Genomic DNA, 56,951 nt, shown 5'->3' with positions numbered 1-56,951 from the left:
GTAGATGTAAGCGCAATGATTTTCACGAGTGTTGTTGCAAAGAGAAACCGAAGTGTGAGTGTAAAAAATGTCATTGTAAAACAAAAGCGAAATGCCATTGTAGGCATGAAGAGGAAGGGTATTAATAATAAAAAAGAGTACGATGCGTACTCTTTTTTTGGGTGATTATATTCCATCTTGAACAGATTTCTTTACAATTACCCATGTGTCTTTCTTTTTAACCGTTATAGCTACATTAGTTCCATTAGATTCCTTATAAAAGATATATCCATTGTTTGAGTTTACATATGTAACTGGTTCACCTATGCAATCTCGCGAGCAGGATTTGTTGACTAGTTCAATTAAGGATAGTTCACTTGGATCGGTTTTACTGGCTTCTATAACAGCATCAAGGCTTGTTTTTCGATAACCTTGCAAGTTTATATGAAAAAGCTGCTCTATTTCTCCTGTAATGCTAGTGTTCATTACTTCTACTGAATTCTTTTTTTCTTGAAGAAAGCCGTTTTCATAAAGTAATTTTGTATAGCCAATCCATGCTATTAACACTAGCATGAAAAACATACCCGTCATTTTAAGTATTCGAAGTCGTTTGCTTATAATTGTTTCTGAGTATTTCATTCACTCTAATCCTCCAATGTTTTTAATTTAAAATATGCTTGGATACATACTTTTAGAAGAGGATGAAAGTTAATGAGTTTTTAATAAAAAAGAAAACATCCAGGGTTAGATGCTTTCTTTTTTTGGTATTTTTGGCTATCTGTTAGTTACTTGTTTCATAAGTGGTCTTATTTCTTTAACTGGTGGTTTCTTATCATAGGCATCAACGTAAGAAAAGTAATAGTTTAAGTTTCTTAGAAGACCTTTTCCTATTTTTGCACTTAAGAAAGGAAAGACTTGTCCGGTATAATCATCGAGAGATTTACAGTAATATTTTTCATCTAAATATATACTGTATTTACATGTTAGTTCTACTAAAGGATTCCCTTCATCATCAAATACTTCTTTAGAATCAATAATATCTATTAGTGCAAATTTTTCATTTAAGTAAACTTTCTTTTTTTTCTCGTGTTTATTTGTAAGTATAAAAACGAGACCAATCGCGTTAATCAAACTATTTCCTCCTATAAAAAACGGATATTAATAAAATATATCGATATAAGCTAAATGTAAAGAGGAGAGGTGAAATATCATGGAGAAAAAACTAAATAAGCCGATTGGTGAGAGCTGATAATCAGTGGGGGATGAACAAACCCCTCACTGATTAAAGTTTCACTTTATTGAAATACTTGCGGGAATTGTTTTACGATTGCGTTTGTTATCATGTCAGCCATTTCTAATGCTTCTTTTTCAATTTTATCGTAAAGTTTTACTCCTGCTTCATAATCTTTATTTAGGAAGGCAAGTGCTTCTGCTTTCGTTAGTGCTAAATGTTCATAAAACATTTTTCTAAATTCTTCTTTATCTATATATGGGTTGATTCTGTTAAGGAATTCAATAATTGCGTCACCATTAGCGTACCATTTTTTCACTATAGCGGCCGCTGCATTTTGATTACCAGCTTTTGCGGCTTTAACAAGATCCGCTGCAATTACTAAGTGATCTTTAATTAATGCACTATATTTTTTCACTGCATCCTCACCGTAAAATGGTTCAAGTGATAGTCCCATATGTGTTGCGTTTTGTAGAAGTCGTCCAACAGTAACATTAACATCTGGTAAATTAAATACTATACTTATAATAGCCAATCTCGTCCAAGCGACGTGTTGTTCCCATAAAGAACGCATATACCCTTTTAAAAAATTCTCATTTTTACTAATTCGGTAGTTCCGTACGGATAAATCATAGTTTACATAAGGGTTATGGTAGGGGGAGTAATACGATTGCCAATAAGAATACATAAATAGTAACACTCCTTTGAACATGTATAACTCAAAGTATGATGAAGATTTATTTTTAGTTACGTGTCCTAGATTATTTTTAGGGAATTTGAAATGGAGAAATTCAATGAATGGTGTTGTGGTATATATGAATAAATTGAATATAAAGTAAAAGAGGGTCTGTAAGGGAAGTTGCAGACCCTCAAAAGGGTATTGCCGAGATGTCGGACTCGACTACGTAATGTTATCATAAAATTCTTTTGAAAAAACCTGGTAAATGTGTCCAAATGAAATTGGGACCTTCATACAGTCAAAGGGACCTGCTTCCCGCGGCAGGCCCCAATAACTAGATAATGTCGATGAGCAAAAAACTCATCTGGAGTACTTTTATAGTAACAAGTAAAATGTGTTTTGTGTATTGAGAAAGAAGAATTGCATAATTATATGTGAACAATTTAAATCCCAACAATTTATGATTATCATTAATTGTTGGGATCTAAATATGGTTATAAAATGGAGAAAAGACTTGGAAGTGAGATCGAGGTACACAGAAGTATGTAATCATGAAAAAGACCTGCTAATATAAGCAGGTCAACTTAAGGGGTTTATCCAACAGATTATTATATATGGTAACAACTGAATTGTAGTAAGTCTATACATTTAATATTGAGAAAAATTCTGTGAATGATATGTTTTTTGCACATATATTAACGTCTAAAAAGTTGAGAAAGAAAATTAAAAAGCTTTTTATAAGAGAATAATGGCTGGTACTTATAGTATGATTCATATTTCCACGCATCATTATTAGAGAATTGGAGTTTTTGTGTTTTCGTTTTTGCCTTGATGGAACTCATATTACGATGTTTCATATAGTAACCTCCTGAATTTATATGTATACGATTAGTAGTATTCAAGAAAGGGAAATAAAATGAACATTTAAATTGAAACTCTTTCTTCTTGTGTACTGGATTTACGTTATAAATGTTGTAAAACATATAAAACACGAATGCTAATTCATATTAAATATAGAATAATGAAAAAACAATAAGCGTTTATCCATCCCTTTCAAGTCGCATAAGTGATTGATATAATAGAAGTAGATGAAAGATAAAGAAAAGCGGGTGACTCTTTTTTGTTTACTAAAGCACAAGAACTTTTAGCGTCCTACTTTGGTTATTCTTCGTTTCGAAGAGGACAAGATGAAACAATTAAAAATGTACTAGATGGGAAAGATACGGTTTGTATTATGCCAACGGGTGGCGGTAAGTCGATTTGTTATCAAATTCCGGCATTAGTATTTGAAGGAACGACGTTGGTTATATCGCCTCTAATATCACTTATGAAGGATCAAGTAGATACATTGGTACAGAATGGCATTTCAGCTACATATATTAATAGTTCTATATCTATTGCAGAAGCAAATCAGCGAATTCAATTAGCGAAACAAGGACATTACAAGTTACTTTATGTGGCGCCTGAGCGTCTTGATTCGATGGAGTTTGTTGATCAACTTATTGATATGAAAATCCCTATGATTGCGATTGATGAAGCACACTGTATTTCACAGTGGGGACATGATTTCCGTCCAAGTTATTTACATATACATCGCATATTAGATTATCTTCCAGAAAAGCCGCTCGTATTAGCATTAACAGCAACAGCAACACCGCAAGTACGTGATGATATTTGTAACACACTTGAAATTAATCAAGAAAATACAATTATGACAACGTTTGAGCGTGAGAACTTATCGTTTTCTGTCATTAAAGGGCAAGATCGAAATGCATATTTGGCGGATTATATTCGTCAAAATCAAAAGGAATCCGGGATTATATATGCAGCTACTAGAAAAGTAGTCGATCAGTTATATGAAGATTTGATGAAGGCAGGTGTTTCTGTATCAAAATATCATGCTGGTATGAGTGATAGTGATCGAAATGAGCAACAAGAACTCTTTTTACGAGATGAAGTAAGTGTAATGGTAGCAACATCTGCATTCGGGATGGGTATTGATAAATCGAATATTCGTTACGTAATTCATTATCAGCTTCCAAAAAATATGGAAAGTTACTATCAAGAAGCAGGACGTGCTGGTCGTGACGGATTAGATAGTACATGTATATTGTTATATTCTTCTCAAGATGTACAAGTACAGCGTTTTTTAATTGATCAATCAACTGGAGAATCACGTTTTTCAAATGAACTTGAAAAATTGCAAAATATGACCGATTACTGTCATACAGAACAATGTTTACAATCATTTATTTTGCAATACTTTGGAGAAGAACCGAAAGAAGATTGTGGACGCTGTGGTAATTGTACAGACAATCGCGAGAGCATCGATGTGACAAGAGAATCACAAATGGTTTTATCATGCATGATTAGAACGAACCAACGCTTTGGAAAGCAAATGATAGCGCAAGTATTAACTGGGTCGAAGAATAAGAAAGTTATTGAATTTAATTTTCATACTTTACCAACGTATGGGCTTTTATCGAACCGTAGTGTAAAAGAGGTCAGTGAGTTTATTGAGTTTTTAATTTCAGATGAGTTAATTGCAGTTGAACATGGCACTTATCCGACGTTAAAAGTAACTGAAAAAGGGAAAGAAGTATTACTTGGTAAAGAGAATGTTTTACGAAAAGAACGAGTAGAGACAAGACAAATTGTTCAAGACCATCCTTTATTTGAAGTGCTTCGTGAAGTACGTAAAGAAATTGCACAAGGAGAAGGTGTACCTCCGTTCGTTATTTTCTCTGACCAAACATTAAAAGATATGTGTGTGAAAATGCCGCAAAATGATTCTGAATTGTTGACGGTAAAAGGTATCGGAGAACACAAACTTGTGAAATATGGCTCGCACTTCTTACAAGCAGTTCAGCATTTTATTGAGGAAAATCCAAATTATGCTGAAACGATTAAGACAGAAGTAGTTTCAGAGCGTAAAAAGTCAGGAAAAGCGTCCGCAAATTCTCATTTAGAAACATATGAAATGTATAAACAAGGTATTGATTTGAATGAGATTGCAAAAGAACGTAACTTATCAAGACAAACAATTGAAAACCATTTAATTCGCTGCTATGAGGATGGAATGGAAGTAGATTGGCAAAGCTTTGTTCCAGCAGAGTATGAATCTCTTATTGAAACTGCCGTTCAAAATGCAGAGGGTGGGCTGAAATCTATTAAAGAACAGCTTCCGAATGAAGTGAGTTATTTTATGATTCGTGCTTATTTACAAATAAGAAAGTAGAGACATATAAAGGGGATAAGAATTTATGTATCATGTGTTCGTTTATGGCACATTAAGAAGAGGACAAACGAATGCTCATTATATGCAAGGTGGAACATGCATCGCAGACAGAGCTTGGACATATGGAAAAGTATTTGATACGAATGAAGGATATCCGGCCATGACTTATTCGATTGAAGAACAGGTGTATGGAGAAGTTTATGTAGTAAATGATGAGATATTGTGTAAGTTAGATGAACTAGAAGAATATACAGGTAATGCGGAGACTGATTTATATGATCGAATCACGCAAACAGTATATGTTGCTGATAGGGAAATTGAGGCATATGTGTATATCGCTCAGAATAAAAAGATGTTAAAGAAAGTGATAGACTCTGGTGACTGGCTTATGTATCAAAAAATATAATAAGGTAGTTTTAAAAATTGGAAAGCAGATAATGACGAATTCATTATCTGCTTTTTATTGTGTGAATAATTGTCGTTCTCTTTTTATTCTTATAGTTCTTAGTACGATTCCAATTCCGAGAAATAAAACAGTAGCAGCGACCCCGCTAGTAGGATTTAACCAAAAATCACTACTGTTTGTAAGAGTAATAATCCCTGTTATTGTAACTAAAACAGTAGGAACAGCATCCTCGATTGCATGCATGATAACACATGGCCAGACTGATTTTGTAAGTCTATATATTTCAACATACATAATTGACCAACAAACCATAAGGATACAGCCAGATAGAAGCATATTTAATCTTGAGATAGATTCAAAATATTCATTTGAAGAGCCTCCTTTACTTTTATTTATCCTACTATTTGTGGGCAGTAAAACGCCCATTGATTAAAGCTTTTAATTTTTACAATATTTGTTAATAGATAAATTAAATAGGAGACAAATAGAAAGTAGTATCTTTTGTATGCATCACTATACTATATGTGTATTTGTGTGATTTTGATGTTGCATATTCTTTTTAAATTAGAAAGATGAAAAGTAAGTTTTTTCGGAAAATTTAAACGGAAACTATTGACTTTATGATTGGGTTTTTAATACAATGATACTTCGACTGAAAAATTAGAACGGACAGGAGGGAATCGTCGAAATGAGCAACATATTTGAAGATGAGTTACAAAAAATGAAGGATACTTTACATACGATGGATGAGCAATTGGATAAGCTTGAAAAAACCCCGGTTTATTATGGAGAAGATTTTAAAGAGCAAATTCTTGAAAGTATGAGGGAGTCTAATAGACAAAACTTACGTATTGGTGTGCAAGAGCCGTACTTTGGAAGGTTAGATTTTCAGGAAGATGGAAAAGAAGAAGTTATGCCGATTTATATCGGAAAAGTAGGGGTTTCGGATATGGACACGATGAAGCCAATCATTATTGATTGGCGGGCGCCTGTCGCAAGTATGTTTTATTCATTTACCGGTGGAGAAGAATTAGCATTTTATCAATCACCAGATGGGTTAGTAGAAGGTGATGTGTATTTAAAACGAAACATTTCCATTCGAAAAAGAGAACTTGAACGTGTTGTTGATACATATGTAAAAGGAAATGAAGATGTATCGCATGCCGATGATTTTCTTCTATATCGATTAGGTGAGAATAAAGATAATAAGCTAAAGGATATTGTTTCAACGATTCAATCGGAACAAAATGATATTATTCGAGCGGAAAGAAATTTACCATTACTTATTCAAGGGGTTGCAGGGAGCGGAAAGACAACAATTGCTTTACATCGCCTTGCTTTTTTAATTTATGAATATCGTGAACAACTAGAAGCAGAAAGAATGATCGTATTTGCGCCGAATAGTCTGTTTTTAGACTATATTTCGAGTGTACTTCCTGAATTAGGTGTAGGGAATATTAGTCAAACAACGTTTCCGGATTGGGCATTACGTACGTTAGATGATTCAGTGAAACTAAAGCAGACAGAAGAAAAATTGAAAGAAGCATTTTCAATTAATCGTGATGAAAAGAAGGTAATGCTAGGTAAATTAAAGGGTACGTTGGAATTTAAGACGTTTATTGAAGAGAGAATGATCCAATTTGAAAATGAGTTAGTTCCGACAAAAGATTTTGAGGCGTGGGATAGAGCGATTATTCCAGTAGAAGATATTAAAAAATGGATGCAAGTTGAATATAAACATTATCCTTTACAGAAAAGAAGAGAACGATTAGTAGGACGAATGAAGCGCTGGATTGAAATTGAACTTAAAAAATTCGGGGAAACAAACGAGAAAAAATTACTTAAAAAAGAAGCGACTAAGAGACTGAACGCATATATGAAGTTTTGGCCGAAAATGAGTGCTCTTTCACTGTATAGTTCAATAGTAAAAAGTAAAGAAATACTTGAGGTATTACCTGAAGAACTTGTTAAAGAAACAGAAAAGAGTTGTCGTAAAAAAGAAGTGTATGTAGAAGATTTACCAGCTTTAATATACATACATCATCGTATAACAGGGATTGAAATCGGGCAGAAGTTTCATCACGTTGTTATTGATGAAGCGCAAGATTTTTCGCCTTTCCAAGTTTATGTATTAAAAGAAATTACATTAGGTAATTCTTTCACTATATTAGGTGATTTATCGCAAGCGATTTATGATTACCAAGGAATTGAAGATTGGAATGCTTTTAAGGAAGTATTCCAAGAAACCGGTTATTATGAATTGACAAGAAGTTATCGTTCTACAAAAGAAATTATTGAATTTGCAAATGAAATAATTAAAAATGCAGAAATCCCAGTAGGACTCGCAACACCAGTCTTCCGCAGTGGAGAAGATGTGAAAGTAATTCATGCGGAAAATCAATTTACTGAAATTGTGAAGACGGTAAAACATTTGCAAAATGCAGATGTGAAAACAATTGCGGTAATCGGAAGAACAGAAGATGAATGCCGTGATATATATGTGGAATTAACAAATGCAGGATTAACGGTAAACGTAATTGAAGCAAACCAAAGTAAATATGAAGGTGGTATATCAGTAGTACCTGTCTATTTAGCGAAAGGTTTAGAATTTGATGCGGTGCTTTTAATTGATGTGGATGAAGAACATTACAAAGACACAAAACATGATGCAAAGTTACTATATGTTGGATGTACGAGATCACTTCATGACCTATGGATTTTCCATAGTGGGGAAGCGTCACCTTTAATTAAAGGATTAAAATAAAGTGAAACTATAATCAGTGGGGAGTTTTACTGCAAGCTAATGTGGGATAAATATAAAAAGAGGATTTTCTAGTACTGTATGAAAATCCTCTTTTTTATATTAAAATGGTAGACGTGTAAAATGACAATAAAGTTATTTAATTTTCGATATAAGATACTTCACTGTACTTAAAAATATAACAATAAAGTCGTTTCTGTAGTGCTTTAAGAAAAAAATGTACTTTTTAATAGACTACATGCTGCTAATTTAAGTCTTTAATTTATAGCTGTAGAAATAAATAATAATGAATAAAGATAATGATTAATATATAATTTAATGAGAACAAATGTACATTTATTTTTAAATGTGAGTTCTAAAAAATAAAAGCCTTTTCTCAATATCGAGAAAGTAGGTTCTTTAGCATACACTTTATTTTTCACATTCACAATCATCTAAATAATATACAATAAATATTTCCCGATCTTCGTCTATTTCTGATGCACATCTTTTTAATGGTCTCGCCTGTAGAGAAGGATTAAAAATTAAAAGATGAGGTAGTAAGTCAGAAGTACTTTCTTTCTCAAGAACATGAAGCACCTCTCTTTGCGATGGTTCATCTTCATATTTTCGGTATTCAACACATCTAAAGTTGTATTTCTTTGATTGAGTTAGGTAAGTTGTTTCTTCCTTCAACTTTTTAAGTTTAATTCTCACTACATCATCAACCCAAGAGCCTATATTCTCGTAAACTACACCATTACTTACAATGTAATCAGTTATTAATCTCGCAGATATCTCTTCATTTTTTAAGTTTTTACGTGAAAATAATACTTCTTTCGTTTCAGTAATATATTCGATGGTATTCATTTTTGCATTAGCCTCCTTCACTTAGTTTAAAATTAGCTTATACTATAAATAAGACAGATTTTGTCATATTTTATGAAAAAGGTGATTAAATGTCTAAAACTAAACGCATCATTAGAATCATGCTGGCATTAAACAATAATAATTCCATTACTGCAAAGGAACTTGCTAAATCCGAAGGAGTCTCAGAGAGAACAATCCTCCGAGATATACAGGAGCTAAGTGAAATTTACTTTCCAGTCTATTCAGAAAGAGGTAGAAATGGAGGGTTTAGTACACTAAAAAATAAAATGATCCCTCCTATTTGGTTTAGTGAGGATGAAATAATAGCTTTATTTTTTGCAATAGATGCCATGCAATATGTTGGCGCCACTCCTTTTTCTACTTCATATAAAGTAATTCTAAATAAACTGTTCAATATGATTCCTCAGGAAACTTCCGATACAATTGAGAATACTAGAGACAAAATCTTGATGTGGCAACCAAATATTAAAGTAGATAAAACAGTGCTAAGAAACCTTTATGATGCATCTGTAGAAGAGAAAACTGTTAATATCTTATATGAAACAACTGAAGATGAAATCTATAGAGAGATAGAACCTATGGGCTTATACGTATATAACGGGTATTGGTATTGTCCCGCTTACTGTAGAATGAGAAGAGGCATAAGGCTTTTCAGGGTAGATCGAATAAAAAAAACAATTATTAATTCTGCTTCTCATTCCACTAATGTCCATTTGAATGTTAAAGAATGGCTGTATTCTGAGTGTGAATCTAATCTCATAAAGCTCGAAGTGAGTTTAAGCAAAGAGGGAAAAAGAAAAGCTGAGAGCATATCATGGTTAAGAGATAATATGGAATACAATTCAGATGGAACCGCGAAAATAACAAAGAATATTAACCCTTCAGAAGAGTGGTTTTATGTTGAACTACTTTGGAATATTGGACAAGAAGCAGAAATAATAGAACCTGATTTCATAAAAAATAAGCTTATTGAAAGGGCTAAATCAGTGATAACGAAATATAATAACTTTTAGCTTAATTTGCATTTAATTTTATACTACTAGAAAGGATCACTTCATAGATAATTGTTCCTTTATTCAACTAAAGGGTGCGATTGTGGCATAAAATAGATAAAAAATGATCAAACTTTATTTCAAATCCACAACGGATGATGGTCCTTTTAGCAACGAATTGTATCTATCTTCCTAAGTCTATTAAAACGCCATAATCCTCTACTCGTGGTTTAGAAAGTAGGGGATATTTTTTGTAAAAGATTTATCCTTTTTTATCAAAGCACTACACTACATTTAAATAATGTTCAATTTTAAACGAATAAAGCCATTAATATTAAATTTTGATAGCTATCATCCAATTTTACACCCTTTGCTTTTCTACCCTCTTCAAAGAAGCCTAGATTCTTATATAACTGGATTGCACCTAGATTATCTTCCATTACCTCAAGACAAACTTTTTCAATCTTACTGTTATTTTTAGCCCAATTGATTAACGTTTCTAGAAGAGCTCTTCCAATACCATAATTTCGATATTCAGGTAGTATGGTCATCGCAAAAGCCCCTTGATGACTAATTTTTTCTTTGTTTCCGTTCTTAAAATCTATTGCACCGACTAACTTACCATCAACTTCAGCAATAAACTGTACATAATTTGGATTTTCATGATAAGCTTTTAACGTTTTTTGAATAGCATCGATACGTACCTTTTTTACATCCTCAACCGTACTTAGCATGTATGGAGCGTTTATTAAAGCTTTTGAAGCAGAATCTAGTATTCTTTCTGCATCCTGTTCTTTAGCTTCTCTAATTATTACTGTTTTTCCATCCTTAGATTTATAAGTAAAAACATTAGTTGATAAGATACTACACACACCCTTTCGGAATATAATTAATTAAAATTTTCAACTGTTTCGCGATTCTTAAGTAAGAAAAAGTCGTATCACCTTTTTCTGCAATCGTTCTGCTTCAACTTAATAATGATTATTTCAAATATTTCTAATTTTTACAAGGGTTCATTCCATTATATAGTCCGATTGTTGAATAACATGACTGGCGTTTTTCAAACAATTTTATTATGTTTTAAACAACTTTATTATCTCTGTACAAGATGAATTAACGACTTGAGCTGTTGTGTAAATAATATACAATGACCATTTCTAATTCCTTAGTTTGTTCTTTTTCCCATATACGAACAGCATCTACTGGAATTTGTGTATGTTTTAACCAATCTAGAATTAAGTGTAGTTGTTCTTGTATTTGACCAATGTTTTGCTCCTTTATGTTCTTATTCTGAATTCTATTAGTTAATTGAAGCATATAGGGAAGTTTTTCTATACATTCGCTTAAATCTCCGCAATAACCTGAAGGGAATTCATGTGTACCAAATTCTAAAGTATGGATGTAATTAGAAACTAGGTATATCATGGCTTCTTGTTCGGTATCACCACCTAATTCAATCGCTTTTCGAAGGGATTTTTCTAAATCGTCTTCTTTATTGCTAGAGTCCATATAAATTCCTATCCATCTAAAAGGCCTTGAATCAAATGGGGTGTTTTCTGTCCATCTATATAGAATGTCAATTAGAAAACTATTTAGTGAGAAAGTTAACACCTCATCTTTTTCGTTTGATGCATCTAAAATAGTAAACAGTGAAATGGCAAACTCCTCTTGATCTTTTGATTCCCATTTCTTTGCATTTGAAATAAATGTCTCTAAATGTTTATAAGCTAATTTTCGAAGTCCCGCTTCGCGATGCTGACAGTAACAAATAAAATCATGCCAATGCTCATTTGTATTCATATGTATAATAATAGTTTGTAATGTAGTGAGAGGTTTATCCATTATAAGTCCCCAATCTATTAAGAACGTGTTGAAAATTTAGTGTTATTATATCATTACATAAATTAAAAAGGGAGAGTTACTATGATTACAAAAGTAATTGGGAAATCGCAAAAATAATTGGAAAAATTAATGAAGATTCCCTTATAGAAGAGGGATTTATTCATTGTTCATTAGTAGATCAAGCTTTAAGAGTTGCAGAAAAATATTTCAAGCATGAAGAAGATGTTTTATTACTTACAATTGATCCAGCCCTATTAAAAGCAGAAGTAAAATATGAACTTGCTTCAAACGGTCAAGAATATCCGCATGTTTACGGAGTAATTAATGTTGAGGCGATTGTAGAGGTTGTTCCATTTTCTAAAGAAAACGGGGAATTTATATTACTTAAATCAGTTCGACTTTAGTAATAGGCGATGGAGTTCGCTATAATTGCTATATATAGCTAATGAATCCTATTGATAAACGAGATTTTTTGTTTATCAGTAGGATTTTTAATTTTATTCGAACAGACTTAAAAAGAGCACATTTGAATTGTGCTCTTTAAGAGAAAAGTGAATTAGGGTTTTTACTTCTAGATAATGTATGAGTGATTCATCATAATGTGACGATGAATCACAAAAGAGCAGTTAGAGTGGGAAGAATTTAAGATGGATTTTATTGGTCACGGGATCCAATCGATTGGTAATGAAGCAGTTCTAACAGGACTCATTATAGACTTTGAAGATGAAACGTAAAAAAAATTATTATGTTTATCTGAATGTTGAGGGAATACAAGAGTTTTATTTATCTAATTTTTAGAAAACATAGACTATAATATTGATAAATGGTATAATTTCCTTGTTATTGGAATTAAAATGAAAATATTAGAAGAAAAAGGATTGGGCTGGTTTTAATGGGGGATTCTGATCACAAAGAAACAAAGGCAATATTAAAGTTATGGTTTATTTATATACCACTTGCATTTGGAGAGTTTGTCTTTTCGAATATCATAGATTATTTAAAAAAATAAAGATTTTGCATTTGAAAAACAATTAACCTAATTTAATTGTTTTTTTATTTTTCTCTAATAAACCAAACAAAAATAAAGATTTTGAACAAGATGAAGTTTATGAAGGAAATAACGTTGATTAGGTGCTGAAAACGGGAATCATTCAAGCATGGTAATTCGCCATTTTTATAGCTTCCTATAGTGAAATGTTATGTTCACATCATATGTATACGATATTTGTAACTTAATATAGCATTACTGGAACTTCAAAATTAGTAGTTAAGGTTGCTACCTTTTAGAGTGCTATAGATATATAACTTAGCTAAAAAAGCAAAAATCATATAATTTGCGCTTTTTATTATCCGTTTTTTGGTAAATGATTATAGTTTTTGTCACATTAATACTGTACGATACATAGTATAAAACACATACTGTATGACATATAGTAATGGAAATGAGGTGAGTGAATGGATACTTTATTAAACTCGTTAATTACTGAGTTAAGAAGAGGGACATTAACGTTAGCTGTTTTAAGTCAATTAAGAACGCCGCAGTACGGATATTCACTTGTCCAGTTATTGGAGCAATCAGGGATTACAATTGATCAAAGTACTTTATATCCGCTACTTCGCCGATTAGAAAAGCAGGAGTTAGTGACGAGTAGTTGGGATAAAACAGAGAGTAGACCTCGTAAGTATTATGTTTTAAGTGAATATGGATTAGAGATATTTTTACAATTGAAAAAGCAGTGGGTAAAGGATTCGAAAGAACTTTATAACTTATTAAAGGAGGAGGACGAAAATGAGTTTGATTGATATGTATGTCCATGAAGTTGCGAAGAGATTGCCTGAACAAAATCGTGAAGATATTACACTTGAACTACGGTCAACAATAGAGGATATGTTACCAGACGATTATAATGAGGAAGATGTGAAGAGCGTACTCGAAAAATTGGGAAGTCCAGTTTCATTGGCTAATGGGTACTTGGATAGACCAATGCATTTAATTGGACCACGTTATTTTGATGTATATACGACGCTATTAAAAATGATTATACCAATTGCAGCTGTTATTGCGCTCATTTCAATGGTTGCAGAAAATTTTATAGGCTATAATGGTGATCAAGCGGTATTAAATGTTATTTTACAATTGATAGGTAAAGGTATAGGGGAAATTTTTGAAGTGGGTCTCCATGTATTTTTCTGGTTGACACTTGTGTTTGTTATTTTAGAAAGAACAGATAAAGACAAAGGTATCGAGCCGTTGACGACAAGTTTAAAAAAATGGACACCAGATGATTTGAAAAACATCTCGTATATCCCAAAGAAAAAAGCAATCTCGAAGTTTGAAGTTTTTGGAGGTTTAATGTGGACGGCAGTTTGGACTACACTTTACTTTTATGCGAATCATCTTGTAGGCGTATATCATGGTACAGAAAACGGATTGAAGTTTGTCGCACCAACGTTTAATCAAGATGTTTTGCTTCAATACTGGCCCCTAATTTTGGTTATGATCGTTTTCGAAGTAGCTATATCACTTTATAAGTTAGTACAGGGACAATGGACGAAAAGGTTGGCAATTGGAAATGCTATTCTTCAAGTAGTCGGAACAATCATATTCATTGTAATTGTAGTAAATCCACATTTATTAAACGAAGGATTCATTACGTATTTGGCAAATGCATTTACTACTTCCCCAGAGGAGTTTAAAACGTGGCTCATTGGGGGAGGAATTTTCTTCTACATGTTATCTGCTGCAATAAATATACTTGATGGTTTCCGAAAAGCTAGTATTCGTATGTAGATAAAAATCGGAAATTTCGATAAAATAAAACTATTGAAAAGATAGTGAAATAAGATGAACATGATGAAAGGAAGAAAACAATGATAAGGGAAGCAACGAAAAGAGATTTAGCATACATTTTAGATATTTATAACGATGCGATACTTTATACAACAGCTGTATATGCGTATAAACCTGTAACCCTTGAAAATAGAATAGATTGGTATGAACAAAAAAAGGCTGAAGGGTATCCAATTTTCGTATATGAATTAGATAATAAAGTAGTAGGATTTGCGACATTTGGACCATTTAGAGCTTGGCCTGCTTATAAATATTCAATTGAGCATTCGGTGTATGTTGATAAGGATTATAGAAAAAATGGGATTGGGACTTCTTTAATGAAAACATTAATCGAAATTGCAAAGGAAAGAGAGTATATGACCTTAATTGCTGGAATTGATGCAGAGAATGAGAAAAGTATTGCCTTGCATCAAAACTATGGATTTATTCATGCAGGAACAATAAAAAAAGCTGGTTATAAGTTTAATAAATGGCTAGATTTAGCTTTTTATCAGCTGGAACTTAACGGTCCTGAAAATCCTATAGAAGAATAAATATTTTTCGGTAGCAAGAAAAAATTCATGCTACCTTTTTCTTATTTTAATAGCTAATGAAAAGGTTTTTTACATTCAATGTTGAAATATTAGAAGTTAATATAACGATATAAAAAGAGGGATGGAAATGGAAACTGTTATAAATAAAATAAAAGAGGTACAATCTAATTATGTGGGAATGGCAATTTATTCTACAAAAGATAATCGGATAGTTGCTTCATATAATAATGAATTAAATATTCCGTTAGCATCAGCAGCAAAATTAGTCATTGGATTTGTAGTAACGCAAATGGTGAAGGAAAATAAACATAATTGGAATGATATACTTCATCACATTAAATTTAATCCGCATGAAGATAGTGGGCAGTTATATCCGCATTTACAAGGAAGAACTTCTTTAACACTTAGTCAAGCGGTAGAGGTAATGATTGCTTGTCATGATAGTTGCGTTGCACAGTCAGTTGTAATGCACTGTGGTGGATGGGATGCTGTGAAAATGTACGCACAAACGTACTTTTCAAAAATTTATATACAAGAGAATGCTAGAGATGAGAAAAATGTTGGAGAATTAAGTGAAGTTCTTGCCCTTTTCATACAAACCTTTCAAGGTTATAAATCAGAACCAGAATTATGGGAACCAATTATTAGCGGCATGGTAAGACAGCAAGGAGAGTATGAAGAAATCCCATATTATCATTTAGCTCATATGACAGGTGGATTACTCACAGCTACAATAAATATTGGTATTATAGGAATGTTTAACGAATTTCCGCTTCTTTATGTGATGGGGGGAAAAGATTTACCGAATCGACGTGAAAATAAAGAGGTAGATGAAGCTTTTGCAGTAGTTTTAAAGTACATATACAAAGAATATAGTGAAAGCATGCTAGGAGTGAGCGATTGAAAAGAAACTTAAAGACTTCAACAATCATTATTTTAATTTTAACGGTTATTGCTCTTGAAGTTGGAATCGCACTATATGATCACAATTTGTCATTAGATACAATTTACTTTGCAGCGATCCTTATTTGTATTGTATTGCTTTTTGGCACACGTGTTTCTGAAGAGAAAGAAAGTACATCGAAACGAGGACGAAGAAAAATAGCTGTTATATTTTGGCCATCTATTTTATTGTCTATCGCTTGTTTTGCAGTTATAAGTTACATAAGGGTAGGCTATGTCTCTGTACCAGGGATAATTAGCTTTTCATGCTTTGTTACATATGGTGGATTCGTTTTGATTAGTATTTTAAAGGGGAAAAATAAAATGTAGCTTACTAAGTTGAAAGGAAGCAATGTATATGAAACATATAGAGAACGGTACACGTATTGAAGGAGAATACATTAAAAATAAAGTTATTCAATATAATATGTCCATCTTAACAGATGAAGTAAAACAGCCGATGGAAGAAGTAAGCCTCGTAGTAAAAAATGAAGAAGGAAAAATATTTGGTGGTGTAACAGGTACGATGTATTTTTATCATCTTCATATCGACTTTTTATGGGTTGATAAATCAGTTCGTCATGACGGTTATGGTAGCCAACTTTTACATAAAATTGAAGAAATTGCGAAGGAAAAAGAGTGCAGATTAATATTGCTAGATTCATTTAGTTTTCAAGCGCCAGAATTTTATAAAAAGCACGGTTACAGGGAGTATGGTGTCGTTGAAGATCATCCGAAAGGTCATAGTCAGCACTTTTTTGAAAAGAGATTATAATAGTATTATGTATACTGGTTGATGGGAGAAAGCATATGTACACGTATAAATTGCAACAAGAACAACCAATCTGTGCAGAAAAAATAAAGAAGCTTTATGATTCTGTCGGTTGGTGGCCAGAAAGAAAAGAAGTCGATATTGAAAAAATGTTAAAGAATAGTATAGCCATTGGAGTATGGGAAGAAAATGAATTAGTTGGATTTGCTAGAGTCGTTTCTGATGGTGTTTTTCGAGCATACATTGAAGATGTTGTCGTACATGAGAGTGTAAGAAATAAAGGTATTGGAGAGAAAATGCTTACAATATTACTTCGAGAAATATCTCATATTGATATTGTTAGTCTATTTTGCGGTGAGAAGCTAATAAAGTTTTACGGTGAGCAGCAATTTCAAGCAACGAAGCAAATTGTGATGCATCGTAATCAAACAGGGAAAGAATAAGAGGTGCCAATTAAAATGAATGCAACAAGAGCGTACTGTTTATCGAAAAGAAAAGCGACAGAAGATTCTCCAGATGGCTGGAGTGCAACATGTATGAGGCTTAATAATAAAATATTTGCGATAGTAAATCATGAAGAAGGCGAAAAAGCTGCGATTACATTGAAGTGTGATCCAGAAGTCGCATTAAGAATAAGAGAAGATTATCCAGAAACAATTATTCCAGGGTATCATATGAATAAAAAACATTGGAATACCGTTTATATTCATAAGGGTATAGAGCAGGAGCAAATTAATAAAATGATTGATTGGTCGTATGATCTAGTACTACAATCATTTTCAAAGAAAAAGCAGCAGGAGTTAATGGATTAATATGTATTAGGAGTGTGTGTAATGAAAGATTCGATTAAAGATACGTATGATAAATTAGCGAGTACATATAAAGAAAATCTAGATTTTGCAAATCCATATAACAGTTATTATGAAAGACCGGCGATGATGGAGCTTATTCCAAGGGAACTAGAAGGAAAAAGAATATTAGATGCTGGATGTGCAGCTGGATGGTATACTTCTCAATTCATAGGAAGAGGAGCAAATGTTACAGCAATTGATGTAAGTCCTGAAATGGTAAAAGCAGCAAAAGAAAATATAGGAGAAGAAGCAACGTTCCTTTGTCATGATCTGCAAGAAACATTGCCATTTGAAGATAATACGTATGATGTGATTGTAAGTTCGTTAACTCTTCATTACTTAGAAAATTGGAATCAAGTATTTCAAGAATTTCGTCGTGTATTGAAGCAAGGTGGGGAACTTATTTATTCTATTCATCATCCTTTTATGGATTTCACAAAGTTTCCATGTAAAAATTATTTTGAAAAACAGTTATTAATAGATACTTGGGTTAAACCGAATATTACTATTGAAGTCAAGTTTTTTAGAAGATCATTACAAGACATACTAAATGAAACTACAAATTATTTTGTATTAGAAGAGATAGTAGAACCGAAGGCAATTGAAAAAATGAAAGAAGTAGACGAAAAATCATATTATTATCTAAATACGAATCCACATTTTCTTATCATTAAAGCAACTAATAAATAGCTAGTAAAATAACTTTGTTTTACTAGCTATTTACAGTTTTACATTACATATTAGGGGACTTTAAAATGAATACGAAACGAAATAGAGTAGTATATGCACTATTTACTATAGTTATTATTATTTTAGGTCTTAGCTCAAGAAAGTTTGCTTTTGCACTACCACATCTATTAAATGATTATTTAGGTGATGCTTTATGGGCATTAATGATTTTTACTGGCTTTGGACTTTTGTTTCCTAAAACAGAGACGAAGAAGTTGGCTTTTATTAGTTTAATGTTTTGCTATGGGATTGAAGTGAGCCAATTGTATCATGCAAATTGGATAGACAGCATTCGTGCAACGACTTTAGGTGGACTTGTGTTGGGATATGGTTTTTTGTGGAGTGATTTAGTGGCATATACAATTGGTGTTGGAGTGGGAATACTGTGTGAGGTTATTTTTCGGAAGAAATAAGAATTGCAAAAGGGGTATTTGTAAATGGAACAAGCACTGGAAATTGCAAAGTTTTGGTTTCAAAATGAACATGTCACAGCTACTGTAATGCAACCAAAAGTAGCGAAGGTTTTATGCAAGAATAAAGAGTATATTTTAAAGAAAACAGGATCGATAAAGCAACTTCTAGTTGAATTCGATGTTTTGAAGCAACTGTATGAAAAGGGAATTAAAGTACAGAAAGTAGTAAAGACAGAAAATGATGAACAATATGTATTATATAAAGAAAAATATTATTGCTTATATGAGTATGTTGCCGGAAGTGTTTTAGAAATAAAAGATACGAATAAGCTGGAAAGGCTAGCAAGTACAATTGGAGAAGAAATAGCTAATCTGCACAAAGCATTACATTCGGTGAATAGTGACCATGAGTTAATAAAAAGAGATTTATATAAGATAGTATTTGAATGGGCTATACCGATTTTAGAAAAGAACGAGCATGCTCATCGAGAGGTAATTCAAAAGATGGAGCGAATGCACACAGCTTTCAAGGAAACGGTCCATCCATTACCGAGACAAATTATTCATCGTGATATGCATCTATCAAATGTAATCTTTAAAGATGATAAACTGGAAGGGTTTATAGATTTCGAGATTTTAGAAAATAATGTAAAAATATTTGATTTATGTTATTGCTGTACAAGTGTATTAAGCGAGCTATTTAGTGATGAAAGATTAAGAGAAAAATGGTTACATATCGTTAGCAAAGTCTTTGAAGGTTATTATAAACAAAATGATTTAACGAAAGAAGAACTAAAAGCTATTTGGTATGTTATGCTTTCAATTCAAATTATCTTTATTGCTTATTTTGTCCAGTTACCAGATTTATTAAAGTTAAATGAAGAAATGTTCTTCTGGATTTTTGCTAAGAAGGAAGATATTGAAGAAATTATAGAAGGTATCGTAAAGGTATGAAAAAAATCATATTAATTGGTTCTGGCGGTTCAGGAAAATCCACATTAGCAAGGCAGTTAGGAAATAAATTAAATATTAAGGTGCATCATCTTGATGCATTATTTTGGAAACCGAATTGGGAAGGTGTTCCGAGAGAAGAACAAATAGCAGTTCAAAATAACTTAATTAAAGATGAGAAGTGGATTATTGATGGGAATTATGGCGGGACGATGGGTATAAGACTGAATGCAGCTGATACAATTATCTTCCTTGATATTCATAGAACAATTTGTATTTATCGTGCTTTTAAAAGAATTGTAAAATACCGGAATAAAATAAGACCAGATATGGGCGTGGGATGTGAAGAAAGATTTGATTTGCAATTTTTTAAATGGATATGGGAATATCCTAATGCTAAACGACCTACAATTTTAAAAGGGTTAGAGCAATTGCCGGAAGAGAAAAAGGTTATTGTTTTAAAATCTCCAAATGAGGTTCGGAAATTTTTAGAGCACATATAATTATAGAATGTAACACAAAAATTCTTTGTGAATCTTACCGATTAGTTTAATAAAACTAATCGTTTTTTATTATGAAAAATTTAACGCTTTTTGAAAATTGTATTTTGTAATGAGTATATGACTTTAAGTTCATATAAAATGAACGTTTGGAGGAATAGAAAATGACTAACGATTTAATTCAACTAATCGATTCATTAATGGTCAATATTCCAGCTGGAGAGGTAGTATTAAGAGATGATCGAATAAAAAAAGAATGGCTAGTACAAATTCAACCATTTCTTCTTGCAAAGTATGCTGTAACAATGGAACTATATGATGCTATTACAAATAGTACATTAAATAATTTTGATGAAAATCATAAACCAGTTGTCAATATTTCATGGAACGATGCCATTTCGTTTTGTAATGTACTTTCAAAAAAAGCGGGATTAAAAGAATATTATTCTATTAGTGATGGTGGTCAAATTGTGAAATGTAATTTAGGTTCAAATGGCTACCGATTACCATCTGAGGCGGAGTGGCAATATGCATGTAAAGCAAGTACAACCGGATATACATACGGGAAACTTCATGATATAGCGTGGTATAATGAAAATTCAAATGGAGAGATTCATGACGTTGGCCAAAAAGAACCGAATGCATGGGGACTTTATGATATGCTAGGGAACGTTTGGGAATGGTGTTATGATTTGTATGATGAAACAGTGTACGGATCATACCGTATTTTTCGTGGTGGTAGTTGGGCTGAAACAGCGAGAGGGTGCGGCGCTACTTGTCGTCGTCGAAGCCATCCTACATTTCATATAGATGATCTCGGTTTTAGACTCGCTAGGTCAATTTAGTAGGAACATGATACGAACAGCTAGGAAAAGAGTATGGAGAGAATCCGTACTCTTGCCAACATAGAAATGATTTAACGTAAGGAGTGTTTATTATGGCGCGTGTTTTATTTATTAATGCTGGATCAGAAGGACATATAAATCCAACTTTACAAGTTGTAGATGAATTGATTTCTCGTGGTGAAGAGGTCGTTTATTTTTCAATAGAAGCTTTCAGGGAGCGGATTGAGAAGACGGGTGCTACTGTACGAACGATTGATGATCAAAAATTTATAAAAGCGTTTCTATCTGGAGGCAGAAATTATTTACAGGAAAGAATAAATGGCCTTCTACATACAGCGGATATTGTAATACCTAGCGTTTTAGAACAAATTGAAGGTGAACATTTTGATTACATAATTCATGATTCTATGTTTGGCTGTGGCCATTTAATTGCTCAAATCCTTAAACTTCCAGCCATAAATTCATGCACATCTTTTGCGCAGGATGAAAAATCCTTTGAGCAAATGTTAGGTCATCTATCAAAAAATATCCCAGTAGAAATTTATGATAAAATACAGAATGATTTTCAAAACTTAACGAAGGGAATTGCTGAAAAATATGGTGTTGAAATAAAATCATCGTATGAAGTTTTCTGTAATCCTGCACCCCTTACTATTGTATATACAATTAAGGAGTTCCAGCCTTTTGGTGATATGTTTGATGAAATATATAAATTTGTAGGACCATCTATCTCTGCACAAATGAAAAACAGAGACGTTGATTTTACTTCAATTGAAGAAAAAAGTCCGATTTATATTTCATTAGGTACTGTTTTTAATGAAGCGATTGACTTTTATAAACTGTGTATGAAGGCCTTTGAGAATAGTGAGCATACAATTGTTATGTCTATTGGTAGTAAAACAAAAATAAGTGATCTAGGCGAAATTCCTAAAAACTTCATTGTGAAAAACTATGTACCCCAAACTGAGCTGCTTACATATACGAAACTATTTATTACACACGGCGGGATGAACAGTGCGCATGAAGGACTGTATAACGGGGTTCCGCTCGTTGTAATACCGCAAAGTGCAGATCAGCCAGTAGTCGCAAAGCAAGTGGAGAGTCTTGGAGCAGGAATAAAATTACAAATGCAAGGATTCACTGCGGATCAACTAAGTGAAAGTGTAGAAATGGTATTAAATAATCCGTCATTTAAAGAAGTTGCTTTGAATTTGAAGAAATCTTTCCAAAAATCAGGTGGATATAAGGAAGCTGTTGATGAAATTTTTATATTTGTAGGTCAGTGAAAAAATGAAATTATACATTAGAAAAGCATCTAAATAGGATGCTTTTTATTTAACTTTATAATTCTTATTTTTAATATCTAGTATGGTTAAAACTAAGGCACTGAGAGATATAAGTATAAGAATAAAAGTTAACCTGTTAAATGTATTGTCAATTATGAAGTAAAGATGATAGATAAATATATTCAAATTTTATTTTAAAATGTTAGGACTTAGTTTTACATGTTAGTAATAATTTCACTGTTTCTGCACAACTTCTGCACATACTCAGGTAATTTCTATGTCATGATATATTCATAAAGTGAAATATTCCACAAGAAAAATATAATTTCACTGCGGTGTATGCATAATTAACACATACATCGGTACAAGTTTGTCTCTTGTTATTCTTTTACATCAAAGCCCACATTCCACTACAAAGTATAACAAGAAGGAGACATGAACATGAATAATCGATTTTTAAAACAACTACAAAATATGAAAATGAACAAAAAAAGTTTAGGAGCTGTAGCATTAACAGCTGGAATTATTAGTACGACACTTATTCCTCAAAATGCTTATGCGCACGGTTTTGTTGAAAAGCCTGGTAGCCGATCTGCTTTATGTAGTCCAACTTATGGTGCGCTAAATGTAAACTGTGGAAGTGTTATGTATGAACCACAAAGTTTAGAAGCTCCAAAAGGGTTCCCACAAGGTGGTCCAGTAGATGGACAAATTGCTTCAGCAGGCGGAAAATTTGGTGGTATTTTAGATCAACAAACAGCAAATCGTTGGTTTAAAAATACAATCACTGGTGGGGAAAATACATTTACTTGGAAGTATACTGCGCCTCACTTAACGAGTAAGTGGCATTACTATATTACTAAAAAAGGATGGAATCCAAATAAAGCGCTAACAAGAGCAGATTTTGAACCAATTGGAACAGTACAACATGATGGTTCTGCAGCTTCAAATAATTTAACTCATAAAATCAATGTACCTACTGATCGTAGTGGATATCATGTGATTTTAGCAGTATGGGATGTAGCTGATACAGCAAATGCATTCTATAATGTAATTGATGTTAATCTTATTAATGATGTGAAACCAGACATAGAAGCGCCAAGTATTCCAAATGGACTTCAGACGCAAAAAGTAACAGCGAATAGTGTAGAACTAACATGGAACGCTTCTACGGATAATGTAGGGGTAAAAGGATATCAAATCTTCCGTAACGGAGAGATGATTGATACAGTAATAGGCACTCATTTTATTGATAAGAAATTACAACCAAGCACAGAATACTCTTATACTGTAAAAGCAATTGACGCAGCTGGCAATGTATCGAAGGAAAGTACAGCGCTTACAGTAAAAACAACAGTTGAGATTCCTGATACAGAAGCACCAACACAACCAAAAGGATTACATAGTATGGGAACGACAGCGTCAAGCGTGGATTTAATGTGGAGTCCATCTGACGATAATATTGGTGTAGACCATTACGATATTTATAGAGAAACAGAAGGATCAATGAAAAAGATTGCAACATCCAATACAGCTTCTTATATGGATAAAAATCTGCTCGCTAATAGTACTTATAAATATGTAGTAAAAGCTGTTGATGTAGCTGGAAATGAATCCGTACAGAGTGATATATTCACAATTACTACAAAAACTGAAAACGCTTCATATGAAGCGTGGGATGCAAAAAAAGCATATAAAAAGGGAGATAGAGTTCTACACGAAGGAAAAGTATATGAAGCAGTCCAGAGTTATCAAGGAAATGGTGATCCGAACTGGATTTATGCATTATCATTATGGAAAACAGTGTAAGCTTTACCTAGATATGAACTAAGAGATGATGGGCTTTGATTTCAAAAGAGAATCTTGAGAATTCACTTTTCTATTTATAAAAAAGGGTAGTGTATGAATACATAAGATTCATATACTACCCTTTTTATTATGATAACACTTTCGTCATAAGTATATGCGGAATGCCATCTTCCATAAATATATCAGAAGAAGTTTCATAACCTAATTTTTTATAAAATCCTTCAGCTTGTGTTTGCCCGTGTAGTTTCACTTTTGTAGCTTGTTCGTTACGAGCAATTTCTTCTAACGTTTGAATGATGACTTTACCTAATCCGTATGTACGATAATCTTTTAAAATGCAAATACGTTCTAATTTTCCGACGCCATCAACAAATCGTATACGCCCTGTACCTACAGGAAGCTCATGATAATAAACTAAAATATGTTTACATTGCTCTCCGATTTCATCGAATGTATCGAATTCATCTGTAAGAGGAACACCTTGTTCTTTTACAAATACTTCTTTTCGAATATGAAAGGCAGTTTCTAAATCAGTAAGTTCTGTTATAAGTTTGGATTGCAAAATGTTCAGTCCTTTCTAGTGTAATCAGCTTGTGTTTTCATAGTATATCATAATAATGCACTATAAAGAGAAGAACATACTAAAAAGCCAACTTTAAAAAGTTAGCTTTTATTACAATTCCTTTATCCCATTTTTAGCGCCGATAATTACTTTACTCGTCATACTTATAAACAACCCTGTTTCAACTACACCAGTAATCATTTTTAATTGAGTGTGTAAATGGGCAGGATTAGAAATATGATTAGGGAATATACAATCGATAATCATGTTATTGTTATCGGTTATATAGGTTTCATTATTTTTCAAACGTAATGTTGTTTGACATCCTAAAGACTGAATTTTATTTTCGGTTTGTTTCCATGAAAAAGGGATGATTTCAATAGGTAATGGAAAAGTACCTAAATGTGTTACAAGTTTCGATTCATCAGCAATGATAATTAGTTCTTTAGAGGAAGAGGCAACGATTTTTTCACGAAGTAATGCACCGCCACCGCCTTTTATAAGTTGTAAATTTGAATCAATTTCATCCGCTCCATCAATTGTAAGATCAAGACTTTGTACGTCATTTAACGAAATTAGGGGGATATTTAGTTGATGTGCTAATGCTTCAGTTTCCTTTGATGTCGGTACAGCTTGAAATGATAATCCTTCTTTTACACGCTCACCTAATTTTTGTATTGTCCAATATACAGTAGAACCTGTACCAAGCCCAATCTTCATGCCATCATTTACAAAGTTAGCGGCATATTCGCCAGCGAGCTGTTTTAAATTCATCGCTTTACTCCGCCGGACGCGGTCCAGCATCAAGACCTGAATTTTCAACTGTAAGTACCGGACGAACGACTATATCTTTATGTACACGCATTTGACAAGATAATCGTAAATGATCTTCAATCCCTTTTTCCGTCATTGCATGTTTCTCATTCGCACTCGCTTCACAGAAATCACCTGCTAGTATTTCTACTCTACAAGTTGTGCAACGTGCATTCCCGCCGCAACGATGAAGAATGTTGACACCGCTATCTTCAATTGCTAATACTAACTTTGTTCCTTCTTTCACATCAAAAGTTCCCGCACCTTCAATTGTTAATTTTGGCAAATTTGTTCCTCCTCACGTAAAATTGTACATAACATATTTATGACCGCGAATTATTGAACATAAACATTATTTTTTTATATCCCCGTAACTTTTTTTAATGTTGAATCGTTTATTAAGTAAGCGCTGAAAAGGAGTGGTTATTTTGTGCACAAAAGTAACTCATGTTTTAAAGAACCATATCGATATGAATCATTCAAATATAAACTTTTTAATTGAACAATATGGAGAGTTAAAAAGATACTGTACTTTTTTAACGAAAAACAAATGGGATGGGGAAGATCTCGCCCAAGAAACAGTGTGTAAAGTGCTTCAAAAATATAGAAATAAAGATATTTGTATGACACTCGTCTATAAAATAGCAAGAAATTGTTGGTTAGATCAGATAAAGTCTAAGTCTGTTCATGAAAAAATAAGAGAACAAATCACTTTTGAAGAACCACATGAGAACATTGCAGATTTGCATGAAATGGCAGGGAAAGTATTGTCTTCATTAAATGTACAGCAATCCGCAATTTTATTATTAAAAGATGTTTTTCAATATAGTATCGCTGATATTGCTAAAGTGTGTTCTGTATCAGAAGGTGCAGTAAAGGCTTCTTTATTTCGGAGTAGAAATAGGCTGAAAACTGTAAGTGAAGAAGGGATTGAGATAGTCGAATTCACAGAGGATATTGAAGTTGTTGTAACATCTATTCGTGAGGAAAGACCAGAATTGTTAACGAAACTTCTTCCGACAATAGATTTTACTAAGTTACCATCTAAACAGCCAGTGTTATTATTTAATGTGAAAAACCCTTCTTCCTACAGTTGTATGCTTTGCGCAGCATAACAAGTATTGGAGGAATTTAAAATGAATACAATTCCATATGTAGTAGAACAAACAAAATTAGGAGAACGTTCCTATGATATATATTCAAGGTTATTAAAAGACCGCATTATTATTATCGGCTCAGAAATTAACGATCAAGTAGCGAGTAGTGTCGTAGCGCAATTATTATTTTTAGAAGCAGAAGATGCAGAAAAAGATATATATTTATACATCAATAGCCCAGGAGGTTCAACGACAGCAGGTTTTGCAATATTAGATACGATGAATTTAATTAAACCAGATGTGCAAACGCTATGCATGGGCTTTGCGGCATCATTCGGTGCATTGTTATTATTATCAGGAGCAAAAGGAAAACGGTTTGCGCTTCCTAACAGTGAAATTATGATTCATCAGCCGCTTGGTGGTGCACAAGGGCAAGCAACAGAAATTGAAATAACTGCGAAAAGAATATTAAAGTTAAAGCATGATATTAATAAAATGATTGCAGAAAAAACAGGCCAACCGATTGAAAGAGTAGCACATGATACAGAAAGAGATTATTTTATGACTGCAGAAGAAGCGAAGGCATATGGGATTGTAGATGACGTTGTTACGAAAAAATAAGATGAAAAAGGCTAGAGGATATGTTAATTCTCTAGCCTTTTTATTAATCCTTTACCCATTCATCAACTAATGCTTGATTTTTTTTAATCCATTTTCGCGCAGCCTCTTCAGGATCTTTTGTTTTATTTAACATGACCATTAACGTACCGAGCTGTTCATCGTTCATTTTCCATTTATCAAAGTATTTTATAACATCTGGGTGATCTTTTTCGAAACCTTTACGAACGGAGTAATAAATGTCATCTTTTTCACCATATACTTTCTTAGGGTCTTTTAAATATTTTAAGTCAAATTCTGAAAAACCCCAATGCGGATTCCAAAGCGTAACAGCGATTGGTTTCTTTTTTGTATATGCTTTCTTTAGTTCACTCATCATCGCAGCTTCAGAAGATTGGACAAGTTTTAGTTTTATATCATATTCTTTCATTGCTTTATTCGTTAAATTCATAAGACTACTACCGGGTTCGATACCGACAATTTTATTATCTAGTTCATCTTTATGAGCATTTAAATCTTCGATACTGTTTATGTTTTTCATATAAGAAGGGACGACTAAACCTAGTCCAGTACCTTCGTACCATTTTGATTTTAAGACAATATCATCTTTATAACGATCGTTTAGCGGTTTATCTGTAACTGGTAGCCATACTTCTAAATTCGCATCAACATCGCCACGAGCGACACCAGTCCAAATTGCGGCTTTTTCTAAATACATGAGCTCAACTTTGTAGCCTTTTTCTTCTAATAAAACTTTCCACATGTTTGCAGTTGCAATATTTTCTTTCCAACTTGTTACACCAAGTTTAATTTTTCCTTTCGAATTTGCATTTGTTGCATTACATGAAGTGAAAATCATAGTAATAAATAATGCAAGGCATATAAACCAAATTTTCTTTCGCATCGAAAACCTCCTAAGTAACGTTTGCCTTATAAAATAAATGTATAAGTAAGCATTCTTATTATGAACGGAAACGAGAATTTTAAAGAAATCTTATGAATGTCATTTTTATGTAATATTTCTTTGTAAAATCGCAACACTATGTGAATAGATGGGTAGAAAAGGAGTAGTGACATGGATAATACAAAGGTGCGTGTTGAAAACGTAACAAAAGTATTCGGGAAACATCCGCAAAGAGCCCTTTCCTTATTAAAAGAAGGAAAAAGTAAATCGGAAATTTTAAAAGAGACAGGAATGAACGTTGGGGTGAAAAAAGCAACGTTTGAAGTTTACTCTGGAGAGATTTTCGTTATTATGGGTTTGTCTGGCAGCGGGAAATCTACGCTAGTTCGTATGTTAAATCAATTGATTAAACCAACTGCAGGTCATATATATATAGATGGTGAAGACATCGCAACGATGGGAAAAGAAGAGTTACGGAGAGTAAGAAGAACGAAAATGAGTATGGTATTTCAGAAATTTGCTCTATTTCCGCATCGTACAGTTATACAAAATGTTGCATATGGTTTAGAAATACAAGGAGTTCCGGTTGAAGAGCGAGAGAAAAAAGCGTTAGAATCGCTACAGTTAGTAGGACTCGATCATCATAAAGATAATTATCCAAGTCAACTTAGTGGTGGTATGCAGCAGCGCGTTGGAATCGCAAGGGCACTAACGAATAATCCAGATGTATTACTAATGGACGAGTCATTTAGTGCATTAGATCCACTTATTCGAAAAGAAATGCAAGATGAATTGTTAGAGTTACAAGATAAAATGGAAAAAACGATTATATTTATTACGCATGATTTAGATGAAGCGCTTCGAATTGGAGATCGTATCGCATTAATGAAAGATGGAGAAATCGTCCAAATTGGAACGCCAGAAGAAATTATGATGAGCCCCGCAAATGAATTTGTAGAAAAGTTTGTTGCGGACGTGAATTTAGGAAAAGTAATTACGGCTGAGTCTATTTTAAAACGACCAGAAACTTTATTAATTGATCGTGGACCTCGTGTGGCTCTTCAAATTATGAGGAATGCAGGCGTCTCAACTGTATATGTTGTAAACAAAAAGTATGAGTTTTTAGGTATATTAACTGCGGATGATGCGAGTAAAGCAGTACAAAAACAGTGGCCGATTGCTGATTTATTACTTAATGATATTCCGCATGTGTATTTGGATACTTTACTGGAAGAGACATATGCAAAAATGGCAGAGATGAAATATCCCTTACCAGTAATCGATGAGAAGAAAAGGCTAAGAGGAATTATTAAACGTGAAAGTGTCATTCAAGCTCTTGCAGGAAACATTGAGGAAGAGGTGAAAGACGATGAATAGTATACCACGTATTCCATTAGGGGAATGGGTCGACTCATTTGTTGCAAGTTTATATGAGCACTTTGAAGGCTTATTCCGAGGATTCTCTTATATTATTGGTGGATTCGTTGATTTACTCACTAATTTTTTAACAATAATACCTGCCATATTGATGATTATTATCTTGTGTTTCTTCATTTGGTACACAACGAGGAAATTATCTTTAGTCATTTTTACGCTTATTGGATTATTATTCATTTTGAATATTAACTACTGGGCACAAACGATGCAAACATTAGCACTCGTACTTACGTCTGTTATTATTTCAATTATTGTCGGAATTCCAATTGGTATATTAGCATCTCAAAATGAACGTTTCTCAAAATTTTTAAAACCAACACTAGATTTTATGCAAACAATGCCTGCATTCGTATACCTTATTCCAGCGATTACATTTTTCGGAGTAGGTGTAGTACCTGGAATTATTGCATCAGTAATCTTTGCAATGCCACCGACAATTCGTTTTACTGACTTAGGAATTAGACAAGTTCCAGAAGATTTAATTGAAGCAGCGAATGCATTTGGATCCACTGCATCACAAAAACTATTTAAAGTACAATTACCACTTGCAACCGGAACGATTATGGCTGGTGTGAACCAAAGCATTATGCTTTCGTTATCGATGGTCGTAACAGCATCACTTGTAGGAGCTCCAGGACTTGGAGTTGATGTATATCGCTCTGTAACACAAGTTAATATCGGTATGGGATTTGAAGCTGGATTAGCTATCGTAGTAATCGCAATTATATTAGACCGTATTACACAAGGGTTCCATACGAAAAGAAAATAATGACCAAAAGACACACTTTTATAATACAAAGTGTGTTTTTTATTGCATCCAAATCACATACGAACGATAACAGAACCTCCAGCTGGTGCGCAAACTTGGTTTTGTTGTTGTTCCATTGATTTGATGAATTGATTATTTTCCTCGATTAATGAGATTAATTTAGTTAATTGATTTTCAAGACTTGCGATACATTGCATCATATATTGTGAATCATGATGCAATGTATTTCTTGCGGGATGGGGGGAATAAACATACTGTTGATTTATATTTGGATTCCAATGAGGATACATTTGAATCGTTCCTCCTTCAATAAATTACGAAGCCTTCTTATAGTAAATGCCTATGTATAATTAATGGTTACTTGAAAATTTTTTAATATAAAAGGAGTATGTACAGAAAATGGAAAATATTATATGTGAAGTTACAGTACATTTTTTAGAAATATTTAAGCGAGATAGTGCGTATATTAATACATTCAAGTAAATGTATGTTATTTAGCGAGAAATGGTAGGAGGAGATGCAATATTGGCTAAAAATAAAAAAAGAAATGATGCTTTGGCAATAGGTGTCGGTATAGGGGTTGTAATTGGTGTATTTCAAGGGCACTTTACAAATAATTTAGTAATCGGAATTGTGATTGGGATTATAATTGGGATTGCGTTTTTGAAGAAATAATGAGGTGTAAATTCATTTCAAAAATTGCTGTATCAAAAGAATGAAAATTCGGAATACAAAACCTGTTTTTCCTTTTTTTGTGATATTATATATGAAAAGGAAGGTGATGAATATGTCAACAAACAATCAAGTAGAACAAAACTGCTTCATTTGCAAAAAGCATAAAGGAAATATTATAGTTCCAGGTGGAGCTATTTACGAAGATGAACTCGTTTACGTTGGACATGTCCACTGGGATAGTGAAGAAACATACCTGGGTTATGTAATGATAGATATAAAAAGACATGTACCTGGACTTGCTGAACTAACAGATGAAGAAGCGAAAGCGTTCGGACTTATAACAAGTAGAGTAAGTAAAGCGCTAAAAGAAAGCGAAGGTGCAGAGCATATTTACACTTTTGTTTCAGGAAATGGTGTACCACATATGCATATGCACATTATTCCGCGTTATCCGAATACACCAAAAGAGTTTTGGTCACCAAGCGAGATAGCGAAATGGACTGGCGCACCATATGGTGACGCAGCGAAAATCAAAAAACTATGCGAAAGAATACGAGAGTATATGGTGAGTGAATATGCATACAAAAAATAATAGACAACATTCATGGGTTGGAAGTAGAGAAATGTGTTTAGACGAAATTTCGGTAAAGCAATATGGTGATATCGTGCTCGGTGCATATGGTGGGAATATTAGTGCCGGAGCAAAAAAGAACGAAGATGGTGCATTAGTTTGGTCAAATGGTGAATGGGAATTTGCAGCTATATTAGATGGACATAATAGTGCAGAAAGTGTTGATTTAGTAGTAAATACAATCGAAAAAGAATATGAAAATATAAGCGTAATTTTGAATGAACCAATTGATACAGTATTTCAGTATGTTGAAAATCATATACTTACAATTTTTCAGTCATCTTCATTTAAGGAAAAGTGCAAAAGAATACAAGGTGAAACAGCTTGCTTACTATGTGTAAGAAAAGAAAATTATATATGGTGGATTTCTATTGGTGATTGTTTAGTGTATGTATTTCATGAAGAGTTACATAAGTTAGGACAATATGCATTAAATCAACGTCATTTTTACGAATGGATTGGAAATGTAAACACATTTGATTTACCTGTTCCTTGTTATTCATCAGGTATTCGTGAATTACGTACTGGAAAGAACCGAATTGTGATGGTGACAGATGGAGTATTAGAATGCGGGGAACGCCGATATGAAACACCTGTAAATTTGTATAATGCTATGAACAGAAATGATAAAACACTTAAAGAAAATATTCACAATGTTTTAGAACACGTGCATCATCAGTTGGGACGTGATAGTGCGACAATTATTAGTTGGGACGTAGAAAATAAAAGGAATGCCACGTATCCGAGTGATCAGCCGGAGAAAATGCAAGTAAGAAAATAAAAGGATAGGGTTTTCTGTCAATTATAAAAATAACTCTATTAATTTTATCGGTACTATCTATATTCGTTTTTGAAAAAATAGAAAGAAAAAGGATTAAACATCCCGAAACAAAAGGGATGGGAAATAGATTGTTGTTATACAATACATAAAACATGTCTTGATAAAACTACTACTAAAGAAGATAAAGAAAATGAATACATTATCTACATATTAAAAAATATATAATCCATTTTGTTACGAAAACATAATTAATTTAATAGGAGGGAATGCAATGGGCAACTCTACTATTTGGATTATAGTTATTATTATGATAATTGGAGGATATTTTTTAGAAAAGTTGTTAAGAAAAAAACTAAATATGCCAAAGGGCAATGCTTGGATATATAAGCATGTAAATAGTTTACATGTAAAATTAGAAATAGGTCTTTTTATCGTATATCTTATAGTAAGTTTTATTTATCTGTTCAAAGTAGAAAATGCTAATATAGGAATTGCTGTACTTACTTATTTTGGAGCAATTTCCTTATTACGCGTATGGATGGAATGGAAGTATAGCAGAGAGACAAAGGAATATATTCTTTCTATAATTGGATTCTTTGCATTTGTTTTTATGGTTTCAATGTTACTTTATTTTGATCCTCTTTCTACATACTAATGTCGTTTTGGTTTTTCATGATGAATATTTAAAAAGAGTAGCTACCATTATTTATCTTGATAGTTACTCTTTATATTTACATCTTCTTAAAGCTTCTCAAAACAAGGTATTCCCACAATCTCCAAGGAAGAATCTTCTTCGTAAAGATCATAAATTTTACACCTTTTCCAATAGGATATCGTAAAGTAGTGCGCTTTGTTTCAGCAATTTCAACGATTTTATTAGCAACATCTATCGGATTACCAAATGTATCACTACCGCTATTAATATGTTTTTGTATTTTATCCATATATTCTTTGTAAGGAGATGTTGTATCAGATTGGTTTTCAGCTAGTTGTTTACCAACCTCCCATATATTTGTGTTGTAAGAACCAGGTTCAATTAAAGCGACATCTATTCCGAAAGGTTTTAATTCTAAGCGAAGCGATTCACTCCAGCCTTCTAATGCATATTTTGAAGATACATAAGGAGATAAACCAGGGAATCCAACTTGGCCGCTAATGCTGCTTATATTAATGATTTTTCCACTTCTTTGTTTTCTCATATATGGTAAAACAAGCTGGGTAATTGATATAGCTCCAAAAAGGTTCGTTTCAAATTGCTTTCGATATTCGTCTACTTGGATTTCTTCTACAAAGCCCCCATTTGCATATCCTGCATTATTTATAAGGAGATCTATTCTATTAATTTCTTTTAAAAATAATTGGAAATTATGTATAGAATTTTGATCTGTTACATCTAATTGTTGAACTTTTATATTGTGCTGTAAGTTAAGTTGAGTAACTTGGGATAGTAAGGTTCCTTGTTTTTCAAGGTTTCGCATTGTAGCGATAACTAAATAATCTTTTTTTGCGAGTTCGAGTGTAGTTAATAGTCCAAATCCACTTGAGGCTCCAGTAATTATTGCGATTTTTTTATTCATTTTTCGCCAGCTTTCTTTTTCTTTTATCATAACGAGTTATGATAAGAAAATCTATTATTCTTACATTTAGTATGAAATCAATTTGTATGTAAAAAAAGGGGATTATAGGGAATCAGCGTATATAGAGTAGTGTATATTAATATGATAATGAAATGAGGGAAGAAAAATGGTCCATGTAAAAGCTGTATTAGCAGATCAGTTATTAGCAAATGCAAATGATCCCAGTTGGTATATGCCATTTTCAGATGCAGTTAAGGGTTTGTCTGAGAGGGAAGCTTTCTGGAAACCGAATGAAGAGAGTAATAGTATAGCTGAAATCGTACAACATTTACTGTATTGGAACTCTACTTGGCAAACTAGGTATAAAGAATCAAATGTGAATGCAGTACCCGCTATAGGAGATAATAACAAAAGTTTTATGCTCTCAGATAATCAAACTTTCGATGAATTACGGGAAAAACTACTAGAAAAACTGTTACAATGGCAAAATCTCATAAATGAAGAAAAGGTTGAAAGTGATGTAGTGGGATTTCCTGTTTCTGCAAAGTGGTGGGAAGTGCTAGCGAATGTAACAACTCATAATGCATATCATATTGGTCAAATTATTTACATCCGAAAATTACAGAAGAGCTTTGATAATGAATAAAGTAACAATTCTCTTATTAAGGGAACAAAAGTGGACAAAACGAGACAAACGTCTCATTTTGTCCACTTTTTTATTGTTAAAAGATAGAGAAAACCTATTAAAACAAGGATTCGAAATTGGCACAATACTTGCAATATAAAGGACGAACAAGAAAATAGGAGGGCTGGACATGTTAAAAACAACTGAAAGTAAAGGGAATGAAATTACGAAAGAACAAGCTCGTTGGATGTACGAAAAAATGTTAGAAATTCGTAAGTTTGAAGATAAGGTGCATGAATTGTTCGCGCAAGGCGTTTTGCCAGGTTTCGTTCATTTATACGCAGGTGAAGAAGCGGTAGCAGTTGGTGTATGTGCCCACTTAACGGATAGTGACAGTATTACAAGTACACATAGAGGTCATGGACATTGTATCGCAAAAGGTTGTGATTTAAATGGTATGATGGCTGAACTTTTCGGGAAAGCGACAGGATTATGTAAAGGTAAAGGCGGTTCCATGCATATTGCCGATTTAGATAAAGGAATGCTTGGTGCGAATGGCATTGTAGGCGGGGGTTTCCCACTTGCTTGCGGCTCAGCATTAACAGCTAAATATAAAGGAACAAAAGATGTAAGTGTTTGCTTCTTCGGTGACGGAGCAAATAATGAAGGAACATTCCATGAAGGGGTTAATTTAGCGGCGATTTGGAAGTTACCAGTTATTTTTATTGCAGAAAATAACGGTTACGGTGAAGCAACTACATTTGAATATGCTTCAAGTTGTGATTCTATCGCTGATCGCGCAAAAGCTTATAATATTCCAGGTGTTCAAGTAGATGGAAAAGATCTTCTAGCTGTATATAAAGCTGCTACAGAAGCAGTGGAACGTGCGCGTAATGGTGATGGTCCAACAATTATTGAATGTATGACATATCGTAATTATGGTCATTTCGAAGGTGAAGCGCAAACATATAAAACATCAGAAGAAAAAGAAGAACATTTAAACGAAAAAGATGCAATTGTGAATTTCCGTAAGCATTTAATTCATGAAGGTTTATTAACAGAATCTGAACTTGTTGATATGGAAAAAGCAGTAGATGATGCAGTACAAAGATCCATTGAATTTAGTGAAAATAGTCCATACCCAGACGATGAAGAATTATTAAAAGATGTATACGTTTCTTACAAATAAGAGGAGGGTGAAAAATTATGACTAGAACAGTAAGTATGTCAACTGCAATTAATGAAGCGATGAAAATCTCAATGCGTCGTGATGAAAATGTAATTTTAATAGGTGAAGATGTTGCAGGAGGTGCACAAGTTGATCACCTGCAAGATGATGAAGCTTGGGGTGGTGTTCTTGGTGTTACGAAAGGACTTGTACAAGAGTTTGGCCGAAATCGTATATTGGATACACCAATTTCTGAAGCGGGTTATATGGGAGCTGCGATGGCAGCTGCTGCAACTGGGTTACGTCCGATAGCTGAGTTAATGTTTAATGATTTTATCGGTAGTTGTCTTGACCAAGTATTAAACCAAGGTGCGAAATTCCGTTATATGTTTGGAGGTAAAGCAAAAGTACCCGTTACAGTACGTACGATGCATGGCGCTGGTTTTAGTGCAGCAGCTCAACATTCACAAAGTTTGTACGCATTATTTACGAGCATACCAGGTATTAAAGTTGTTGTTCCTTCCACACCGTATGATGCAAAAGGCTTATTATTAGCGGCAATTGAAGATGATGATCCAGTAATCTTCTTTGAGGATAAAACACTTTACAATATGAAAGGTGAAGTGCCAGAAGGATACTATACAATTCCATTAGGAAAAGCAGATATTAAACGGGAAGGTTCTGATGTAACAATTGTCGCAATCGGAAAGCAAGTTCATACAGCGCTTGCAGCTGCAAAGCAATTATCGAAAAAGGGGCTTGAAGTAGAAGTAATTGATCCACGATCTTTATCACCACTTGATGAAGATACTATTTTATCATCTGTTGAAAAAACAAATCGTCTTATCGTCATTGACGAAGCGAATCCTAGATGTAGTATTGCAACAGATATTGCGGCAATTGTAGCGGATAAAGGTTTTGATTTGTTAGATGCACCTATTAAACGAATTACAGCACCACATACACCTGTTCCGTTCTCACCACCACTTGAAAAGTTGTATTTGCCAACACCAGAAAAAGTAATTGAAACTGTATCAGAAATGATTGGAGACCAATCTTTATTACATGTGTAATAAAACGATGAGAAGGGAGAGAGAGACATGGCTGTAGAAGTTGTAATGCCGAAGTTAGGTATGGCGATGAAAGAAGGTATTATTACGAGCTGGAATATTAAAGCAGGCGATAATGTAGCAAAAGGAGAACTAATTGCTAGTATTAATTCAGAAAAAATTGAAACGGAAATTGAAGCGCCAGCTGATGGTACGGTACTTGATATAGCTGTAAGTGAAGATGAAGGAGTGCCGCCTGGTACTGTAATTTGCTACATCGGTAAACCGAATGAAAAGGTAGAAACGCAGGAAAGCACACATGTTGTAGAAGAAAAAACATCTAATATAGAATTACAAAATGTACAAAATCAAGAAGCAAATGGGAAAGAAGTATCGAAGCAAAGAATTAAAATTTCACCTGTAGCCAAGAAAATTGCAAAGTCTGAAAATCTGGATATCAAGGCATTAGTTGGTACAGGTCCTGGCGGAAGGATTACAAAGGCAGATGTATTAAAAGCACTTGAGGTAAGAGGAATCGTTCCGGAAATATCTGAACAAGAAGAAAGTAACGTGATTCCTGTTACTGGTATGCGTAAAGCGATCGCAAATCGTATGCACGCAAGCTTAAAAAATAGCGCACAATTAACGTTAACGATGAAAGTAGATGTAACAGATTTAGTTGCTTTACATAAAGAAATAGCGAAAATTGTACAAAAAAGATATGATAATAAATTAACCATTACGGATTTTGTCTCGCGTGCTGCTGTATTAGCACTTGGAGAGCATAAAGAAATGAACAGCGCTTATATAGATGATGCAATTCATCAATTTGAACATGTGCATTTAGGCATGGCAGTCGCATTAGAAAAAGGGTTAATCGTTCCAGCTATTCGCTTTGCAAATAATTTATCTTTAGTAGAATTGTCTAAAGAGATTAAGAATGTGGCACAAAAGGCGCGAGCAGGTAGCTTAAGTAGTGATGATATGCACGGAACGACATTTACAATTAGTAATTTAGGTAGCTTTGGTATTGAATATTTCACACCTGTATTAAATACACCTGAGACTGGCATTTTAGGTATTGGCGCAATTGAACATGTTCCTGTATATAAAGGGAAAAAATTAAAAAAAGGTAGTATGTTACCTTTAAGTTTAACATTCGATCATCGTGTACTAGACGGTGCACCAGCAGCTGCATTTTTACGCACAATTAAACATTATTTAGAAGAACCTATAACAATTCTTTTATAAAGAGAAGGTGAGAGAATGAGTAAACTAGTTGTAATGGGAGGCGGACCAGCTGGATATGTAGCGGCAATTACCGCGGCTCAAAATGGCAAAGGTGTCACTCTTATTGATGAAGCTGAACTTGGCGGAACGTGTTTAAATGTTGGTTGTATGCCTACGAAATCACTGTTAGAAAGTGCTGAAATACATGACATTGTGAGAAAAGCGAATGATTATGGAGTTACGCTTAATACAGGAAGTATATCAATTGATTGGGATCAAATACAGGCGAGAAAATCACAAATCGTAATGCAACTCGTCCAAGGAATACAATATTTAATGAAGAAAAATAAAATTAAAGTTGTAAAAGGAAAAGCGAAATTCGAAACGGATCATCGTGTGCGAGTTGTACAAGGAAATAAAGAAGAAGTAGTTGATGGAGAGAGCTTTATTATCGCATCTGGTTCCGAACCTACAGAATTACCATTCGCTCCGTTCGATGGAAAATGGATTTTAAATAGTAGCCATGCCATGTCTCTTGAGAGTGTACCATCTTCATTGTTAATCGTTGGCGGTGGTGTAATAGGATGTGAGTTTGCAAGTATTTATAGTAGACTTGGCACAAAAGTATCGATAGTTGAAATGGCACCGCAATTACTACCTGGTGAAGATGAAGATATCGCGAATATTTTAAGAGAGAAATTAGAAAAAGATGGTGTGAAAATTTTTACGGGAGCAGTTTTAAAAGGATTAAATAACTATAAGAAGCAAGCTTCATTTGAGTACGAGGGAATTACTCACGAAGTAACTCCAGAATTTGTTCTTGTTTCTGTAGGAAGAAAACCACGAGTGCAACAATTAGGATTAGAAAAGGCAGGGGTTCAGTTTTCAAATAAAGGGATTTCTGTGAATGAACATATGCAAACGAACGTATCGCATATTTACGCAGCTGGTGATGTAATCGGTGGAATTCAGCTTGCTCACGTTGCCTTTCATGAAGGAACGACAGCAGCATTACACGCAAGTGGAGAAGACGTGAAAGTAAATTATCACGCTGTGCCTCGATGTATATACACAGCTCCAGAAATAGCTAGTGTCGGGTTAAGTGAAAAAGGTGCAAGAGAACAATATGGTGATATTCTCATCGGAGAATTTCCTTTTACAGCGAACGGAAAAGCTCTTATTTTAGGAGAACAAGTAGGGAAAGTAAAAGTCATTGTGGAACCTAAATACCAAGAAATTGTAGGGATTTCTATTATCGGTCCTTATGCAACTGAACTTATTGGTCAAGGAACCGTAATGATTCATACAGAAGTTACCGTTGATATAATGAGAGATTATATTGCAGCACATCCAACTTTATCTGAGGCGATTCATGAAGCGTTAATGCAAGCGGTAGGACATGCTGTACATGCTTAAATGGAAATATGATAAACCACTATTCTCTAAACGAAAGAGAGAATAGTGGTTTGAATTTTTATAGAAGAAATTAAATATCTTATTACTATTTAATTTCAATCGCTGAAGTAATATCGTTCCAATCAGCAGCTAAATTAGCAGTTTTACCGTACCAATCAGCATGTTTAAATAAAACGCCTTTTCCATATCCTTGTGTTGAAGTGTGCTCCCAAAGTGTCGTTGAATAACTTGCAGAAGGTGACGCTGTACTTACAGAAGAAATTCTGTCATTCCAGCTAGATGGTAAGTTTTTAAAGCCGCTACTCCAGTAAATATATTGGCCACCTTTATCTTTATGTTCATAAAAATCAGTACTACCAGCACCGCTACCTAAAGGATTAATTTTATTTTTAATTGCTTTTTTATCCTTTTTAATATACGCATCTAATGTTTCACGGCTAGTAAAACCATAAGCTAGCCAATCTCCATTTTCATTTTGCTTAGGTAATACCATAGTAATTTGGATATCTTTCTTATCCTGATCACTTAATTTTGCAAAGGAATTAACATTTTGTTCATCCACTTTTAAATAATCAAATGACTTAATTGTGTTACTTTTTTCTTCAGCACTTACCGCACCTAGTCCTCCAGTTAGTGCAAAACCCGCTACTAATGTCCCTGCTACTAATTTCTTCAACATATAACCATCCCTTTTTGTTTGAATTTTTGTACAGGTGAATCTTGTACAGCTAAAATGTATTCTAATTTTATACTTTTGTAAATATTCTGAAGTTTTAGAAATAATAGGCGGAATATTTACATTTTTACATTATTTCTTTAGAAAAAATGGTTATTGGAATGATATAATAAGTGGATGTATTGCTTTTACTGGATGTAAAGATATTTTAGGAGAGGTGTCATTGAAATATTTTACAAGAGAATGGTATAAAAAAATGCAAGTTTTAGAATTTGTAAGTTTTATAGAGTCTATAAAAGAATGGTCGGAAATGGATATACAAAGTTTAAAGGAAGAAATAGAGGAAAGGAAAATAGATTTATTAAAATTCCTTCCTGAATCGATATACTCAATTATACAAAACATCACAATTAATTCAGAATATCCATCAGGTGAACTGAAAAAACGTATGCAAGAGTGGACAACAGATTATGAGAAAAGAATGGCACAATTTGATCAATCATACGTAGAATATTTTAATTCCATTGAGAAAAAACTTCCGTCAAATGTCGCTCAGTTACACAAGACATCACTACACGATAGTGTAATTAAAGTAATAAAGAGAGAATCAGAAGATACTTTGTCTATCGTATTAGATTGCAGTGGTACTTTTAGTGAATTTGATAAACTTGAAGTAACCTTTATAGGAGTAACAAATTGTTCTATGCCGGAAAACTTTGAAAATGCTTGGTGGTTATATCATGAAATAGCTCTTACTGAAGATGGTTTTGAACTAGGTGTTTTATTTGACTGTCCATTTAGAGAAGTGACGATTTGTGCGACAGATGTATTACTTGTGAATAAATAATTTTTTATGGAGCATTACAAACGTTTGACATAATAAAAAAATAAAGTTATTGTAGATACATGAAGTCTACAATAGGGGCTGTACTATGAAATATTCTAAAGCTACAAATTATGCTCTTCATACAATACTTTTTCTGGCAAAGGCTACACCAAATAAGTTAGTTAGTGTTCACCAATTAGCAGAAATGCAAAATGTTTCACCAACGTACTTGTCTAAAATACTAACTAAGTTGACGAAGGAAGGGATGATACATTCATCATCTGGTCCAAAGGGCGGTTACTCGCTTAGTAAGAATTGGGAAGATATTTCATTTTTAGATATTATACATGCAATTGAAGGTAAAACATCATTGTTTGAATGTTGTTTACATGACAAACCGGGATGTTTAATTAATGAAGTAATGCTTGCAGCAGAAGAGAAAATGGAAGAAGAGTTACGAAATCAAAAAATCGTAGATCTTGCGAAAAAAATAAAAGTGGATTTTTAATCTGCTTTTATTTTTAAATTAATTAAGGATAAAAAGACTCTTTGATATCTTTAATTGTAGTTAGAAAATGATATGAAGAAGGAGAGAAGATGATGACTAAATTTTGGAATGATCGATATAAATCAGATGAATATTTTTACGGGGAAGAACCTAATACATTTATTAAAGAACAAGCATTTCGTTTAGCAAATCACAATAAAGTAATAGCTTTCGCGGAGGGAGAAGGTAGAAATGCTGTATTTCTAGCAAGACAAGGGAACGAAGTAACAGCTATTGATTATTCGGAAGATGGATTAGAGAAGACAAAAAAATTGGCAGAGAAGCATAACGTAAACGTGCATACAAAAAAAGTAGATTTATTAGCTGATAGTTTGCCAGAAAATGAATATGATGCAGCAATTATGGTATTTGGACATTTTCATGATGATTATAAAAAAATGATATTAGGTAAAATGATACAAACGATAAAGCCTGGTGGTTTAATTATGTTTGAAGTTTACTCAAAAAAACAAATAAACTATGGTACTGGTGGACCAAAAGATGTTGATATGCTGTATGATCCAATTGATATCCTTACTTGGTGTGAAGAACATAAGGTAATTCATTTCTTTAATGGCGAACAAGAGCGAATTGAAGGGAAAGGGCACACTGGTTTAGCTGATGTTATTCAAGTTGTTATTAGAAAATGAATATAAGTGTTAATGAAAGTTAAATGTATGAATGTAAAAGACCAGTCATGTAAGACTGGTCTTTCTATTTAGATACTAAATTATCAAGCTTCCAATATGTATCTGTTAACGGCGCTGCTTTGCTATCTATGTATAAATACATATTATTTAAATCTTTTGGTGAAGTTTTCAGTTCAAATACAACGTCAGTAGTTAAAGAGAACTCGTGTGGAACATTTTTATAGTGCTCGTCATCTATCGGATGAGCTTCACCTTCATATTTCTCACCAGTTTTTTCATCTTGTATGAAATATTTTATTTCCGAAAGATCAATAGTTTGTCCATCGTCTCGAACATTATTAATCATAACACGAGTAGTAAGGCGCCGCTCTTTGTCTATTTTTTCAAACTTTGCATTCTCAACTGTCGCTCTATAGTATTCGTTTTTAACTATTTCTCCATAGTGCATTGCATTCTTTTCGAGAGCGCTCTTTTCTTGTTTTGATGTAGTATTGCTATTACATCCTGTTAATATTCCAGTAAATAATAATGCTGTACATGTCGTTTTGATTAATGATTTCATAGTAATCCCTTTCTGTATTAAAAAGTAAAACATAGGAATAATTTTACATCAATAGGAAGGTAAATGGAAGTGTTTTTGCGTAATATACAGATATACATTTATTTGGTTGTCAAGTTAACAGGATAGAAAGAGGGAGAAGACTGTATAAAACGGAATAAATAAGAATTGAAAATATTGTAAAACGGAAGAGGCATGCATATAATTAAAATAAAGTTTAAGTTTCTGAACCTTCAATAACGGTGGTGATAACATGTTTACTGAAGAACGTCGAGAGAAAATTTTAGAACGACTTAATACAGATGGAAGAGTAATAGCAAAGGATCTTGCGGAAAGATTTGATATGTCTATTGATTCTATAAGAAGAGATTTGTCTATTATGGAAAAGGATGGTTTATTAAAAAGAACGCACGGAGGTGCAATTGAACTTACGCGAGTGAGAAACTTAGCTGCGGAACCAACTAAACGTTATAGTGATAGCTCAATATATGAGGACACAATTGCAAGAGTTGCGGTATCTTATATACAAGAAGGTGATTCAATTTTTATTGGCGGGGCTCCCGTTCATAATGCGATGCTGAAATATTTACCGGAAGTATCATTTACGGTTATTACGAATTCTATAGAAATAGCTGGTTATCTACGAGAATATAAGAATATTGATACGTATTTAATTGGCGGAAAAGTAAAACCTTCAGGAAATATTACTGATACACTTGCTTCTGAATTGATAAGTAGATTTTCTATTGATCTTTATTTCTCTACAGGTGGAGGCATTTCATTACAAGGTATTAGTACTGCAACACCTGAAGTTGCTTATTTTAGTAAAAGAGTAAATAAAATTGCTAGAAGAAATATTTGTTTAGCTCCGCATAATAAACTTGGAATAGATTGTTTTATAAGAGGAGAGTCTCTAAAAGAAATTGACCTTATTATAACTGATGAAGAGGCTAGTAAAGAAACTGTTCAGGAATTTGAGAAACAAGGTAAACAAGTTGTAATAGCGCCATTATATTCATTTGAAAGGAGTTTGACATGATTGTAAAAGAACAAGAGTTTCATATAAATGGATTAACTTATACAATTCGTTCTGCAGCTGAGAAAGATGCTGAGCAGTTATCGAAAACTAGAGTTCAGATTGATGGAGAAACTGAAAATATGGATAGAGATGCTGGAGAGGGATTTATAGATGACCTAGGGTTTCAAAAAATAATAAAAACAGATAGTGAAGAGACGAAGAATCTCTTTTTAGTTGCAGAAGTGCACAATCGAATCGTTGGATTTTCAAGATGTGAAGGATCAAATTTTAAGAGATTATCTCATAAAGTGGAGTTTGGCGTTTGCATTTTAAAAGAGTTTTGGGGATATAGAATGGGGAAGAGCCTATTACAACAATCTATTAAATGGGCTGACGAAAATGCAGTAAATAAAATATCTTTACAAGTATTAGAGACAAACGAGAAAGCTATTCATCTTTATAAAAAATTAGGTTTTGAAGTAGAAGGCATTTTGAAAAATGACAAAAGACTATCGGATGGAAAGTATTATAATACGGTAGTGATGGGAAGATTTACTAATACTTTTCATGAAAGAGGTGAAGAAGTATGTTTTACAGAAGGAAGTACTATGTAGTGAAAAATGAATTTATAGAAGTATTTAATGATCATTTCAATAATACGAACTTACCTAATCAATTAAAGCATGGTTCTAGGCTAATAGGACGCTGGATGAAAGATAATAAGAATGGTACGTATGAAGTATTTGCCATATGGGAATATGATAGTTATGAACAGTATAATGAAATAGAATCGAAAATTAGAAGTGACGAGAGGCATATTAAAAGAATACATGAATGGTATGAAAACCATGGCGGGAAAGAATATGTTTTACAGGAGTACATAGTAGAGATGAAAAATGAAGAGTTAGTATGTACTGTAAAGTAACAGAGGGGTGAGGGATAATAGAAATTAAAACAAAATTATATTTTAGTTTAGCATCCGCTATTTTATTTGCAATAGCCGTGATTGTTTTCTTTATAAATGGTAATCCACAAAAGTGGTTTTGGTTATGTATTTTCTTTGCGTCCATTATACAAAATATAGTGCTACTAAAAAAGAATAAAGAAGTGCATTAGGATATTCAAATTATTAACATATTTGTGTCGTATTGCTAGTTGTATTGAAAACGCTTTTATTCAGTTTTATAATAAAAGTATGTTTTATAAATCTCCAAAACAATTAAAAGGGAGATGATACAATGTTAGCTTCACCGTTTTACTTACATACATGGAAAAAGTTTGTTAATGAAGGTGTTCTTGATTCAAATCGCATAAATCAAAGAATTTCAGAATCGTGGCATCGATGTAAACAGGCTAATGTTAATCCTCATATGAATAAAGGTCAGAAAGTTTTGTCTTCTCATATTTTTCGAGAACAAAAGAAAAAGAGTGAAATTTTCCTTGATATAGCATTACCCCAAATACAAAATATGAGAAAAACCATTGATGAACTACAAATGATGGCATTATTAATCGATCCAGATGGTTATGTCCTATCCTTAAGTGGAAATAAACAAACGTTAAAGCGAGCGAAACATATTAATTTTATTGAAGGTGTAAAATGGACGGAAGCAGCTGTGGGGACAAACGCAATAGGAACAGCGCTAGAAATTGAAGAAGCTATTATGATAAGTGGTACTGAACATTACTCCGTGGCATCTCATAGCTGGAGTTGTGCGGCTGCTCCCATTCATAACGATGACGGGAAATTAATTGGTATTCTAGATTTCTCCTGTCCAATTGAATTTTCACATCCATATATGCTCGGTATGGTAACTTCAATTGCACATGCGATTGAACGTGAATGTAGCATAAGAGTTCATCAAAATGAATTACACTTAATCCATCGTTTTTTAGATGTCATTGATAGTGATGAACAAGTAGTTATTTGTAATCATCGTGATGTTATCGTTTCTGCGAGTAAGAGCGTTCGGGAACGAGTAACTAATTGGTCAAGAATGAAACTTGAAGATTTAGTGCACCATGGATTGGAAACTAAATTAGAGATACCGGTATATAGTAATGAAAGAATGATCGGGAAATGTATGTATTTAAAGGAAAACAAACAAATGAATACATATTCTGCTTTCACATTTATAAAAGGAATTACTTTTCCAGGAGTTACCGGGACAAGTAAAGCATTTCAACACACACTAGAAGAAATTAAGCTTGTTTCACCGACTGATGCTAGTGTGTATGTATGTGGTGAGACAGGAGTAGGAAAGGAATATGTCGCGAGAGCGATTCATGAAAATAGTCCAAGAAAAGACGGACCCTTTATAGCTGTTAACTGCGGTTCTTTGCCTAAAGAATTAATGGAAAGTGAATTGTTCGGTTATGCTGAAGGTGCGTTTACAGGTGCGCGACGTCAAGGATATAAAGGGAAATTTGAACAAGCGAATGGAGGAACACTGTTTTTAGATGAAATTGGCGAAGTACCACCAGAGATGCAAGTAGCCTTATTGCGTGTTTTACAAGAACGCACAATAACTCCAATAGGAAGTTCAAAAGAGGTACCAGTAAATATTCGTATTATTACTGCCACACATAAAGATTTACTAAGGTTAGTAGAAGAAGGGAAATTCCGTCAAGATTTATATTATCGTTTACATGTTTATCCACTATATGTTCCATCGTTAATAGAAAGAAAAGAGGATATCCCATATTTTATACAACACTTTTGCGAACGGAAGAATTGGAATGTTGTATTTCCTAAAAGTATTTGTAATCAATTTTTACAACATACATGGCCCGGAAATATTCGAGAACTAGTAAATGCATTAGAACGCATTTACATTTTGTCGCAAGGACGGGAAATATGCGAAAAACAAGTCGCTTTTTTGATACAAACAATGATGGGAAATCAACAACAACTTGAGTTACAAGTTGAAAATAAAACCGAACATACATTGAATTTTCGCGAAAAAATACAGCGTGATAGCATGATTGAAGCATTACAAAAGACAAACGGAAATGTTTCATTAGCTGCAAAACTATTAGATGTACCCCGTAGTACATTTTATAAACGAATGCAAAAATATAAGTTATAAAGTAGATTTTTGCAATCTACTTTTTCTTTGTGGGCTCATGTTCTGTCGGAATGTGCGCTTACCGGGGAAATAATAGAATTGTTAGAAGGGAAATTTCCTAATGGGGGTTAGTGTGTGAAGTACATTGAAATTGGAATCGGGAATAGGTGGTTCGTTCGAACGGAAACTGAAAATAAAGATGGAACTGAATTTGAAGAACGAGGAATTATAAAACCTATTTATTTTGAGTCTTTATACATACGTATTTGGTTTCGGAAAACTTGTTTTATTTTTGATACGAAAGAGGGGTTTAAGAAAGATAAGAAGAGGAGGGTTGAATATAAATTTATAGTTGGAATTGTCAGTAGACTGGATAAAGAAGAAGTGGGCTAACATACGTAGTTATATTGGGCAGGAAATTCTTTTGACTTATATCAAATTCATGAAAAGCACATTTACTAAATATAAATTGTTAATAAAACCACTAAAAATTATTATCAAGACCTAAAAGCTAAAAATCCTAAAAAAATAAAGGTGAGCGCATATTATACATGACTAATATGTACTCACCTTTATTTTATTGTTCAATTAAAGGGCCAGGTTGTTGAGGAAACAGGAATAATAAGAATACTCAAAATATTGTTTGTGAAGTGTTACACTTAAACTAACGGGCAGTTTAGCTTAAGTACATTTTTTCACAAATTTAAATGGGGAAATTTCCCCATTTTTTATACCAGCTTAACGTTGATTCGGGAATATTGAACTTCGCTACCTGCTAATTGAATTCTACTTCATCTGGAGACCTTTAAATTAAAATGCTTCCTTTCTTCTGACAGACTTATTAAATTTCGAAAACAATCAATTCAATCATCTTTTCGTATAGAAAAACTTATTAAGAAACATGCACTAGAAAAAATATAAATCATATATAGGAGATATCCCGTTTGAATGCTTGAGGAGGATATTATGAAACCTATGTTACCTAGTGAAAAATATTTCGGTAATTTAGAACTAGTTTATGCATTTTATGGGGCTATGCCTACAGGTGTTACTGTTTCAGAAACCGGTCGTATTTTCATTTGCTTTCCGAAATGGGGAGACGATGTTAAATTTACGGTGGCGGAAATTTTTGAGGATAAATTGCAGCCTTATCCTAATTTACAAACCAATTTGGCTAACCCCGAGAATATCCCAATGACTTTCATCAGTGTCCAAAGTGTAGTTGCTGATGGAAGGGGAACGCTTTGGATATTAGATACAGCGGCACCCAATTTTTCTGAACCTATTAAAGGGGGAGCAAAATTAGTCGCTGTTGATTTAGAAACCAATACAATAAGAAAAGTATATACCTTTACAGAAGATGTTGTCCTGCCTACAACTTATCTGAATGATGTCCGTTTTGATTTTCGTGTTGGAAAAGCAGGTTATGCCTATATAACGGATTCTTCTTCGAGAGGACCAGGAGCTATTATCGTCGTAGATTTATCAAATGGAAACGCGTTTAGACGGTTAAATGGAGCAAATTCAACTTCACCCGATCCCTATTTTTTACCGAAAGTAGAAGGTCAAATTTTAATGAATCGAAACAAAGACGGTTCAACTTCTCCATTTAGGTTGGCGTCTGATAGTCTTGCGATTTCTCCCGATGGAAAGATATTATTTTTTGCTCCACTAACCAGTCGGCATTTGTTCTCGATCTCAACAGAAGCCCTGAGAAACAGAACGATACCGGACATGAATTTACCTTATCATGTGGAGTATTGGGGAGAAAAAGGTGCGTCTGATGGAATGATCACTGATGCAAAGGGAACTGTTTATGCTGGAGATTATGAAAACAACAGTATCCGTAAGATATTGCCAAATGGCATAATGGAAACTATCGCACATGATCCGAGAATTTTGTGGCCGGATACTTTTTCAATTGGTCCGGATCAATATTTGTATGTCATTGTGAACCAATTACATCGACAGCCTAGATTTCATTATGGAAAAGACTTACGACAGAAACCTTATAGTTTACTTCGTATCAAAATTGATGAATTTCCTGCTCCGACCTTTTCATAATAAAAATAGTCAATGAATTGTTTTCATTGATAGAAAATGATCAAACTTTTTTATAAAACCAAAACATAAACCTGCTGGATAAGAATCCATTTTGATCAATCTTTTTCAAAATGGATTCTTTTTATTTACCATAGAATACGGGTTAACACGATATTTTTAATCAAACTTTATTTTAAAATTACGAAGAAACTCATGAATGTTTTAAAAAATATGGTGAAGTAGTAATACCCGAACTTATGAGTGAAATTAATGAAAAGTTAAAATGGGATGTTGTTAGTTATGTAGATCATAAGGAGTATGCTTTATGGCCACTACTAAAATATTTTAAAAAGATAATTAAACAAGATTCACAAGAATGGAAAACGCGAGGTTTAGAATTGTATAAATTATCTAGTGTAGCAGATATAAAGGGGAGTAATTTTCTTATCCTTTCTATATAGAAATTGCTATTGGTATTATTATACAATAGGTGTCAGAAAATACAGTTGTTTATTATTGGAGTGGGAGAGAATTATATGTCGATGTCGCTATTTTATAAAAAAATCCGTGAGCAATTAGGCCATGAACTAATTCTAATACCGAGTGTAGCTGCTGTTATAAAGAATGGGCAGGGAGATATTTTGTTTCAATATCCTGGCGGGGAATACTGGAGTTTGCCAGCTGGAGCAATTGAGCCTGGAGAAACTCCAGAAGAAGCGGTAGTTCGTGAAGTGTGGGAAGAAACGGGTTTGAAAGTGCAAGTAAAAAAACAAAAAGGGGTATTTGGAGGGGAAAGGTTCCGTCATATATATCCGAATGGCGATCAAGTAGAATATATTGTTGTTGTGTTTGAATGTGAAATTACTAGTGGAAAACTGAAATCGATAGATGGTGAATCTTTAAAACTACAATATTTCTCGTTTTCTGAAAAGCCTACTTTAGCGCTACCATACCCAGATAATATATTTTTATAGATGTAAAATAACACACCTTACTTATTGAAGGTGTGTTATTTATATAACCCGGTCGTATACATCTCCGTTAGCGTATACACAATTTCCTCTAAGTTAATCTTTTTATCATTTTGCGTAATAGTCCAAAGAAACGATTCATTCATCGCGAACCAACCGCGTGCTACAATCTCTTTATTTAAATTAGGTTGTGCTAATCCACTTTCTTGAGAGTAAGTAATATCCTGTTTAATACTTGTTATAAAACGTTCCCGAATCTCATCCCATTTTTGCCGTATTTCTCTTGATAATCCTATCGCTTCCTCTACAACTTGCAAAATAGCGCGTTCTGCATCTGCTAATTGCAGGAATGCTCTAACTTGATTTTGGATCATTATACGTGCTTCCTCTTTTGTTTGTGGAGAAAAAGAGCGCTCAGCAATATTATAAAATTGATTCATAACATCTTCCATTAAACTAATTAGGAGATCATCTTTGTTTTTGAAGTATACATATGCTGTTCCATAACCAGTTTCTGCATGTTTAATAATTTGTGTAATTGTCGTTTTTTGAAATCCATTATTTATAAAAATAGTGTAACCAGAGTGTAATAGTTTCTTCTTCGTTTCTAAGGAGCGGTGTTTTCTTGATGAAAGAGTAGAGTTTTTCAAAGAATCACCTCTTTATACTGAAATATCTGAAAATATAACTGTATTGTAAAAGAAGTTCATATATAAAGTCAACTGACATAATATCATTGACGTTGTATCAATTAAGGTGATATATTTCAATTAGTTAGAATAAAAAGAAAATTAAGAGAAGGTGACACCATGTATAAAGAACCATTTCAACCAACTTATGAGTATGCGCTTGAATGTGATAAACATGATGAACTGAAAGATTTTCAAACTGAATTCTATAAAAAAGAAGGTACTATATATTTAGATGGAAACTCATTAGGGCTACTTTCAAAAAGAGCAGAGAAATCATTACTTACGTTGCTAGATTCGTGGAAAGAGTATGGCATTGACGGCTGGACAGAAGGTGAGCACCCGTGGTTTTTCCTTTCAGAGAAATTAGGTAAACTTACAGCCCCTCTTATTGGTGCTTTACCGGAAGAAACTATTGTAACCGGTTCTACAACTACAAATATACACCAAGTTATTGCGACGTTTTACGAACCAAAAGGAATACGTACAAAAATACTTGCGGATGAATTAACTTTCCCATCAGATATTTATGCACTTCAAAGTCAAATTCGTTTAAAAGGATTAGATCCAGAGGAGCATTTAGTAAGAGTGAAAAGCCGAGATGGTAGAACACTTTCTGAAGAAGATATTATCCATACGATGGAAGATGATATCGCTTTAATTTTATTACCTTCTGTTTTATATAGAAGTGGTCAAATTCTTGATATGAAACGTTTAACAACGGAAGCTCATAAACGCGGCATTCACATTGGATTTGATTTATGCCATTCAATAGGATCTATTCCGCATCATTTCAAAGATTGGGATGTCGATTTTGCTGTTTGGTGCAATTATAAATATTTAAATGCAGGACCGGGTGGCGTTGCAGGAATTTATGTGAATAATAAACATTTTAATAGACTACCAGGGTTGTCTGGATGGTTTAGTTCTAGAAAAGATAAGCAGTTTGATATGGAGCATACATTAACAGCTGCTGATCATGCAGGTGCTTATCAAATTGGTACACCGCACGTTTTAAGTACAGCACCATTAATTGGTTCACTTGAAATTTTCAAAGATGCAGGTATTGAGCGTTTACGTGAGAAATCTTTACATATTACGAGATACATGCTGAATTTAATTGGACATGAATTAAAAGATTTCGAATTTACAATTGGAAATCCATTAGAGGATGAAAAACGAGGCGGGCACATTTATTTAGAGCATGCAGAAGCAGCACGTATATGTAAAGCACTAAAAGCAAATGGAGTAATTCCAGATTTTAGAGCGCCAAATGGGGTGAGACTTGCGCCGGTCGCTTTATATAACACATACGAAGAAGTGTGGAAATCTGTACAAATATTAAAGAAAATTATGAAAAATGAAGAGTATAAGCAGTTTGAAAATAAGCGAGAGGTTGTGGCATAAATATGAAAACATCAGAGTGGATTGATATTTCACAACCGCTAAATAATAATATTGCAACGTGGCCAGGAGACACACCGTTCTCGTATGAAGTTTCATGGTCAAAAGAAGAAAGTGGCTCAGTAAATGTCGGAAAGTTAACGATGAGTATTCATACAGGCACTCATATTGATGCACCATTTCATTTTGATAATGATGGAAAGAAAGTATTGGATTTAGATGTTCAAGTTTATGTTGGCCCAGCACAGATTATTGACGTTTCTAATCTTGAAAGCATCGGGAAAAAGGAATTAGAAAGCTTTCATTTAGAAGGTGTAGAACGATTATTATTACGTACATCTTCACATGGAAAAGCTGAAGAATTTCCAGAGGTGATCCCTCATTTACGTGCGGACATAGCGTCGTTTCTTTCAGAGAAAGGTATTCGTTTAATCGGAGTAGATGTACCATCAGTTGATCCGCTAGATGATAAAGAATTAGCAGCGCATCATCAATTATTTAAACATGGAATTCATATTTTAGAAAATGTCGTACTAGATCATGTAGCAGACGGTGATTATGAACTTATTGCATTACCACTTGCATTAACTGATGCAGATGGAAGTCCAGTTCGAGCCGTTATTAGACCAATATAAGTAGAATCATATAAAAGGGGCGTTTGGCTAATATGAAAGAAAATGAAAAAGTAATTATGGAAAAAGGGATTCATACGGATTTTAAAGAGAATATGACGTATGGGGAGTATTTACAATTAGATAGTTTACTATCTTCTCAAAAAAGATTATCGGACCATCATGATGAAATGTTATTTATCGTTATTCACCAAGCGAGTGAGCTTTGGATGAAGCTCATTTTACATGAGCTAAATGCGGCGATTGAATCTATTAAACAAGATAAATTACAACCAGCTTTTAAAATGTTAGCACGTGTATCAAAAGTTCAGTCTCAAATTATTCAATCTTGGGATATTCTTGCGACATTAACACCATCAGAATATATTGAGTTTCGTGATTCACTCGGTCAAGCTTCAGGTTTTCAATCGTATCAATATCGTATGATTGAGTATGCACTTGGCTATAAAACGCCACACGCATTAAAAATTTATGAAAAGGATCCAGAATTACATGCACGACTTCATAAAGCGCTACATGCACCAAGTCTATATGATGTCGCGATTCAAGCATTAGTAAAAGAAGGATTCCCTATTCATAAAGATGTGTTAAACCGTGATATTACGCAGCCTTATGAAGAAGATGCAACAGTAGAAGCAGCATGGTTGGAAGTGTATGCGGATGTGAAAAAATATTGGAATTTATATCAGCTTGCTGAAAAATTGATTGATATTGAAGACTGGCTACAACAATGGCGTTTCCGTCATATGAAAACAGTAGAAAGAATTATTGGACATAAAATGGGTACAGGTGGATCCTCCGGTGTTTCTTATTTAAAGCGAGTACTTGATCAACAATTCTTCCCAGAGCTTTGGAATGTTCGTACCAAATTATAAAAATAAACCTGTCAGTTCATTATGGCTGACAGGTTTATTTTTATTTGAGCACAATTATGTTTAAAATGAAGGAACAAGATATAATAAATGGAGTAACTATTTAAATGGAGGTAAAGTTTTTGGATTTCAAGCAACTAGAAAATAAATTCGAAAAGAAAAAAGTGAATACATTTCTTGTTTATCAAAAAGGGGAATTAACAACTGAGTATTATAAAACACCCGAATGTGCAAATAACTTATATAAAATAAATTCGATTACAAAAAGTATCATATCTTTATTAATTGGTATTGCAATTGATAAGGGCTACATAAATGATATACATACATCAATTACAGAGTGGATTGAAAATGTACCTGGAGAAAAACATGATTTAACGCTATATCACTTATTAACAATGACTACTGGTGAGGACTGGAAAGAGTTTGGGAATGGAGTAGTATTCCCAAATGACTTTGTAGAATCAGAGAACTGGGTACAGTACATATTAGAAAAGCCAATAATTGAAGAACCTGCTACAAAAATGAATTATAATTCAGGTTCTTCTCATTTACTGAGCTATATTATTCAAAAAGCTACTGGAATGTCGACAGAGCGGTTTGCAAAGAAATATTTATTTGACCCATTAAAAATTAACGAATACGAGTGGCAACAAGATCCGCAGGGTATATATGTAGGTGGCTTCGGTATGAAAATGAAATCTACCGATTTATTAAAATTAGGAAAATTATGTTTGCAAAATGGATATTGGAGTGAAAAAGAAATTGTATCAGCGAAATGGTTAGAAGAATCAAGTAGGGCGCAATTTGAAACATATGAACATGTCGGCGCATATGGATATCACTGGTGGGTATTACATAACGAAAGATTTCGCATACCGTATTGTATATATTTCGCTATGGGATACGGCGGACAATACATCGTTATCATTCCTCAATTAGAAGTAGTATCTATTATAAGTAGTCATATGCCAAAACGTGGGCTCGTTCCGTTAAATTTATTTATTGAGCATGTACAGGGAAATTCTAATTATATATAAGAAAAGGAGGGAATGTATGAAAGATGAAAAAATTTTATCTTTATTTAGACTATGTTTAAGTCTTCTAGCATTTAGTGCAATCATTACGCAATTTATAATACGGGCACAAGTGAAACCGTTCAATCCAGTTAACTTTTTTAGTTTCTTTACGATCGAAAGTAACATTTTAGTTGCATGTATTCTCCTTTTAAGTAGTATCGGAACAGCTACATTTGGTCGATCAGAACAGTTTGGTATACTTCGTGGTGCAGCAACGGTATACATACTTACGACTGGACTCATTTATTTTTTATTATTAAGAGGGTTAGAAGAATCACTTCAAACGGCAATACCATGGGTAAATACGGTGTTACATTATATCATGCCAATTGCTATGCTTTTAGATTGGATATTAAATCCACCAAATAAGAAAATCACTTGGAAACAAGCTTCAAGTTGGCTCTTATTCCCGTTTTTTTACGTTGTATATAGCTTAATTCGTGGTCCAATCGTGAATTGGTATCCTTATCCATTTTTAGATCCGAGAATAGGTGGATATGGTAGAGTACTTTTATACAGTATAGGGATAGCAGTTGTAATTGGCACTATTTGTATATTGGTAAGATTTTTAGGGAATCGATATTTTAGAAAAGAATTTTAGAAATGAAAGAAACCCGGCTGTTATGAATCTAAATAGCCGGGTTTCTTTCATTTTATCTACTCGTCTTCTGAAACGACATTTTAATAAATTTCTCCGTCTTCGTTTCAAATTCCACATCAACAAAAACACCATATTCTTTTCCGTCTTCACGTAGCCACAATTTGAATTTTTCAACTGTTATTTGAACGGTTTTTGGTTTTCTACCTATATGAAGGTAATCAATAATCTCTGCTTTTGGGTACTGTTCTTTCGTTTTCTCTACAGCAAGCTTACCCCATTTTGCATACGGCGGCTGCGCATGAACAATTGATGAGCCTGTATATACATTTGAACATGTTGTTAGGAACAGAAGGACGAGTGCGACACGCTTTAACAAATTCTTCATGATGAACTCCTTTTATCCTTTTTTTATATTGTTTACATTTTCTTTCTACGATATTAGTTTGGATTTTTTTGTCTTCTTTACATAAAAGCGAGGCTTTTACAAAACATAACCAAGAAATCATTTACATAATTAAGGAGGGAAAATTATGCGCCAAAAAGCTATGTTTAAAATAGCGGTTTTACTTGCGTTCATAGGACTGTCTTTAATGGTCAGTAGTATACAACTAAAGAATGTAGAAGCATTTTCTAATCAAGTCATTCAAAGAGGAGCGTCGGGCGAAGATGTCATTGAACTGCAATCTCGTTTAAAATATAACGGATTTTATACGGGAAAAGTAGATGGTGTTTTCGGATGGGGTACATATTGGGCACTTCGGAATTTTCAAGAGAAATTTGGATTACCCGTTGATGGTTTAGCTGGAGCTAAAACGAAGCAAATGCTCGTGAAGGCAACGAAGTATGACAAATCAACTGCTAATAAAGGAACGACAACGAATAAAGGAAATAGTGGTGGCACTGCACAAGAGAATAAACCACCTCAAAATAAAGGGACAAATGTTCCGAACGGTTATTCTCAAAATGATATTCAGCTGATGGCAAACGCAGTATACGGAGAATCACGTGGTGAACCGTATTTAGGACAAGTTGCAGTAGCTGCTGTTATTTTGAACCGTGTTACAAGTGCGTCATTCCCAAATACTGTTTCAGGTGTAATCTTTGAACCTAGAGCATTTACAGCGGTAGCCGATGGACAAATATATTTAACACCAAATGAAACAGCAAAAAAAGCAGTTTTAGATGCGATTAACGGATGGGATCCAACAGGAAATGCTTTATATTATTTCAATCCAGATACTGCGACTAGTAAATGGATTTGGACTCGTCCACAAATTAAAAAAATCGGTAAACATATTTTCTGTAAATAGAGCGGAGGTGGGACAATGTTACGAGGTATTATCATTGTATTATTAACAGTCGGTGTAGTAGGAACAGGCTATTGGGGCTATAAAGAGCACCAAGAGAAAAATGCGGTTTTAATTCGAGCGGAAAATAGCTATCAACGTGCATTCCATGATTTAGCATACGAAGTCGATTTATTA

Annotated in this window: 69 protein-coding genes, 1 pseudogene and 1 riboswitch (2 of these 71 cut by a window edge); of the genes and pseudogenes, 52 read left to right on the top strand and 18 right to left on the bottom strand. The window is 33.5% G+C overall.

Features of this window, described 5'->3' with window-relative positions; translation table 11 throughout:
- Positions 1-165: the 3' portion of a hypothetical protein gene (locus MR107_RS01705; protein ID WP_000503011.1), read on the top strand. The gene continues 9 nt to the left of window position 1, outside the view; the window shows 165 of its 174 coding nt (coding positions 10-174); the start codon falls outside the window, past its left edge; the stop codon is at positions 163-165.
- On the opposite strand, the gene MR107_RS01700 is transcribed toward MR107_RS01705, so the two are convergent.
- The 4 genes from MR107_RS01700 to MR107_RS01685 form a co-directional block, all read right to left on the bottom strand.
- Complete coding sequence (locus tag MR107_RS01700; RefSeq protein WP_000877572.1) at positions 166-618, bottom strand: hypothetical protein; 453 nt, start codon at positions 616-618, stop codon at positions 166-168.
- 135 nt (positions 619-753) lie between these two features.
- On the bottom strand, positions 754-1,110 hold the full coding sequence (locus tag MR107_RS01695; RefSeq protein WP_000606231.1) for a hypothetical protein: 357 nt from the start codon (positions 1,108-1,110) through the stop codon (positions 754-756).
- A 164-nt stretch (positions 1,111-1,274) separates the two neighbouring features.
- Positions 1,275-1,898: an acetylglutamate kinase gene (locus tag MR107_RS01690; RefSeq protein ID WP_242292025.1), complete on the bottom strand. Its 624-nt coding sequence runs from the start codon at positions 1,896-1,898 to the stop codon at positions 1,275-1,277.
- Between the two features lie 686 nt (positions 1,899-2,584).
- A complete protein-coding gene (locus tag MR107_RS01685; protein ID WP_000682739.1) occupies positions 2,585-2,746 on the bottom strand; it encodes a hypothetical protein in 162 nt (53 codons plus the stop codon).
- Between the two features lie 263 nt (positions 2,747-3,009).
- Here MR107_RS01685 and recQ point away from each other — a divergent pair, with 263 nt between their 5' ends.
- Entirely contained in the window at positions 3,010-5,127 is a 2,118-nt protein-coding gene (gene recQ / locus MR107_RS01680) for a DNA helicase RecQ (protein ID WP_000494270.1), read from the top strand.
- Positions 5,128-5,152: 25 nt separating this feature from the next.
- Positions 5,153-5,533 carry a gamma-glutamylcyclotransferase family protein gene (locus tag MR107_RS01675; protein ID WP_242292024.1) on the top strand — a complete coding sequence of 127 codons (381 nt, stop codon included), beginning with the start codon at positions 5,153-5,155 and terminating at the stop codon, positions 5,531-5,533.
- Positions 5,534-5,587: 54 nt separating this feature from the next.
- On the opposite strand, the pseudogene MR107_RS01670 reads toward MR107_RS01675, so the two are convergent.
- Positions 5,588-5,902, bottom strand: a pseudogene (locus MR107_RS01670) (CPBP family intramembrane glutamate endopeptidase); the annotation flags it as partial.
- A gap of 319 nt (positions 5,903-6,221) precedes the next feature.
- On the opposite strand from MR107_RS01670, the gene MR107_RS01665 reads away from it, so the two are divergent.
- Positions 6,222-8,297, top strand: coding sequence for a HelD family protein (locus tag MR107_RS01665; RefSeq protein WP_070757881.1), 2,076 nt, complete (start codon positions 6,222-6,224; stop codon positions 8,295-8,297).
- Between the two features lie 408 nt (positions 8,298-8,705).
- Here the strand turns inward: MR107_RS01665 and MR107_RS01660 are convergent, their stop codons facing one another.
- A complete protein-coding gene (locus MR107_RS01660; RefSeq protein WP_078187624.1) occupies positions 8,706-9,143 on the bottom strand; it encodes a hypothetical protein in 438 nt (145 codons plus the stop codon).
- An 89-nt stretch (positions 9,144-9,232) separates the two neighbouring features.
- On the opposite strand from MR107_RS01660, the gene MR107_RS01655 reads away from it, so the two are divergent.
- Positions 9,233-10,177 carry a helix-turn-helix transcriptional regulator gene (locus MR107_RS01655; protein WP_063245509.1) on the top strand — a complete coding sequence of 315 codons (945 nt, stop codon included), beginning with the start codon at positions 9,233-9,235 and terminating at the stop codon, positions 10,175-10,177.
- A 290-nt stretch (positions 10,178-10,467) separates the two neighbouring features.
- Here MR107_RS01655 and MR107_RS01650 read toward each other — a convergent pair whose 3' ends face one another.
- Together MR107_RS01650 and MR107_RS01645 are read right to left on the bottom strand one after the other, a co-directional pair.
- Positions 10,468-11,028 (bottom strand): GNAT family N-acetyltransferase, encoded by a 561-nt coding sequence (locus tag MR107_RS01650; RefSeq protein ID WP_000337118.1) that lies wholly within the window; start codon positions 11,026-11,028, stop codon positions 10,468-10,470.
- A gap of 241 nt (positions 11,029-11,269) precedes the next feature.
- On the bottom strand, positions 11,270-11,998 hold the full coding sequence (locus tag MR107_RS01645) for a hypothetical protein (RefSeq protein ID WP_078187623.1): 729 nt from the start codon (positions 11,996-11,998) through the stop codon (positions 11,270-11,272).
- 47 nt (positions 11,999-12,045) lie between these two features.
- Between MR107_RS01645 and MR107_RS01640 the strand changes: the two genes are divergently transcribed.
- From MR107_RS01640 to MR107_RS01565, 16 genes are all read left to right on the top strand, one after another.
- On the top strand, positions 12,046-12,402 hold the full coding sequence (locus tag MR107_RS01640; protein ID WP_048564803.1) for a DUF952 domain-containing protein: 357 nt from the start codon (positions 12,046-12,048) through the stop codon (positions 12,400-12,402).
- Positions 12,399-12,460: riboswitch (Fluoride riboswitch) on the top strand. Its footprint overlaps the gene before it by 4 nt.
- 993 nt (positions 12,461-13,453) lie before the next feature.
- Positions 13,454-13,801 (top strand): PadR family transcriptional regulator, encoded by a 348-nt coding sequence (locus MR107_RS01635; RefSeq protein ID WP_000380296.1) that lies wholly within the window; start codon positions 13,454-13,456, stop codon positions 13,799-13,801.
- Entirely contained in the window at positions 13,788-14,789 is a 1,002-nt protein-coding gene (locus MR107_RS01630) for an HAAS signaling domain-containing protein (protein WP_000052355.1), read from the top strand. The genes MR107_RS01635 and MR107_RS01630 overlap by 14 nt, the downstream gene beginning before the upstream one ends.
- A gap of 80 nt (positions 14,790-14,869) precedes the next feature.
- Entirely contained in the window at positions 14,870-15,382 is a 513-nt protein-coding gene (locus tag MR107_RS01625) for a GNAT family N-acetyltransferase (protein ID WP_000617521.1), read from the top strand.
- Between the two features lie 127 nt (positions 15,383-15,509).
- Positions 15,510-16,286: a serine hydrolase gene (locus MR107_RS01620; RefSeq protein WP_000450747.1), complete on the top strand. Its 777-nt coding sequence runs from the start codon at positions 15,510-15,512 to the stop codon at positions 16,284-16,286.
- The gene (locus tag MR107_RS01615) at positions 16,283-16,654 is read left to right on the top strand and encodes a hypothetical protein (RefSeq protein ID WP_000828004.1); all 372 of its coding nucleotides are present in this window, start codon (positions 16,283-16,285) and stop codon (positions 16,652-16,654) included. Before MR107_RS01620 ends, MR107_RS01615 begins: the two co-directional genes overlap by 4 nt.
- Positions 16,655-16,682: 28 nt before the next feature.
- Positions 16,683-17,099 (top strand): GNAT family N-acetyltransferase, encoded by a 417-nt coding sequence (locus MR107_RS01610; RefSeq protein WP_000680416.1) that lies wholly within the window; start codon positions 16,683-16,685, stop codon positions 17,097-17,099.
- Positions 17,100-17,134: 35 nt separating this feature from the next.
- Positions 17,135-17,539: a GNAT family N-acetyltransferase gene (locus MR107_RS01605; protein WP_017656469.1), complete on the top strand. Its 405-nt coding sequence runs from the start codon at positions 17,135-17,137 to the stop codon at positions 17,537-17,539.
- A 15-nt stretch (positions 17,540-17,554) separates the two neighbouring features.
- Positions 17,555-17,908, top strand: coding sequence for an MmcQ/YjbR family DNA-binding protein (locus MR107_RS01600; protein ID WP_000994622.1), 354 nt, complete (start codon positions 17,555-17,557; stop codon positions 17,906-17,908).
- Between the two features lie 21 nt (positions 17,909-17,929).
- A complete protein-coding gene (locus tag MR107_RS01595) occupies positions 17,930-18,637 on the top strand; it encodes a class I SAM-dependent methyltransferase (RefSeq protein WP_017656468.1) in 708 nt (235 codons plus the stop codon).
- Between the two features lie 65 nt (positions 18,638-18,702).
- On the top strand, positions 18,703-19,089 hold the full coding sequence (locus MR107_RS01590) for a ribosomal maturation YjgA family protein (protein ID WP_017656467.1): 387 nt from the start codon (positions 18,703-18,705) through the stop codon (positions 19,087-19,089).
- 24 nt (positions 19,090-19,113) lie between these two features.
- Positions 19,114-20,043, top strand: coding sequence for a phosphotransferase enzyme family protein (locus tag MR107_RS01585; protein ID WP_017656466.1), 930 nt, complete (start codon positions 19,114-19,116; stop codon positions 20,041-20,043).
- A complete protein-coding gene (locus MR107_RS01580; protein ID WP_048538309.1) occupies positions 20,040-20,543 on the top strand; it encodes a DNA topology modulation protein in 504 nt (167 codons plus the stop codon). The genes MR107_RS01585 and MR107_RS01580 overlap by 4 nt, the downstream gene beginning before the upstream one ends.
- Positions 20,544-20,704: 161 nt before the next feature.
- Entirely contained in the window at positions 20,705-21,385 is a 681-nt protein-coding gene (locus MR107_RS01575) for a formylglycine-generating enzyme family protein (protein WP_048538310.1), read from the top strand.
- A gap of 92 nt (positions 21,386-21,477) precedes the next feature.
- On the top strand, positions 21,478-22,671 hold the full coding sequence (locus MR107_RS01570) for a macrolide family glycosyltransferase (protein WP_242292023.1): 1,194 nt from the start codon (positions 21,478-21,480) through the stop codon (positions 22,669-22,671).
- A 441-nt stretch (positions 22,672-23,112) separates the two neighbouring features.
- Positions 23,113-24,480, top strand: coding sequence for a lytic polysaccharide monooxygenase (locus MR107_RS01565; RefSeq protein WP_242292022.1), 1,368 nt, complete (start codon positions 23,113-23,115; stop codon positions 24,478-24,480).
- A 127-nt stretch (positions 24,481-24,607) separates the two neighbouring features.
- On the opposite strand, the gene MR107_RS01560 is transcribed toward MR107_RS01565, so the two are convergent.
- From MR107_RS01560 to MR107_RS01550, 3 genes are all read right to left on the bottom strand, one after another.
- Positions 24,608-25,042, bottom strand: coding sequence for a GNAT family N-acetyltransferase (locus MR107_RS01560; RefSeq protein WP_001190883.1), 435 nt, complete (start codon positions 25,040-25,042; stop codon positions 24,608-24,610).
- A gap of 111 nt (positions 25,043-25,153) precedes the next feature.
- On the bottom strand, positions 25,154-25,816 hold the full coding sequence (rpiA, locus tag MR107_RS01555) for a ribose 5-phosphate isomerase A (protein ID WP_001049982.1): 663 nt from the start codon (positions 25,814-25,816) through the stop codon (positions 25,154-25,156).
- Positions 25,817-25,820: 4 nt separating this feature from the next.
- Positions 25,821-26,141, bottom strand: coding sequence for a 2Fe-2S iron-sulfur cluster-binding protein (locus MR107_RS01550; protein ID WP_001125388.1), 321 nt, complete (start codon positions 26,139-26,141; stop codon positions 25,821-25,823).
- Between the two features lie 142 nt (positions 26,142-26,283).
- Here MR107_RS01550 and MR107_RS01545 point away from each other — a divergent pair, with 142 nt between their 5' ends.
- Both MR107_RS01545 and clpP read left to right on the top strand, forming a co-directional pair.
- Positions 26,284-26,970 (top strand): RNA polymerase subunit sigma-70, encoded by a 687-nt coding sequence (locus MR107_RS01545; RefSeq protein ID WP_242292021.1) that lies wholly within the window; start codon positions 26,284-26,286, stop codon positions 26,968-26,970.
- Between the two features lie 21 nt (positions 26,971-26,991).
- Positions 26,992-27,573 (top strand): ATP-dependent Clp endopeptidase proteolytic subunit ClpP, encoded by a 582-nt coding sequence (clpP, locus tag MR107_RS01540; protein ID WP_001092372.1) that lies wholly within the window; start codon positions 26,992-26,994, stop codon positions 27,571-27,573.
- 43 nt (positions 27,574-27,616) lie between these two features.
- Here the strand turns inward: clpP and MR107_RS01535 are convergent, their stop codons facing one another.
- Positions 27,617-28,474, bottom strand: coding sequence for a glycine betaine ABC transporter substrate-binding protein (locus tag MR107_RS01535; RefSeq protein WP_001227615.1), 858 nt, complete (start codon positions 28,472-28,474; stop codon positions 27,617-27,619).
- Positions 28,475-28,645: 171 nt separating this feature from the next.
- On the opposite strand from MR107_RS01535, the gene MR107_RS01530 reads away from it, so the two are divergent.
- Together MR107_RS01530 and MR107_RS01525 are read left to right on the top strand one after the other, a co-directional pair.
- Entirely contained in the window at positions 28,646-29,851 is a 1,206-nt protein-coding gene (locus tag MR107_RS01530) for a quaternary amine ABC transporter ATP-binding protein (protein ID WP_000370606.1), read from the top strand.
- A complete protein-coding gene (locus MR107_RS01525; protein ID WP_001084759.1) occupies positions 29,844-30,680 on the top strand; it encodes an ABC transporter permease in 837 nt (278 codons plus the stop codon). The genes MR107_RS01530 and MR107_RS01525 overlap by 8 nt, the downstream gene beginning before the upstream one ends.
- A 53-nt stretch (positions 30,681-30,733) precedes the next feature.
- Here MR107_RS01525 and MR107_RS01520 read toward each other — a convergent pair whose 3' ends face one another.
- The gene (locus MR107_RS01520; RefSeq protein ID WP_000283220.1) at positions 30,734-30,970 is read right to left on the bottom strand and encodes a hypothetical protein; all 237 of its coding nucleotides are present in this window, start codon (positions 30,968-30,970) and stop codon (positions 30,734-30,736) included.
- 214 nt (positions 30,971-31,184) lie between these two features.
- On the opposite strand from MR107_RS01520, the gene MR107_RS01515 reads away from it, so the two are divergent.
- The 4 genes from MR107_RS01515 to MR107_RS01500 all read left to right on the top strand — a co-directional run bounded on the left by MR107_RS01515 (position 31,185) and on the right by MR107_RS01500 (position 33,422).
- Complete coding sequence (locus tag MR107_RS01515; RefSeq protein WP_033689096.1) at positions 31,185-31,355, top strand: glycine zipper domain-containing protein; 171 nt, start codon at positions 31,185-31,187, stop codon at positions 31,353-31,355.
- 91 nt (positions 31,356-31,446) lie between these two features.
- Positions 31,447-31,947 (top strand): HIT family protein, encoded by a 501-nt coding sequence (locus tag MR107_RS01510; protein ID WP_071739455.1) that lies wholly within the window; start codon positions 31,447-31,449, stop codon positions 31,945-31,947.
- Complete coding sequence (locus MR107_RS01505) at positions 31,931-32,767, top strand: protein phosphatase 2C domain-containing protein (protein ID WP_199630287.1); 837 nt, start codon at positions 31,931-31,933, stop codon at positions 32,765-32,767. The genes MR107_RS01510 and MR107_RS01505 overlap by 17 nt, the downstream gene beginning before the upstream one ends.
- Positions 32,768-33,038: 271 nt before the next feature.
- Complete coding sequence (locus tag MR107_RS01500) at positions 33,039-33,422, top strand: DUF4181 domain-containing protein (RefSeq protein ID WP_242292020.1); 384 nt, start codon at positions 33,039-33,041, stop codon at positions 33,420-33,422.
- A gap of 76 nt (positions 33,423-33,498) precedes the next feature.
- Here MR107_RS01500 and MR107_RS01495 read toward each other — a convergent pair whose 3' ends face one another.
- Positions 33,499-34,344: an oxidoreductase gene (locus MR107_RS01495; RefSeq protein WP_001034794.1), complete on the bottom strand. Its 846-nt coding sequence runs from the start codon at positions 34,342-34,344 to the stop codon at positions 33,499-33,501.
- A gap of 166 nt (positions 34,345-34,510) precedes the next feature.
- On the opposite strand from MR107_RS01495, the gene MR107_RS01490 reads away from it, so the two are divergent.
- Genes MR107_RS01490 through lpdA form a run of 6 tightly spaced genes read left to right on the top strand, consistent with a single transcriptional unit; the run spans position 34,511 to position 39,832 of the window.
- Entirely contained in the window at positions 34,511-34,990 is a 480-nt protein-coding gene (locus MR107_RS01490; protein ID WP_071713672.1) for a DinB family protein, read from the top strand.
- Positions 34,983-35,129 (top strand): hypothetical protein, encoded by a 147-nt coding sequence (locus tag MR107_RS01485; protein WP_162900592.1) that lies wholly within the window; start codon positions 34,983-34,985, stop codon positions 35,127-35,129. The genes MR107_RS01490 and MR107_RS01485 overlap by 8 nt, the downstream gene beginning before the upstream one ends.
- Before the next feature lie 30 nt (positions 35,130-35,159).
- Entirely contained in the window at positions 35,160-36,158 is a 999-nt protein-coding gene (acoA, locus tag MR107_RS01480) for an acetoin:2,6-dichlorophenolindophenol oxidoreductase subunit alpha (RefSeq protein ID WP_000921290.1), read from the top strand.
- 17 nt (positions 36,159-36,175) lie between these two features.
- The gene (gene acoB, locus MR107_RS01475; RefSeq protein WP_000198898.1) at positions 36,176-37,210 is read left to right on the top strand and encodes an acetoin:2,6-dichlorophenolindophenol oxidoreductase subunit beta; all 1,035 of its coding nucleotides are present in this window, start codon (positions 36,176-36,178) and stop codon (positions 37,208-37,210) included.
- A 27-nt stretch (positions 37,211-37,237) separates the two neighbouring features.
- Positions 37,238-38,437 carry a dihydrolipoamide acetyltransferase family protein gene (locus MR107_RS01470; protein ID WP_242292019.1) on the top strand — a complete coding sequence of 400 codons (1,200 nt, stop codon included), beginning with the start codon at positions 37,238-37,240 and terminating at the stop codon, positions 38,435-38,437.
- A 15-nt stretch (positions 38,438-38,452) separates the two neighbouring features.
- Positions 38,453-39,832 (top strand): dihydrolipoyl dehydrogenase, encoded by a 1,380-nt coding sequence (gene lpdA, locus MR107_RS01465; RefSeq protein WP_242292018.1) that lies wholly within the window; start codon positions 38,453-38,455, stop codon positions 39,830-39,832.
- An 85-nt stretch (positions 39,833-39,917) separates the two neighbouring features.
- On the opposite strand, the gene MR107_RS01460 is transcribed toward lpdA, so the two are convergent.
- A complete protein-coding gene (locus MR107_RS01460) occupies positions 39,918-40,511 on the bottom strand; it encodes a hypothetical protein (RefSeq protein ID WP_242292017.1) in 594 nt (197 codons plus the stop codon).
- A gap of 220 nt (positions 40,512-40,731) precedes the next feature.
- On the opposite strand from MR107_RS01460, the gene MR107_RS01455 reads away from it, so the two are divergent.
- The 3 genes from MR107_RS01455 to MR107_RS01445 all read left to right on the top strand — a co-directional run bounded on the left by MR107_RS01455 (position 40,732) and on the right by MR107_RS01445 (position 42,531).
- Positions 40,732-41,355, top strand: coding sequence for a DUF4085 domain-containing protein (locus MR107_RS01455; protein WP_242292016.1), 624 nt, complete (start codon positions 40,732-40,734; stop codon positions 41,353-41,355).
- An 85-nt stretch (positions 41,356-41,440) separates the two neighbouring features.
- Complete coding sequence (locus MR107_RS01450) at positions 41,441-41,842, top strand: Rrf2 family transcriptional regulator (protein WP_000877642.1); 402 nt, start codon at positions 41,441-41,443, stop codon at positions 41,840-41,842.
- 89 nt (positions 41,843-41,931) lie between these two features.
- Complete coding sequence (locus MR107_RS01445) at positions 41,932-42,531, top strand: class I SAM-dependent methyltransferase (RefSeq protein WP_002041261.1); 600 nt, start codon at positions 41,932-41,934, stop codon at positions 42,529-42,531.
- 64 nt (positions 42,532-42,595) lie between these two features.
- On the opposite strand, the gene MR107_RS01440 is transcribed toward MR107_RS01445, so the two are convergent.
- Positions 42,596-43,093 carry a hypothetical protein gene (locus MR107_RS01440; protein WP_000838466.1) on the bottom strand — a complete coding sequence of 166 codons (498 nt, stop codon included), beginning with the start codon at positions 43,091-43,093 and terminating at the stop codon, positions 42,596-42,598.
- 250 nt (positions 43,094-43,343) lie between these two features.
- Here MR107_RS01440 and MR107_RS01435 point away from each other — a divergent pair, with 250 nt between their 5' ends.
- The 7 genes from MR107_RS01435 (at position 43,344) to MR107_RS01405 (ending at position 50,193) form a co-directional block, all read left to right on the top strand.
- Positions 43,344-44,129, top strand: coding sequence for a DeoR/GlpR family DNA-binding transcription regulator (locus MR107_RS01435; protein WP_071740727.1), 786 nt, complete (start codon positions 43,344-43,346; stop codon positions 44,127-44,129).
- Positions 44,126-44,722 (top strand): GNAT family N-acetyltransferase, encoded by a 597-nt coding sequence (locus tag MR107_RS01430; protein WP_071740726.1) that lies wholly within the window; start codon positions 44,126-44,128, stop codon positions 44,720-44,722. The genes MR107_RS01435 and MR107_RS01430 overlap by 4 nt, the downstream gene beginning before the upstream one ends.
- A complete protein-coding gene (locus tag MR107_RS01425) occupies positions 44,695-45,033 on the top strand; it encodes an NIPSNAP family protein (RefSeq protein WP_025687589.1) in 339 nt (112 codons plus the stop codon). Before MR107_RS01430 ends, MR107_RS01425 begins: the two co-directional genes overlap by 28 nt.
- 313 nt (positions 45,034-45,346) lie before the next feature.
- Positions 45,347-47,197: a sigma-54-dependent Fis family transcriptional regulator gene (locus tag MR107_RS01420; RefSeq protein WP_242292015.1), complete on the top strand. Its 1,851-nt coding sequence runs from the start codon at positions 45,347-45,349 to the stop codon at positions 47,195-47,197.
- A 114-nt stretch (positions 47,198-47,311) separates the two neighbouring features.
- Positions 47,312-47,569 (top strand): DUF3977 family protein, encoded by a 258-nt coding sequence (locus tag MR107_RS01415; RefSeq protein ID WP_000873841.1) that lies wholly within the window; start codon positions 47,312-47,314, stop codon positions 47,567-47,569.
- Between the two features lie 573 nt (positions 47,570-48,142).
- Complete coding sequence (locus MR107_RS01410) at positions 48,143-49,240, top strand: L-dopachrome tautomerase-related protein (protein WP_000803865.1); 1,098 nt, start codon at positions 48,143-48,145, stop codon at positions 49,238-49,240.
- Between the two features lie 515 nt (positions 49,241-49,755).
- On the top strand, positions 49,756-50,193 hold the full coding sequence (locus tag MR107_RS01405; RefSeq protein WP_242292014.1) for an NUDIX hydrolase: 438 nt from the start codon (positions 49,756-49,758) through the stop codon (positions 50,191-50,193).
- Positions 50,194-50,228: 35 nt separating this feature from the next.
- Here MR107_RS01405 and MR107_RS01400 read toward each other — a convergent pair whose 3' ends face one another.
- Positions 50,229-50,840: a TetR/AcrR family transcriptional regulator gene (locus MR107_RS01400; protein ID WP_000798536.1), complete on the bottom strand. Its 612-nt coding sequence runs from the start codon at positions 50,838-50,840 to the stop codon at positions 50,229-50,231.
- 159 nt (positions 50,841-50,999) lie between these two features.
- Here MR107_RS01400 and kynU point away from each other — a divergent pair, with 159 nt between their 5' ends.
- The 5 genes from kynU to MR107_RS01375 all read left to right on the top strand — a co-directional run bounded on the left by kynU (position 51,000) and on the right by MR107_RS01375 (position 55,467).
- A complete protein-coding gene (kynU, locus tag MR107_RS01395) occupies positions 51,000-52,286 on the top strand; it encodes a kynureninase (protein WP_000276299.1) in 1,287 nt (428 codons plus the stop codon).
- Between the two features lie 2 nt (positions 52,287-52,288).
- Positions 52,289-52,918, top strand: a complete 630-nt coding sequence (kynB, locus tag MR107_RS01390) for an arylformamidase (protein WP_242292013.1) — start codon at positions 52,289-52,291, stop codon at positions 52,916-52,918.
- A 32-nt stretch (positions 52,919-52,950) separates the two neighbouring features.
- On the top strand, positions 52,951-53,790 hold the full coding sequence (gene kynA / locus MR107_RS01385) for a tryptophan 2,3-dioxygenase (RefSeq protein WP_078187600.1): 840 nt from the start codon (positions 52,951-52,953) through the stop codon (positions 53,788-53,790).
- 119 nt (positions 53,791-53,909) lie between these two features.
- Positions 53,910-54,827, top strand: a complete 918-nt coding sequence (locus MR107_RS01380) for a serine hydrolase domain-containing protein (protein WP_242292012.1) — start codon at positions 53,910-53,912, stop codon at positions 54,825-54,827.
- Between the two features lie 16 nt (positions 54,828-54,843).
- Entirely contained in the window at positions 54,844-55,467 is a 624-nt protein-coding gene (locus MR107_RS01375) for a Pr6Pr family membrane protein (protein ID WP_000650955.1), read from the top strand.
- 52 nt (positions 55,468-55,519) lie between these two features.
- Here MR107_RS01375 and MR107_RS01370 read toward each other — a convergent pair whose 3' ends face one another.
- Entirely contained in the window at positions 55,520-55,852 is a 333-nt protein-coding gene (locus MR107_RS01370) for a DUF3889 domain-containing protein (protein ID WP_000793373.1), read from the bottom strand.
- 145 nt (positions 55,853-55,997) lie between these two features.
- Here MR107_RS01370 and sleB point away from each other — a divergent pair, with 145 nt between their 5' ends.
- Together sleB and ypeB are read left to right on the top strand one after the other, a co-directional pair.
- The gene (sleB, locus tag MR107_RS01365; RefSeq protein WP_001249063.1) at positions 55,998-56,777 is read left to right on the top strand and encodes a spore cortex-lytic enzyme; all 780 of its coding nucleotides are present in this window, start codon (positions 55,998-56,000) and stop codon (positions 56,775-56,777) included.
- A 15-nt stretch (positions 56,778-56,792) separates the two neighbouring features.
- Positions 56,793-56,951: the start of a germination protein YpeB gene (gene ypeB / locus MR107_RS01360; protein ID WP_242292011.1), read on the top strand. Its footprint extends 1,182 nt past the window's final position; 159 of the gene's 1,341 nt are visible here — the first part of the coding sequence; the start codon lies at positions 56,793-56,795; its stop codon lies off the right edge, out of view.

It is taken from the genome of Bacillus cereus group sp. BfR-BA-01441, from assembly GCF_022663075.1.
Taxonomy (GTDB): Bacteria; Bacillota; Bacilli; order Bacillales; family Bacillaceae_G; genus Bacillus_A; species Bacillus_A cereus.
This window is presented reverse-complemented; position numbering and strand designations above follow the sequence as displayed.

Excerpts from the sequence above, each read along its gene's own strand:
- MR107_RS01700 (WP_000877572.1), bottom strand. The coding sequence starts at position 618 with ATGAAATACTCAGAAACAATTATAAGCAAACGACTTCGAATACTTAAA.
- MR107_RS01690 (WP_242292025.1), bottom strand. The coding sequence starts at position 1,898 with ATGTATTCTTATTGGCAATCGTATTACTCCCCCTACCATAACCCTTAT.
- MR107_RS01685 (WP_000682739.1), bottom strand. The coding sequence starts at position 2,746 with ATGAAACATCGTAATATGAGTTCCATCAAGGCAAAAACGAAAACACAA.
- MR107_RS01675 (WP_242292024.1), top strand. The coding sequence starts at position 5,153 with ATGTATCATGTGTTCGTTTATGGCACATTAAGAAGAGGACAAACGAAT.
- MR107_RS01665 (WP_070757881.1), top strand. The coding sequence starts at position 6,222 with ATGAGCAACATATTTGAAGATGAGTTACAAAAAATGAAGGATACTTTA.
- MR107_RS01660 (WP_078187624.1), bottom strand. The coding sequence starts at position 9,143 with ATGAATACCATCGAATATATTACTGAAACGAAAGAAGTATTATTTTCA.
- MR107_RS01655 (WP_063245509.1), top strand. The coding sequence starts at position 9,233 with ATGTCTAAAACTAAACGCATCATTAGAATCATGCTGGCATTAAACAAT.
- MR107_RS01645 (WP_078187623.1), bottom strand. The coding sequence starts at position 11,998 with ATGGATAAACCTCTCACTACATTACAAACTATTATTATACATATGAAT.
- MR107_RS01635 (WP_000380296.1), top strand. The coding sequence starts at position 13,454 with ATGGATACTTTATTAAACTCGTTAATTACTGAGTTAAGAAGAGGGACA.
- MR107_RS01630 (WP_000052355.1), top strand. The coding sequence starts at position 13,788 with ATGAGTTTGATTGATATGTATGTCCATGAAGTTGCGAAGAGATTGCCT.
- MR107_RS01625 (WP_000617521.1), top strand. The coding sequence starts at position 14,870 with ATGATAAGGGAAGCAACGAAAAGAGATTTAGCATACATTTTAGATATT.
- MR107_RS01620 (WP_000450747.1), top strand. The coding sequence starts at position 15,510 with ATGGAAACTGTTATAAATAAAATAAAAGAGGTACAATCTAATTATGTG.
- MR107_RS01610 (WP_000680416.1), top strand. The coding sequence starts at position 16,683 with ATGAAACATATAGAGAACGGTACACGTATTGAAGGAGAATACATTAAA.
- MR107_RS01605 (WP_017656469.1), top strand. The coding sequence starts at position 17,135 with ATGTACACGTATAAATTGCAACAAGAACAACCAATCTGTGCAGAAAAA.
- MR107_RS01600 (WP_000994622.1), top strand. The coding sequence starts at position 17,555 with ATGAATGCAACAAGAGCGTACTGTTTATCGAAAAGAAAAGCGACAGAA.
- MR107_RS01595 (WP_017656468.1), top strand. The coding sequence starts at position 17,930 with ATGAAAGATTCGATTAAAGATACGTATGATAAATTAGCGAGTACATAT.
- MR107_RS01590 (WP_017656467.1), top strand. The coding sequence starts at position 18,703 with ATGAATACGAAACGAAATAGAGTAGTATATGCACTATTTACTATAGTT.
- MR107_RS01585 (WP_017656466.1), top strand. The coding sequence starts at position 19,114 with ATGGAACAAGCACTGGAAATTGCAAAGTTTTGGTTTCAAAATGAACAT.
- MR107_RS01580 (WP_048538309.1), top strand. The coding sequence starts at position 20,040 with ATGAAAAAAATCATATTAATTGGTTCTGGCGGTTCAGGAAAATCCACA.
- MR107_RS01575 (WP_048538310.1), top strand. The coding sequence starts at position 20,705 with ATGACTAACGATTTAATTCAACTAATCGATTCATTAATGGTCAATATT.
- MR107_RS01570 (WP_242292023.1), top strand. The coding sequence starts at position 21,478 with ATGGCGCGTGTTTTATTTATTAATGCTGGATCAGAAGGACATATAAAT.
- MR107_RS01565 (WP_242292022.1), top strand. The coding sequence starts at position 23,113 with ATGAATAATCGATTTTTAAAACAACTACAAAATATGAAAATGAACAAA.
- rpiA (WP_001049982.1), bottom strand. The coding sequence starts at position 25,816 with ATGAATTTAAAACAGCTCGCTGGCGAATATGCCGCTAACTTTGTAAAT.
- clpP (WP_001092372.1), top strand. The coding sequence starts at position 26,992 with ATGAATACAATTCCATATGTAGTAGAACAAACAAAATTAGGAGAACGT.
- MR107_RS01535 (WP_001227615.1), bottom strand. The coding sequence starts at position 28,474 with ATGCGAAAGAAAATTTGGTTTATATGCCTTGCATTATTTATTACTATG.
- MR107_RS01530 (WP_000370606.1), top strand. The coding sequence starts at position 28,646 with ATGGATAATACAAAGGTGCGTGTTGAAAACGTAACAAAAGTATTCGGG.
- MR107_RS01525 (WP_001084759.1), top strand. The coding sequence starts at position 29,844 with ATGAATAGTATACCACGTATTCCATTAGGGGAATGGGTCGACTCATTT.
- MR107_RS01520 (WP_000283220.1), bottom strand. The coding sequence starts at position 30,970 with ATGTATCCTCATTGGAATCCAAATATAAATCAACAGTATGTTTATTCC.
- MR107_RS01515 (WP_033689096.1), top strand. The coding sequence starts at position 31,185 with ATGGTAGGAGGAGATGCAATATTGGCTAAAAATAAAAAAAGAAATGAT.
- MR107_RS01510 (WP_071739455.1), top strand. The coding sequence starts at position 31,447 with ATGAAAAGGAAGGTGATGAATATGTCAACAAACAATCAAGTAGAACAA.
- MR107_RS01505 (WP_199630287.1), top strand. The coding sequence starts at position 31,931 with ATGCATACAAAAAATAATAGACAACATTCATGGGTTGGAAGTAGAGAA.
- MR107_RS01500 (WP_242292020.1), top strand. The coding sequence starts at position 33,039 with ATGGGCAACTCTACTATTTGGATTATAGTTATTATTATGATAATTGGA.
- MR107_RS01495 (WP_001034794.1), bottom strand. The coding sequence starts at position 34,344 with ATGAATAAAAAAATCGCAATAATTACTGGAGCCTCAAGTGGATTTGGA.
- MR107_RS01490 (WP_071713672.1), top strand. The coding sequence starts at position 34,511 with ATGGTCCATGTAAAAGCTGTATTAGCAGATCAGTTATTAGCAAATGCA.
- MR107_RS01485 (WP_162900592.1), top strand. The coding sequence starts at position 34,983 with ATGAATAAAGTAACAATTCTCTTATTAAGGGAACAAAAGTGGACAAAA.
- acoA (WP_000921290.1), top strand. The coding sequence starts at position 35,160 with ATGTTAAAAACAACTGAAAGTAAAGGGAATGAAATTACGAAAGAACAA.
- acoB (WP_000198898.1), top strand. The coding sequence starts at position 36,176 with ATGACTAGAACAGTAAGTATGTCAACTGCAATTAATGAAGCGATGAAA.
- MR107_RS01470 (WP_242292019.1), top strand. The coding sequence starts at position 37,238 with ATGGCTGTAGAAGTTGTAATGCCGAAGTTAGGTATGGCGATGAAAGAA.
- lpdA (WP_242292018.1), top strand. The coding sequence starts at position 38,453 with ATGAGTAAACTAGTTGTAATGGGAGGCGGACCAGCTGGATATGTAGCG.
- MR107_RS01460 (WP_242292017.1), bottom strand. The coding sequence starts at position 40,511 with ATGTTGAAGAAATTAGTAGCAGGGACATTAGTAGCGGGTTTTGCACTA.
- MR107_RS01450 (WP_000877642.1), top strand. The coding sequence starts at position 41,441 with ATGAAATATTCTAAAGCTACAAATTATGCTCTTCATACAATACTTTTT.
- MR107_RS01445 (WP_002041261.1), top strand. The coding sequence starts at position 41,932 with ATGATGACTAAATTTTGGAATGATCGATATAAATCAGATGAATATTTT.
- MR107_RS01440 (WP_000838466.1), bottom strand. The coding sequence starts at position 43,093 with ATGAAATCATTAATCAAAACGACATGTACAGCATTATTATTTACTGGA.
- MR107_RS01435 (WP_071740727.1), top strand. The coding sequence starts at position 43,344 with ATGTTTACTGAAGAACGTCGAGAGAAAATTTTAGAACGACTTAATACA.
- MR107_RS01430 (WP_071740726.1), top strand. The coding sequence starts at position 44,126 with ATGATTGTAAAAGAACAAGAGTTTCATATAAATGGATTAACTTATACA.
- MR107_RS01425 (WP_025687589.1), top strand. The coding sequence starts at position 44,695 with ATGTTTTACAGAAGGAAGTACTATGTAGTGAAAAATGAATTTATAGAA.
- MR107_RS01420 (WP_242292015.1), top strand. The coding sequence starts at position 45,347 with ATGTTAGCTTCACCGTTTTACTTACATACATGGAAAAAGTTTGTTAAT.
- MR107_RS01410 (WP_000803865.1), top strand. The coding sequence starts at position 48,143 with ATGAAACCTATGTTACCTAGTGAAAAATATTTCGGTAATTTAGAACTA.
- MR107_RS01405 (WP_242292014.1), top strand. The coding sequence starts at position 49,756 with ATGTCGATGTCGCTATTTTATAAAAAAATCCGTGAGCAATTAGGCCAT.
- kynU (WP_000276299.1), top strand. The coding sequence starts at position 51,000 with ATGTATAAAGAACCATTTCAACCAACTTATGAGTATGCGCTTGAATGT.
- kynB (WP_242292013.1), top strand. The coding sequence starts at position 52,289 with ATGAAAACATCAGAGTGGATTGATATTTCACAACCGCTAAATAATAAT.
- kynA (WP_078187600.1), top strand. The coding sequence starts at position 52,951 with ATGAAAGAAAATGAAAAAGTAATTATGGAAAAAGGGATTCATACGGAT.
- MR107_RS01375 (WP_000650955.1), top strand. The coding sequence starts at position 54,844 with ATGAAAGATGAAAAAATTTTATCTTTATTTAGACTATGTTTAAGTCTT.
- MR107_RS01370 (WP_000793373.1), bottom strand. The coding sequence starts at position 55,852 with ATGAAGAATTTGTTAAAGCGTGTCGCACTCGTCCTTCTGTTCCTAACA.
- sleB (WP_001249063.1), top strand. The coding sequence starts at position 55,998 with ATGCGCCAAAAAGCTATGTTTAAAATAGCGGTTTTACTTGCGTTCATA.